The sequence below is a fragment of the Pseudoalteromonas sp. SG41-5 genome (assembly GCF_014164495.1).
Lineage (GTDB): Bacteria > Pseudomonadota > Gammaproteobacteria > Enterobacterales > Alteromonadaceae > Pseudoalteromonas > Pseudoalteromonas rhizosphaerae.
On sequence record NZ_JACJFH010000005.1, the window covers coordinates 57672 to 115342 of the forward strand.

Consider the following 57671-nt stretch of genomic DNA (forward strand, 5'->3'; position numbering starts at 1 on the left):
GCTTAAAGGCGGTGATCCACAATGCCTCGAGTTGGGATTGCGAAGCGAATAATCCAGATAGCAGTACGCTATTTGATAACATGATGCGGATCCATGCTAAAGCACCTTACTTAATTAACTTAGCGCTTAGCGAGTTACTGTTAAATTTCCAGCAACAGCAGCAACACCCTGCTGATATCATTCATTTAACTGATTATGTTGTTGAAAAAGGAAGTCCAAAGCATATCGCATATGCCGCAAGTAAAGCCGCCTTAGAAAATATGACAAAATCATTTGCAGCTAAGTTTGCCCCGAATATTAAAGTGAACGCTATCGCCCCTTCATTAATTATTTTTAATGATCACGATAGCGATGAGTACCGAGAAAAAACCCTTAAAAAATCATTAATGGGCATCGAGCCCGGTTGTCGCGAAATTATAAACAGCGTCGATTTATTGCTTAGCAGCCATTACATCACGGGACGTTCTTTACCCGTAGATGGTGGCAGACATTTAAAATAACGGATTAATCGAGAAATTTATGCACGATCAATTAAAAAATAGTTACCACGAAATTATTACTGCTGTAGGTGAAGATCCACAACGTGAAGGCCTATTAGACACGCCAAAACGCGCCGCCAAAGCGATGGAATATTTGACCAAAGGCTATCGTCAAACATTAGAAGAAATTACCAATAATGCGGTATTTACTTCTGATGCAGATGACATGGTTTTAATTCAAGATATAGAGCTTTATTCGATGTGTGAACATCATTTATTACCATTTGTAGGGCGCTGTCATATTGCTTATATTCCTAACGGCAAAGTGCTGGGTTTATCGAAATTTGCGCGTATTGTTGATATGTTTGCACGCCGCTTTCAAATTCAAGAACAACTGACTCATCAAATCGCTAAAGCGGTTGAAGAAGTCACCGGTGCTAAAGGCGTTGGTGTAATAGTGGAAGCAAAACATATGTGTATGATGATGCGTGGGGTTGAAAAACAAAACTCAAGTATGCGTACGTCGGTAATGCTAGGTAACTTCAGAGCCGATCCAAAAACCCGCAATGAGTTTTTACAACTTGTAAAAGGCTGATCCTATGGCCAATGCAATTATCCATGTAACTAACTTACGGCTGCGCACTTTTATTGGCTTTAATCCCGATGAACGTGAGAAAAAGCAGGATGTAGTGATCAATTTAGAAATTCACTATCCTGCTGAGCAAGCCTGTGAAACGGATCAAGTTGAACAAGCACTTAATTATAAAGTGATCACCAAAGAAGTGATTAGCATTGTTGAACAAGGTCACTTTTTATTGCTTGAAAAACTAGTGGCAGAAATACTCAGTGTTTGCCATAGCCATAGCAGCGTGAATTATGCAAAAGTGCGAGTTGATAAACCTCACGCTTTGCGTTTTGCAGATTCAGTATCGCTAACACTCGATTGGAGTAAAGCTTAAAACAACTTATCCAGCCCAACGGCAAAGGCTAGTACAAGCAAGTAACGTGCGCCTTTGCCAAGGGTAACCAGCCATAAAAATGTCCACCAGCGCACTTTAAAAATGCCTCCTACAACTGTTAGCGGATCACCAATAATTGGTAGCCATGCCAACAACAGGCTATAAACACCATACTTTTCAAAGCGCTCTGCAGCCTTATCGATACTTGCCTGTGACACGGGAAACCATTTCCGATCCTTAAAACGTATGACTTGCGTGCCTAACCAGTAATTAACGCAACTACCTAGTACGTTACCAACTGTGGCACTGAGCCATAACAACCAAAGTAAATATTCTCCTTTGGTCACCATTGCTGTGAGTACCACTTCTGATGAGCTTGGCAATAATGTTGCCGAAATAAACGCAGTAAAGAACAGAGTTAAATAAGCCATCTAAGCCTTTATTAATGCATATAAAAAACCCAGCATTTGCTGGGTTTGATAAAAATGAAGAGTAGTTTATTTTATCAATTGTAAGCTAAATGGGTAGTTAAACTCTTTACCGTCATTAGTTTTGATTGCGCCAATCACCACCATAATAAACGAGAAAATAGCGACTATAGGTAATAAAATTACCCCGATAACTGCAAACATCAAAATCAAACACACTATATATGCTATGAACATAGTGATTTGAAAGTTAAGCGATTTACGCCCATGTTCAGCCACTAATGGCATTTCGTCTTTTTTTATTAACCAGACAATCAGCGGACCGATGATACTACCCATAGGTATAATAAATCCGGCTAATGCGCTTAAATGACATAACATCGCCCACATACGCTCATCTTTACTCGCTATAACTGATTCAACCTGTTGATTATCTTCCATTACCATCTCCTTATTTCGTTAATACCTATATGCTGACCTTTTTCAGTCTTAATGTCTAGATTTTAATCAGCGTCGTCGATACTGCTAAGCTCGAGCAAGTGTGCAAAACCACAACACTTAATTTAGACAAAAAATTAAGGCGTAACCTAAGTCACGCCTTAATTGTAAAACACTAAAATCAGTTATTACTTTTTAATACCAGCTAGATCTAAGATAAATGCATAATTTAGAGCTGTATCTTGAAGGCTTTTAAAACGCCCAGATGCACCGCCATGGCCTGCTTCCATATCAATTTTAAACAGTAATTTATTATCATCGGTTTTAAACTCACGTAATTTTGCAACCCATTTTGCTGGTTCAAAATATTGCACTTGAGAATCATGCAAACCTGTGGTGACCAACATATTTGGATACGCTTGTTTACTCACTTGATCGTACGGTGAGTAAGACAGCATATAATCATAATATAGTTTGTCATTTGGGTTGCCCCACTCGCCGTACTCGTTGGTTGTTAATGGTAAGCTCGCATCTAACATAGTGGTCACTACATCAACAAATGGCACAGCCGCAACCATCCCCTGATAAAGCTCTGGTGCTTGGTTTGCCACGGCGCCCATTAATAAGCCGCCCGCACTGCCGCCCATCGCGAATATTTTATCTTGCGCACCATACTGCTGGGTAACTAAGCCTTTGGTTACATCAACAAAGTCATTAAAAGTATTCTTTTTATTGAGTAGCTTGCCATCTTCATACCAAGGACGACCGAGCATCTGCGAGCCACGAATATGCGCGATAGCAAATACAAAGCCTCGATCAAGTAAACTCAAACGACTACTAGAAAAACTTGGATCCATGGTTACCCCATACGACCCATAGCCATATTGTAACAATGGATTAGTGCCATCTTTTTTGAATTTATCTTTGCGATAAACTAAACTCACCGGTACTTTTACGCCATCTCGCGCAGTAATAAATAGTCGCTCCGATGCATAATTATCGGCATTAAAATCACCGATCACTTGTTGCTGTTTTAACAGTGTTTTCGTTGTGCTATTCAAATCGATATCATACGATGAACCAGGCGTCGTCATACTGGCATAATATACTCGTAAGCTTTCGCTATCTAATTCATTATTACCATATGTTCTGACCATATAACTGCTGTCATTAAAGCTCAGCTGCTGTTCATCACCCGACTTTAAGTTGCGTATCGTTAAACGAGATTGCCCCATTTCACGCTCTTTATACACTAAATGATCAGTGAACAAATCGATGCCTTCAAGCTTAATATCATCACGCGCGGCGATCAGTGTTTGCCAATTCGCTTTGTCGTGCGCTTTATCTTTATCCACCGTCATTAGCTGAAAGTTTACTGCGTTAAGGTTAGTGACTATGTAATAAGTATCACCGAGTTTAGCAATATCATATTCTAGGTTTTCTTCACGTTCAATTAAGCGCTTTGGCTGCGCCTTGACGTCATTAGCATCAATTACCGACACACCTGAAGCGTTAGTACTGCCATGCCAAATATAAATTTCTTGTTTGTCTTTACTCTTACCAAGGCCAGTGTAATAACTTGTGTTAGTCTCTTCGTACACTAACTCATCTTGTGCTTGTGGCGTACCTAAGGTATGGCGATAAACCTGATAACCTAACAATGTCTGTAAGTCTTTTTTAATGTAATAAAAAGTTTTATTATCATTCGCCCAGACGATATCACCATCGGTCCCTTCGAGCTTATCTTCTAGTAATTTACCGGTCTTTAAATCTTTCACTAAAATAGAGTAGATACGTCGACTTACCGTGTCTTCACCATATGCTAATAAGTGACCATTTGGGCTGACAGATAAACCTGTTGCCGCGAAATAGTCATGGCCTTTTGCCAACTCATTTACATCTAATATAACGTGTTGATCAGTGCCCTTATCATCGCTACTGCGAACATAAGTCGGGTATTCATTATCCCCTCGCGTTTGCGATGAATAATAATAATCGCCACTTTTAGTTGGCACGGAGTCATCATCTTTTTGAATGCGCCCTTTTAACTCTTCAAACAAAGTAGTTTGTAAAGCTTTAGTATGCTTTAGCATCGCATCAGTATAGGTATTTTCTGCATTAAGGTGTGCTATGACAGCTGCATCTTTTCGTGCATCGTCACGCATCCAATAGTAATTATCGGTGCGCGTATCACCATGAATAGTCATTTCGAAAGGGATCTTATTGGCTATCGGTGCAGTTACATTAACCACTGCAGCTTCACTCTGTACAGCCTCGGATTTTATATTATTTTGTTCTGGGGCTTTATTACAGCCCGCTAAAATAGCTAACGACAAAGCCGCTAACGCAAATGATTGACGTGTTTTCATAGTATTCCCTAGAGTTATTATTATTCCACTACTAGCAATATATCTAACTAGCTGTTGATTACCTATATTAGTTTGTAAAGCAATGTAAAAAGGGAGCCTAAGCTCCCTTTGTTTGATTAACTTTGCTCGTTAGTCACTGATAATTAAAATGACTAACTAAACAATTACTTTTATTTACGGCGGCGCATAAATGCAAATGGTGCAATAAGCAATGTTAACCATGCTAGTGAACCGCTGTCACCGTCATTATTATCGTCATCTTTGCCCACAATATTCTTTACTCGTACTTCAACAGCAACAGCTTTAGAGTTATTACCCGCACTATCAACAGCGATAACACTAAATGTAAAGTTACGCTCATATTCATAATCAATACTACCTGCAACAACAATTTCACCCGCAGCATTAACAGTGACTAAGTCAGTGCCTGACACAATAAACTTAGTAACAGGACTTACATCAGCATCTGGATCACTAAAGTTAAGTTTACCAATCACAGTGCCAAGCGCTGTATTTTCATCAACACTAAAGCGTTGTTTATCAGCAATAACTGGCGTGTTTTCTAATGCGTCTTGCGCTACAGTGATTGTTACTTCAACAGCTGCAGATTGATTACCAGCACTATCCGTTGCACTAACCATCAGCTTTATCTCAGGTGTTGCATCATAATCAACGTCACCCACCACTGTGATTTGGCCAAGTTCATCAATTGCAATACCGTTATGACCTGCCACTGTGTAGCTTACAATTGGTGTTACTGCTGTATCTGGATCAATAGCACGTATTTGACCAATCACAGTGCCTACCACGGCATTTTCTTGCACTTTAAAAGTTTGCCCGGCTTCGATAATTGGCGCAACTTCTGCTCCTTCATCAGCGACATTTAACACGTTAATCGTCACAATTTCAGCAGCTGACTGATGACCATCTTCATCAATTGCGACTATCTCTAACGTAATAGTACTTTGCTCTTCAAAATTAAGTAGTTGAGCAACGGTTAGCATCCCCGTATTATCAATCGTGATTGCATCACTTCCCGCTACAGTAAACATAGTGATTGAACTGTTATCTGGATCTGTGAAAGCTAATTGAGCAAATGCGGTAGCTACTGGGGTGTTTTCTGCAACAGAGAATACTTGGCCAGAATTTATAATTGGGGTTACTTCGCTCGCTTCATCTGCAACATTGGTAATGTTAATAGTAATAACAGCAGGCTCTGATGTATTTCCCAAAGTATCGATGGCAACAACGACTAGTTCAGCGATGTGCTTACCAACTTCAAAATCAACTAACTCGCTGTTTGATACAAGAATTTGCCCTTTATTATCAACACTAAAGCCTTGATGAGTTTGCGATTGCACATAAAACTCAGCAATCGCTAAATCTCTATCTGATTCCACAACACTCAAGGTGCCAACGAGATGGCCGTTTTCCGCATTTTCAACAACATCAAATGATGCATTTGCAAGCTTAGGAGCCTGCGTTTTTGGTAACACTAAGTCTTCAGCAGTCACTAATTTCAGTACATCTTGTAATGACGATGCTGTAAAAGCAAATGGCGCACTAGCATTCACAATCGCTTTTTCACCTGGCGCAAGTTGATTTACGACTGTATCACTGCCATCCACCGCAGTTAAACTCACTGACGCTGAAGAACTAAAGGTCGTAGCGCCAACTAGACTATCTGTTTCAAAGTACACGCCGCCACCATAAGATGGATAGCCTACAGATGCCTTAATATTTAACGGATCACCTAAATTATCACGTGTTAACCCCAGTGTGCTGCTACATACCGAGAAGGTAATGGTATCTGCACCAGCTGATTGATATAACGGTGTCAAAAACCGAAGCGTTTCTGCGCCAGTGTCATCGATAGTACCAATAACAGTACGTGAACGCCCTGGCGAAGTCGTTTTACGACCTCGGTCATTGTAGTTCTGCATAAGGAAGTCATAGGCACCATCGTTGTTGGTGTCTATATCTAAACGATAACCTGCTTGGAATACATGAGTGATCTCATCACGTAACTGAATCGATGCTGTAACTAATACACCAGATTCACATCCTTCAGCTGCTATTGCATTGAATGTCGTTGCAAGAATATTGAACGGTGCCTCTGCTGCTGACTTAACTTTACCAGTTGCAACAATATTTTCTGTCATTGTTGAAACTGTTGTTGCCCCGGTATTCTCAACGATAAGTTGCATCTCATTACCAACCACTTCCGGAGCAATACTTAATTCACTAGCCGCTTTTGGTAGCGCATGATAAACAACATGTAGCGCATAATCTGAATCAGTATCATCCACATCGTCAAACACTAAGGCGCCGTCAAACTCTGCGAGCGTTAATGCGGCGCTTCGTGCAGCTACCGACTCGGCATCAAATGGGTTTTCCAGTTTCCACTCGTGCAATTTACTAGGATCAACCGTTAGCGTTACATCAAACTCTGTAGTTTGACCTGCGGGAATTGTTACGCTGCCTGGAATATCCCAACTGATTGCACCGCTGTTTTTATCATTTTCGTAACGTGCTTCAGTCCGTAATTTGTAGGTTTTTTCTTGTGTCGAGAAATTTTTCACGGTGACTGTTTTGCTGATTGACCTAACGCCAGTAAAGTTTTCTAAGCCAAACGATAATGCCGCTTGTTTAGTTTTAAACTCGGTATTATCAACCCATGCTGCAACAGGCAGATTAACCGCTTTTTCAACGTTAACTAAACCAGCACCAATCATACTAATTGGTGCTAATTCAGAATCTGGATTTGTGCTAAGCGGCTCATTAGTCACATTTAGATCTGCCGTATTCATTAATGTTGCTTTAATTTCAAAGGCATTACGCTGTGGGTGTGCTGCGCGTACTAACGCAACCGCACCGGCAGTAATCGGTCCTGAAAAGGATGTACCTGAGGCTGGAGCTAGTTGATCTTGCGTACCAGTTGCTGCAACCATAATGCTTGTACCTGGCGCTGTGATTTCAGGTTTTAATAAACCATCCATTGATGGACCGCGCGATGAAAAGGTTGCCACAGCACCTGATGTTACTTTACGCTCAACAACTAAGCTATATGCAGCCTTGCCTGATGCTTTAAGCTCCGCTTTTATCGCTGCCCCGGCAGCATAAGTAATGCCAATATTTGGGATAGTAACCGTGGCATCAAATCCACCCATTGAAGCAGGAGTACCGTCATCTTCGTTATTTGCAATAAATACAAACGATGCGCCGCGCTGTTGTGCATGCAGTACTTTTTTCGTGAAATTACATTCACCACGGTCTATAAGCACCGCTTTATTATTAAAATCGGTGTCTTCTGAAAATGCTTCACAGCCATTTTGATTTGCGGTTGGGTAAACAAGTTCAGCATCGGTATCTGCCATAGCAAATGCGGTTTGCGGACCAAAACCTGAAACTTGAAAAACAACCTCTTCTCCAAGCACGGTACCTGAAGCAATCCCAATATCTAATGTTGGATGCGTCATCGCACCAACTGCAAGTGCGTTTGGCGTGGTACTTGGTCCCCCAATACGAAAAGGATGATCGCCATCATTGCCTGCTGAGATAACAACATTTACACCTAAATCAACCGCTTTTTGAATTAAGTATTGAGTACCTCCGTCAGTTTCAGTGCCACCAAACTCGCCACCTAAAGACATATTAATAACATCTACGCGGTCAGAGATATCGCCATCACCATTAGGATCCATTGCCGCTTCTAATGCTGATGCTTGTGCTGCACTTGGACAACCACCACCACACACTGAGTACACATATAACTCTACTTCAGGAGCAATTCCAGTAACAGAGTGAGAAACAGACGTACCATGACTGGTCGGTTCATCAACATCGGGGATCACGACTACAGGATCATGTTCAATTGGATCAGCATCGTCACGAATAAAGTCGTAGCCACCATGTACGATGCCTTGCGGCCAAGCTACAGAAGTAGGATCAGCTTGAGCTGCGTCATACGCCTCTACGGTACCAGCACCACCAAAAACGTTGTGCGTGTAGTCAACACCTGTATCCAGTACCGCTACCGTTTGACCTTTACCTGTTACAACCCCATTTGCAACCAATGGTGAAGCTTTTAAATAATCTGCAGATGCGGCGACATGTAATTCATAATCATACATTGGCAGCACTTTCTCAACTCGGTAGTCACGGGCAATTTTTTCTAACGCCTCAGGACTTGCTTGTACAATCAAAGTAGGCGCCAGCACTTTAGTTTGGCCAATTACTTTTGTACCAAAATCTAGACTACTTAGTTCAATTGTCACTGCACTTTGCACTTGCTCAATTTGTGCAATGGTTGCACGGCTGTCACCTATTTGATAAATACCTTGCGCCATTAGATCGGCAGCGGTTGTCGCTCTTAGCACAATCATATGAGCTGATGGTAACTGTTCTTTAACATCGGTTTCATTAAATGTAGCTGTAGAGAAATTATTGAGAGCGGTAATACTGTGTGCTGCTTGCACTGTTTGTGCATTTACCGATGCCGCCATTAGTGCTGATGATACTGCAATTGATAAGGCTGTTTTTGTTATTAACTTGTTAGACATAAATTCCTCTGATGAGATTATTGTTATTAAATGCTCCCAAAAAGAAACATTAAGTCCCGAATACTACACCAGCAAGAAACAAAAAAACAACATTGAAACAAAAAATGTAACCATTTTAGGTAATAACAATAAATTTAAAACAAAAAAAATACCGCCCAATGGCGGTATTTTAACTAAAGCTATATGCCTTTAGAGGCTATATTACTACTTTTGTTTACGGCGACGCATAAATGCAAACGGTGCTACAAGCAGCGTTAACCACGCTAGCGAACCAGAGCTATCATTGTCGTCATCATCGTTCGCACGTAGATTGTTAACGTCAATCTCAACACTTACCGCTTTCGATACATAACCTTTGCTATCTTCAGCTTGAACACTGAAAACAATCTCTTTATCAAACTCATAGTCAATTTCACCCATAGTCACAATTGAACCATCTAACTGAACACTAACTAATGTTGTTCCAGATACAATAAAACGAGTAATTGGCGAAATATCCATATCAGGGTCTGAGAATACCAATTGACCCAACACGGTACCAATGGCAACATTTTCATCAGTTCTGAATTTTTGACCACCCTCAATGACTGGGGCATGAGATTTAGGATCGGCGGTTACATTCAACATAACTTGCACAACCTCAGACTCTAAGCCGCTGTCATCCATTACTGTTACATCAAGAGTCATAGTTGGAGTTGCATAATAACTTAGGCTGCCAGTGACAACTAGCTCACCCTTATTATTAATACTAATTAAGTTTGTGTTTGCAACCGTACCACCAGTAACCATTGTTGCCGCACTTTCAAACAAACTATGATCAAGCATGCCAATCACTGTACCTTCGGCTGCGGATTCAATAATACTGAAATTTTGCCCTTTTGCTACAACTGGTAACTCATCTGCATCATTGGTAATCGTTACTTTAATATCGGCTGCTGCAGATTCAGTACCAAGTAAATCAGTCGCCTTCACTGTTAAAATGATTTCTTTAATGTCAGACTCAAAATCCAACATACTCGTATCTTCAACCATGATATCGCCAGTTTCAGCATCAATCATTAAGCCTGGAGCAGACATACTCACAACAGTAAAGTTTGTTATACGTAGTGCTGGAGTATCTTCAAAACTAAGTCTACCAATAGTAATACCATCAAGTGCAGTTTCATTAATTGTAAACTCTTCTACAACGAGATTAGGCACAGCTGGAACAGCCGGAACACCAGTTACTGAATTAGTATATACATCTGTCCCTGTAGCTGAGGTCAATGCGAAATTACCATCAGCTCTAATTACAGCCTTCTGACCTGGAGCAAGTTCAGATAATTTAGTGTCAGCGTCTTCTGTCGATTCCAAAGTAACCACCGGATTACCTGTAAACACAGTAGAACCAACTACACTATCGGTTTCAGAGAACACACCGGCTTGATAATTTGGATAACCAACTGAAGCTGCAATGTTAATTGTGCTGCCCAGCATATTTGCATCTAAGCCTAACAAATTACTACATCCAGAGAAGGTCACTGTATCTTCACCAGCAGCATGATACATCGGTGTACCCCACTGCCACACATCCTCACCTGCGGCATCGATTTCACCAATTAATGTACGGCTGCGCCCAGGTATTGCTGCATCACGGCCAACATCATTAATATTCATCATAAAGTGATCATAAACACCATCATTATCAATATCGAGATTCATACGAACACCGATTTGACGCATGTGGGTAATTTCATCTCGTAATTGAATTGAAGATGTAATGAACACACCTGACTCACATGTCTCAGACGTATAAGCAGCAAATGTAGTTGAGAGAATATCAAAGTCAGCGTCGCGGTTCTCTTCACTTGTAGCAACCACTGATTCTGCAGTTGGTAATATCGTAGTCGCCCCCACATTGGTTACAACCAACTCACCAACACCATTAACTTCTTCATATGAAAAAGCTAATTCAGCACCGGCTTTAGGTATCGCATGGTAAACAATGTGCAAGTCATGATCTGTGTCGGCTGTTGAAGTATCATCAAATACCAGCGCACCATCAAACTCAGCCATTGTCAGTGACGGACTACGAGCAGCTAGATCATCTTGGCTAAATGGGTTTTCTAATGTCCACTCATGAAGTTTAGATGGATCAACTGTCATGGTTACTTCGAATGTTGTTACCGTATTTGCCGCAACAGTTACACTACGTGGAATATCAAAGCTAACAGCACCTGTATCCACATCATTCATATAACGCTCTTCAATACGAAGGTCATATGTTTTGTCTGCATCAGAGAAGTTTTTCAGCGTCACTGTTTTTGTAAAGCTGGTTGTTTCTGTCATGCGTTCTAAACCGAACGATAGCGCCGCTTGTTTAGTTTTGAATGTTTCATCTTCAACCCATGCCGCAACAGGTAAGTTAACAGCTTTGTCAACATTTACTAAGCCTGCACCGATAGAACTAATTGGTGCAAGTGGAGAATCTGGGTTAGTACTAATCGGCTCTACGGTTATATTTAAGTCAGCCGCATTCATGATTGTCGCTTTAATTTCAAGTGCAGTACGATCTGGATGCGCTTCACGAACTAATGCAACAGCACCAGCAGTGATCGGACCTGAAAATGAAGTACCTGTTGCGGGTGCTAATTGATCTTGTGTACCAGTTGCCGCTACCATGATATCAGTACCTGGCGCTGTAATTTCAGGTTTTAGTAAACCATCCATTGATGGACCACGAGATGAGAACGATGCAACTGCACCCGCTAGCACTTTACGTTCAATCGTTATGCTATATGTTGGCATTTCACCGGCTGTTAAAGCAGCTTTCATTGCTGCCCCTGCAGCAAAATTAATACCGACATTAGGAATTGTTACTGCTGCATCAAAGCCACCCATTGGCGCAGGCGTACCATCATCAACATTATTTGCTACAAATACAAACTTAGCACCACGATCTTGAGCGCTTAATACTTTTTGAGTGAAATTACAGGCACCACGGTCAATAATTACCGCTTTGCCAGTAAAGTCAGTTTCAGCAGAAAATGCCACGCAGCCATTTTGGTTTTCTTCAGGGTAAACAACTTCAGCATCGGCATCTGTCATTACAAACGCAGTTTGTGGACCAAAACCTGACGGCTGAATTGTGGTCTCTGCACCTTCAACAGTGCCAGATGCAACGCCAACATCATTTGCAGGATGCGTCATCGCGCCAACAGAGAGTGCATTTGGCGTCGTAGAAGGACCGCCAATGCGGAATGGGTTATCACCATCATTACCAGCAGAAATAACAACGTTCACACCTGCATCTACGGCTTGCTGAATTAAAAACTGCGTACCACCACCGATGTATGTGTCACCAAACTCTCCACCTAAAGACATATTGATTACATCAACTCGGTCTTCTGAATCACCATCACCATTTGGATCCATAGCGGCTTCTAATGCCGAAACCTGTGCTGCACTTGGACAACCACCGCCACACACTGAATACACGTATAGCTCCACCGCTGGTGCAATACCAGTGACAGAGTGAGATACAGATGTACCATGGCTAGTTGCTGCATCTTCTTCTGTTGGAGTAGCTGGATCATTTTCAATTGGATCAGCATCATCACGCATGAAGTCATAACCACCCATAACTTGACCTTGTGGCCAAGTCACTGCAGTTGGATCTGCTTGAGCTGCTTCATAAGCTTCAACAGTTCCTTCACCACCAAAAATTTTGTGAGTATAATCAATACCTGTATCTAGTACTGCAACAGTTTGCGTTGCACCTGTTACTGTACCATTTGTTACTAATGGTGACGCTTTGATGTAGTCAGCAGTTGCTGCAACATGAAGGTCGTAATCAAACATAGGTAAAACACGCTCTACACGCGAGTCTTTTGCAATTCTATCTAGTGCACCTTGGCTTGCTTGAACAATTAACGTCGGCGCCAAAATTTTAGTTGAACCAAGTACTTTTACATTGCTATCAAGGGTAAATAGCTTATCTTGAACTTGGCTTTGTAACGTTGCAACTTGATTATAGCTCTGACGAGCATCAGAAACATTGTAGACACCCTGCTCCATCATATCAGCTGCTGTTTTTGTTTTTAAAACAACAAGGTATGCTGATGGTTGATTTTTATTTACAATATCGGTCTGTGATACTGGCGTGTAGCTGGTATGCTTAAGTACGCTGTTATTTATTGTATTTGCATTTACAGCGCCTGTAACTAAGATACTTGTTACAGCGGTTGCAACCGCCGTTCTTTTTATTAGATTCTTAGACATGATTTCCCCTAGGATATGTTATGTATTATTGTATTTATTGGTGATCATAAATTAAGTGCGAGACTAATATAGAACTTCAACACCCAAAATAACAACAACTCGATTACATTAAAATTACAAAGGCAAATAGAAAACCGAAAAAATAACACTAAACATCTGTTTTTAATGTTTAAAAACTGAAAAGTGAAAATGTAAATGTTTGTAAACAAATAGAACTAAAGCACACCAATATACCTAAAAGGGAACCAATGAACTCTGATGTTATAAATATTTTAACAATGGCAAAAGTAATCCAAACAGCCGTTGCGCCGGTTTTTTTAATTACTGGTATTGCTGCTACGCTGGGCGTTTTATCTAATCGCTTAGCTCGAATTACCGACCGTGCTCGTCAACTTGAACGAAAATTAAAGGTAAGTACCGATGAAGAGTTTAATTCATCGCTAACAACCGAGCTACGAGCACTGCTGAAACGCTCTCGCTGTATCCATATTGCCTTTAGTTTAAGTGTATTAAGTGCGGTACTTGTTTGCGCCGTGGTCATGCTGTTATTTTTGTCTCATATCCAATCAGTTAATTTAGGTGTTTCCATCGGCAGTTGTTTTGTTGGCGCAATGGCACTACTTATTTGTGCATTTATGTCATTACTGGGTGAAGTATTTTTAGCAACCCGTAGTATGCGCAGAGGAATGATCTTTGCTGACATTGATATAAATAATTAAGGCATGATCTTAGTTTTATAATTCAATAACAGTTCAGTTTAACCGCAATACACTTGAATAATCTGACTTGCTGATATACAACAGCTGCTATACAAGCAATGAATTACATATAAGGGGCAAAAGGAATGAAGTTAAAGCAATTATTTTTAGGTGCAACACTTTGTGCACTAACATTTGGTGCAACAGCAAACTCTGTATTTGAAGAGCCTAGTGACGCCATTGAGTACCGCCAAGCGGCGTTTTCAATGATCCGTGTCCAAATTGGTGATATGGGTGACATGCTAAAGGGCAAAGTACCTTTTGATGCTGAGCGTTTTAAGCACCGTGCAAATAATGCCGCTGCATTATCAAAAATGCCATGGGAAGCATTCGTTGCAGGCAGTGATAAAGGCGAAACATCTGCATTACCTGCTATTTGGAGCGATAACGAAACCTTTATGAAAAAAGCGGTAGCATTCCAACAATATGCTGATGAACTAGCCGTTGCCGCGCAAACAGGTGATAAAAAAGTAATTGCTAAAGCATTTGGCCCATGGGCTAAAGGCTGTAAAGATTGCCACACATCATTTAAAGACTAATCTTTAATGCGATCATCTTAAAACTAAAACGGCGCTTAATTAGCGCCGTTTTTGATCTGTTGAACCGTTTAACTAAACAAGTAAGCCACAGGTTCTGCGCCCCATGTCATCAGTAATGCCGCAAATACAACGACAAAAATAATTATCGCAGTCCACGGTGATTTTGTTAGCTCTTCATTACTATCATTATTTTTTTCAGCGGCATAGCCCGTAACCATTGCTTTGACTAAATTTTTGCCTTTAATGCGATAAATTACAATTGCCACAATATGGAGAATAATCGCGTACAACAATAAATCAAAGTTTTTATGATGCACCCAGCCGGCCCATTCAACTACATTACTTGATACATACTGCACTAATGGGCCATCTGTCAAAATGTCATCAGTGGTCATTAAGCCGCTTACTAACTGCGCCAGTAATAAAATAAAAAATGCCAACACCATGTAGCTGCCCGCTGCGCCATGGCCAGGTTTATTATCTGTTTGTTTAAATGATTTTAGTGCTGCGCTAGGTAAATGAAACAATGCACTTAACTTAGCTGTTTTGCTACCAATCAAGCCCCAAATAAGGCGTGTTACTAGTAGCGCTAAGGTGAAAAAGCCAGCCACAAAGTGTAATTCCATCATGCCTTCTTCAGCACTAAAATACAGCGCCGCAATTGCAATAACTAACAACCAATGGAAACTGCGAATAAACCCATCCCATACTTTAATTTTATGCATGCTTAACCTCTTTTGCGTAAAAGCTTATTATTTCAAACTTTTGTTAATTTAGCATCTTTGCTGTTCAGGGTTAATTGATCTATGGCAGACTAAGGGCATTAATTACCGTAATGAATAATATTAATGACACTTAGCACCAAACGCGCACTCCTAAAAGGCTTTTTAGATATGCTACCACTGTGTTTAGCAGTGATCCCCTGGGGGATTTTATGTGGTTCACTGGCAATACAAAATGGCTTTAGCGCATTTGAAACCCAAGCTATGTCATTATTAGTGTTTGCCGGTTCCGCCCAACTAGTCGCTATAGAGCTAATGGCTGGCAATACGCCTTTATTAACTATTTTATTCACCACCTTCATAATTAGCTCACGGCACTTTTTATACGGCTTAGCGGTGCGTCATAAAGTGATTGATCAGCCGCTGCGTTGGCGCTTACCGGTAAGCTTTGTACTCACTGATGAGCTGTTTGCGTTTTCCCATCATCGCAAAGCTTATCGAACTAAAACTCGCTTGATCTACGCGCTCAGTGCCGGCTTTAGCTTTTATATTACTTGGAACTTGTGGACATTAATTGGCATCGTAGCGGGCAGTCTGCTACCTGATCTCACTAATTTAGGCTTAGACTTTGCTATTGCTGCAACTTTTATTGCATTAGTAATTCCTGGTATTAAAAATCTCGCTACATTGGCAACGGTTGTAAGCGCTGGTGTTGTCGCTACCGTTTTAAAAAGCCAGGGGTTTGAACTATGGTTAGTAGCCGCGGCACTATCGGCGATGACTATCGGTTACCTTATTAGCCGTATCCAAGATAAATTGGAGCATAACTGATGATGAGCACTATTTTACTTATGGCGTGTATTACCTTTTTTACCCGTTACTTATTTTTACATCGTGACCTACCATTTAAAGTTGGCCCGAAAATGCAGCAGTTTCTAAGTTTTAGCGCACCGGCGGTACTTACCGCGATTTGGGTACCTATAGTGTTTGTAACAGATGAGGGAATAAATTTAGATTGGCAAAACCCATACCTCAGTGCGGCAATAGCAGCCATTATTGTCGCGTATAAAACGCACAACATTTACTACACAACACTGGTTGGTATGGGTTTATTTTTGATCTTAAATTAGCACATTAGTAATGCGCTAAAAGTAGCTTTAAACGCTGGCTAATAAAATAGCACGGCTTTTATCTAGAGTGACCTGACCACGTTCGCCAATAGCCGTCATACCGTGGCGTTCAAGTTGCTCAACAATTTTATCAGCGACTTCTTCGCCTAAGTTATAATCACTTAAACGCGTTGGCATATTCACACGGTGAAAAAACGCTTCAGTTGCATTAATTGCTTGTTCAATTGCTGCATCTTCATCACTGATATCTAATCCTAAAACGCGTTCTGCGTACTGTAAGATTTTACCGCGCTTAGTTTCTGTTTGCTCAGCCATCATACGAGGTAATACAATCGCAAGCGTTTGCGCGTGGTCAAGGCCATACATCGCAGTCATTTCATGGCCCAACATATGAGTGGACCAATCTTGTGGTACACCCGCTCCAATTAAGCCGTTTAATGCCATCGTTGCTGACCACATAATATTTGCACGTACTTGATAGTTATCAGGCTCACTGAACGCTTTAGGGCCCTCTTCGATTAAGGTCATTAAAATACCTTCAGCGAAACGGTCTTGCAGCTTAGCACCTACATCGTAGGTTAAATACTGCTCCATAGTATGCACAAATGCATCAACAATACCGTTCGCCACTTGGCGCTCAGGCAATGAAAAAGTCACTGCAGGGTCGAGTACTGCAAATTTTGGCAATACAAATGGACTAGCAAATGCAAGTTTTTCGTGAGTGTCAAGATTTGAAACAACACTATTGCCGTTTGACTCAGAGCCCGTTGCAGGTAACGTTAATACCACACCAAGAGCAATAGCAGATTTAATCTCGCCACCTTTTGATAAAATATCCCATGGCTCGCCGTCATAATTAGCTGCTGCGGCAATAAATTTACTACCATCAGCGACTGAACCACCACCAACTGCAAGAATGTAATCAACTTGCTTTTCTTTAACCAAAGCAACGGCTTTCATACATGTTTGATAACTTGGGTTAGGCTCAATACCGGCAAACTCAAACCACGTATGTTCACTTAACGCATCGACGACTTGATCATAGACGCCATTACTTTTAATACTGCCGCCACCATAAGTAACTAATACTTTTGCGTCTGCAGGGATCTCATTTTTAATTAAAGCGATTTGTTGTTCGCCGAAATGAATTTTGGTTGGGTTTGCAAAACTGAAATTTAACATGCTTGCTCCATTGCTTAGAGATGCTCATTATTTAGTGTGAGCTAAAATTTGGTGACCATCTAATTGTAGGGATTTAAGCATTAATTTAAAGACTAAGCTCAGAGAATCACTTTTGCACAGCTGCAACAATAGATGGTATAAACTATAATTACTTAATATTTGAGAACTAAATTATGTGGCATGGCCTTGATGAATTTTTACATGTGGTTGAACATGGCAGCTTTACCAAAGCAGCCAAAGTCATGGAAGTATCAACTTCACATATTAGCCGCCAAGTACAGCAACTTGAAAACCGCTTAGGCTCATTGCTATTTCAACGTACTACCCGAAAAATAAGCCTCACCGATGCCGGCCGCGAATATGCCGTAAAGCTCAAAGCAATTAAACAAGAGCTAATTGATGCTAATAATCAACTGCAAGGTGAGCAACGTAAACCCAAAGGGATCATTAGAATTTCTGGTGCTGGTGAATTTGTTGCATGTCATGTAGCACCTAAAATTGTTGAGTTTGTAAAACGCTACCCTGAGGTTGAAGTAGATATGGACTTCAACAATCGTAATGTCGACTTAGTTGAAGAAGGTTTTGATTTAGCGATCCGTTTTGGCCGCATGCAAGACTCTAACTTAATTGCACGACCACTTAGCCCGCGAATCATGACTCTCGTTGCCAGTCCAGAATATTTAGCACATCACCCAACCCCAACTACGCCTCAACAATTAACCGCTCATAATTGCTTAATTGCCATGGGGAAACGTTGGCGATTTAATTTTGCCGGCGATATTAAAGAGGTAAAAGTTGCCGGCAACTGGCGCAGTAACCATCCGCGCGCACTATTATCTGCGACATTAGCAGGCTTGGGCATTGCCCATTTAGCCACTGATATTGTTGATAAGTATATTGAAAACGGGCAACTAATTACCTTACTTGATGAGTTTCAGGTAACAGACAATGCCTCTTGGTTAGTGTATCCACGTAAAGATTTAATGCCGTACAGAGTGCGATTATTGATTGAACATTTACTCACAAGCTTTAATCATGCAAGCTAAAATAAAATGGTCTATGCAATATGATGATAATTTAAGCTGTATGTCTGTCACAACTCAGGATAGAATTTAACAAACAACAATAACAAGAGAGCAACATGAACGACTTCTATCAACTTTCAGCCAGCAATCTGCAAGGCCAAAGCATTGATTTTTCAGATTTCGCAGGCAAAGTTGTGTTAATTGTCAACACTGCCAGTAAATGTGGCTTCACTCCACAGTACGAAGGTTTACAACAATTACATGCAAAATACGCTGATCAAGGGTTAGTAATTATTGGTTTTCCGTGCAATCAATTCGGCAAACAAGAGCCTGGCGGCGCAAAAGAAATAGCGCAAGGTTGTTTAATTAACTACGGTGTTGATTTTGTGATGATGAGCAAAATTGATGTTAATGGCGAAAACGCCCACCCCGTATTCAGGCATTTAAAATCAGCCTTACCTGGATTTTTAACCCGCAAAATAAAATGGAATTTCACTAAATTTTTAGTTGGCCGCGACGGCGAGGCAATTAAACGCTTTGCACCATTTACCAAACCGCAACAAATCGAAGGTGCTATTATCAAAGCCCTTAAAAGCAGTAATATCTAAACTCTAAAAGCAATAAAGAGGCAAATTGCCTCTTTATTTAAATTATCTCTTAGTCGTTTAAATACTCATCTAAGTCATCATCGCCCAAGTTTTTACGCAAGCGTTTTTGCTCAAGGTAGTCTTCCAACTTTTTCTTAACCTTTTGCTTATTCTTGTCGTGTTGATTACGCCCGACCATTTCGTACTCGTCTTCAACAAAATCGTCATCTAGCGCATCGTAACTAAATGTCTTACCCACAACCCACTCCATAAAGTGTTTGAGACCAATTAAGGATTTTTTATCACTATCATTGGTAAATTAAAAATGTTCAGCACTATTTCACCGTATGAAAAAGCACCAAAATAAAGCCATAACGCAATTCTAAAATAGTGTTATGTCGATATTGTGAATAAATAGCGCTAAATTTGAGTTCTGGAAAGTGAGAGTTTTTTATCGAAACGATAAGTATCTTTTATGTATTAATGTAAATTAGTCAAAATGACTAAAAAATGGCTTTTTTATAACATTTAAATGTAATTAAAAAAGGGAAAAAAACAATTAACTCATTGTTTTTAAATGCCAATAATTATTGGCATTAAACTTGATAAGTATTAAATACGTTAAATGCGTACTGGTCATAATCAACAAATTAGCAGGAAATAAAAATGAAAAAATTACTATTAATAAGTTCTTTATTCATTGCCACAGGGGCAATGGCACACAATGACAATGAGACGAATATTTCTTTTAGCGGCGACACATGTGACGTTGAATTTAAAAATGATGTGCGTATTAAGCCAAATGAATTAGAAATTTTTACAGCTGATAACCACACTATGACTTTTATAAATAGTGGCGAGTTAATGATTGATGGCCAAACTTTGACACTCAACAGTCAACAACACCAAGCTATCAGTAATTATTCAGACAGTCTGCGTAGCCAATTACCAGAAGTCGCGAACATTGCTATTGAAGGCGTTAAAATTGCCGGGGTCGCCATTGAAGAAGTCGCCAATGCATTTAATATCGATGGCCTAGATAGCATTAATGAATTAATGGCTGATATTCAGGTAGAAGTACAAAACACCTTTTACCAACAAGGCGCTTTTGTAATGGGCCAACAAAGCTTTAGCCAATTTGGCGAAAACTTTGAAAGCCAATTTGATGAGCAAATAGAAAGCGCTGTACAAGCTGCGATGATGCAATCGATGGGTAGTATTTTAATGGCTGTAGGTTCAGAACTAATGGGCTCTGGTGGCGATATGCAAGCCTTTGAACAACGCATGGAAAATATGGGAGCTGAAATTGAAGCCAAAGTTGAGCAACAAGCTAACCAACTTGAAAAACGCGCTGATGCACTGTGCGGTAATTTTTCAACCATTGCTGATCAAGAGCAACAATTAGTTAAACTAGTTCCAGAATTGAAAGACTACCAATTATTTAGTTATAAACAAAATAACTAACTTGAACTCAGGTTCTAAACGCTAAAAGTTTGATATCCCTTTAGCAGCACTCTTTTTTAAAGGTGCTGCTTTTTTATGCCATGCTATTTCTTCGCTAAATGCACTAACTCACCTAGCTTTATAATAGCTTGTTCAATTTTTTCACCCCATGGCAAACCATAACTTAATCGAATACAACTGCGATATTTATTAGTGGCTGAAAAAATATAGCCAGGAGTAATGCTAATGCCACTTTCTAATGCCAGTTGAAATAGTTTTACACTATCGTAAGCCGCACCTAAATCAATCCAGATCACACATCCGCCTTGCGGATCGCTGATCCTAGCGGTACTCGGAAAGGCCTGTTGTAAACACCAGATCATTCGTTCTTTATTAGAACGTAGACGCTGTCGCAGTAGTTTTATATTACGATCATAATCACCACTAACTATAAATTCATATAACGTCCATTGATTGATCAATGAAGTAGAACAACTCAATGCACGCTTATAGCGACGCGCTTTGGCAGCAAACTTTCCGGCAATCAACCAGCCAACACGATAACTCGGCGCCGCAGTTTTAGAAAACGATGCACAGGTTAATACCAACCCTTTTGTTGAGTAAGCCTGAGCGGGTGTACCGCGCTGCGGGGTAAAATGTAAATCACCATACACATCATCTTCAATTAGCACCACATCTTGAGATTCCAATAACTCTACTAATTGTTTACGCTTATGATCAGGCATAAAACTACCCACAGGATTATTGATCGAAGTAGAGAACACACAGGCTTTAATATCGTGATCATGTAAAGCCTGGCTCAGATCATCAAGCCAGATCCCATCATCAGGACACAGCGGGATCTCGAGCGCCTTGAGGCCCAGGCTTTCGATCAATTCAATGATACCAAAATAACAAGGTGACTCGATCGCCACCACATCACCTACTTTAGTGACACATTTTAGCGCGATCGCCAGTGCTTCTTGAGCACCGTTGGTGATCACAAGTTCTTGCGAGTCAACACCAATGCCAAAATCTAAATAACGATGGATTAACTGCTTTTTCAATGGTGCAAAACCATCCATCGCACCATAATTTATGGCGCGACTGCCGGCAATCGACATAACCCGGCGCATCGTACGACTTAGCATTTTATCAGTTGGAGCGGCAGCAACAGGATTAGCAATGCCAAACGGTACGACATCGGCTTGATGAATTGCATCATACACTTGCTCAATTAATACCTGCATGTTGACCGAAACTGGCTCACGATTGAGTTTAACCCGCTTTGGCCGCGCTAACTGGGTATGTGCCGTTTTTAAAAAATAGCCTGACTTTTCTCGTGCTTCAACCAAACCTTGTGCCTCAAGTGATTGGTAAGCCAATTTCACCGTCGGAATACTGACATTCAGCTTAGTGGCCATTTTACGTAATGAGGGGAGTTTTTCGCCTGGTAATAGTGTCCCCTGCTCACTCAGCTCACGCACCAGCTGCATTACTTGCTGATATAAAAAGTCATGGTTGGTTTTGCTGATCACCAGCGACATAGTAGACACCTTAAAGCCGTACAATCTGTATAGGTTGCATTTATAGTTTTCTGTGTATGTTAAGTATACAGAAGTATCTTAAAATAAACACTTAATCGACATAATGGACCAAGGCCATGAAAAGTATCGTGCTTTATGCACTAACCGTTTTAATTTGGGGCTCTACCTGGCTCGCAATCGAATTTCAACTTGGCGATATCGCCGTTGAAGTTTCACTATTTTATCGCTTTAGTTTGGCTGCAATTCTAATGTGGGTATGGGTGAATATTAAAAAATTACCGATGAATTATAGTCGTCGCGATCATGGCTTTTTCGTATTACTAGCACTGTGTAACTTTGGCCTTAATTACTTAGTACTTTACTGGGCACAACATTATTTAACGTCAGCCATGGCATCAATCGCCTTTTCAATGTTGTTATTAATGAACATTGTAAATACCCGATTATTTTTTGGTAAACCCATAGCTAAACGTATATATACGGGTGCATTGATAGGGGTATTGGGCATCATCAGTCTGTTTTGGCCACAATTACAGCAGTTCGACTTGAGTAATGGGGCGTTGGTCGGTTTGCTACTTGCCTTAGCTGGCACCTTTGTGGCTTCATTAGGGAATATGATCAGCGTACGTAACTCTCAACAACGTATTGGCGTCATGCAGGGCAATGCATGGGGCATGTTATACAGCGCTATTGGTTTATTTGTATATGTAATCATCAGCGGTGCCGATTTTAGCCTGTCGGCCCCAGCAAGCTACTGGTATTCATTAGTTTATTTATCGGTGTTTGGGACGGTTATTGCATTTGCATGTTACTTTGCACTACTAAAAAATATCGGCCCAGAACGTGCCAGCTATGTGATTGTGTTATTTCCATTAGTTGCAGTGACTTTAAGTACATTATTTGAAGGTTTTAGTTGGCAAGCCAATACGTTTATCGGCTTTAGTTTAGTACTGCTTGGTAATGCTATTGTACTGACTCCAACAAAAAGAATTAAAGCGTTTATTGAGTCTAATAAAGCATCATTTGCTAATAAACGCTCCATCCCCAGTTAGAATGCGTATATACGCAACTAACGCCAAAAGCGCCTACTTGTTAGGCGCTTTTTTATTACTAACATATTACTCGTCATTTAACATTGCGGCATACAAAAACGCAACGCGAGCGGATGAATAATCACCACCGCTGGGGTAACGCCTACCAGCTCACCATCTGCTTCGATTGGTAAATCAGGCGTATTTATATAAGCAATTTCTAAGCGCTGGTAGTTGAGCTCTTTCATACCGTGGTGCTTACGTAGCAATAAGCGCACAAAACTGTAGAGGTTACCTAACAAACCACGCGTAGGCACGCGATAGCACTCTAAATAGCCACTATTCAATTGTGCTTTTGGCGCTATCATCAACCCCCCACCAAAATAATGATGATTTGCAAATACAGTAATCAAATTACCATATTCGCATTGCTGCCCTGCAAAACTCCCAGCCAAGCGAGAAGGCTGATAAACGAATAAACACTTAAAGCCAGCTAAACTATAACTTAAAGCGGATAATGCAGGCTTGGTTTGCAATGCCTGTACTACATGCGCATCAAAGCCAACCCCCGCAATATTAATAAAGTAACGGCTATTTATTTGGCCAATATCGATTTTTACTTGATGCTCACTAAAAATAGCATTACGCCAAGCTGAGTTTGAACAGCCAAAGCCGCGTGCAAAATCATTACCCGTCCCCTGAGGCAATAACGCCAACGAGCAACTCAATCCCATCAATGCGTTTACAGCCAAATGCAGGCTGCCATCACCACCGAGCACAACAACGCGCTTTTGTGACTGAGCCAAAACCGTTATTTTTTGGCAATCATTGGTAAAATGTCCTGTGGTGTAAAAAATAGTGTAACTAATTTGACGTTTTTGACACTGCTCTAATAACCAAGTGCAATTTTTTTTATGTTTTTTTTGCGTACTTGGTTTAATAATTATTAGCATCTGGATACCAGCCTATTCAAAAGTAGGGAAATAGACATTTTCAAAAAATAAATTAATCTGAATAATTAGTCACTTTATTTATTATCTAATGCATTAAAATATCAGTGGTAGTGTAATATTGCTTTTAAACAAGTGATTTAGGCGACTTTAAATTTCATAACCATGCATAATACTCAGTACGTACTATCTGAATCATACCTTAATAAAAACAATTCGGATTAGTTATTTCTATCCGACCACCCTAATTTTTATCGTTTTATTTTTGTGCAAAAAAAGCTCAGAATAGCCGTGTTGTCAAAACAGACATAACCCGGAGCAAAGTAATGAACCCAGTAAATACATTAAACGAAAATGCAGCTACCCATGTTGCAGTAAAACCGACCAACCGCAAAGCAAAAATGCTTGCCAGACTTAACCGTTTCGGCAAAAAGCTAGCTCTTGGCGGCGCAGTTCAATACAAGTAATCACCCAACCATGATTACTTTAGCGGTGCAGCAAACACCCAACCACTAAATGAAACTACTTATTTAGCTCCCTCGTTTGCTGCAACCCCTTCTTTAAACTCCCTAAAAACTCCTTTTTTATAAAAAAACCTCTTTTTTAGAACAAAAAAACAGCAAACGATCTTTTTCCTATTTACACACCCCAATCACCTGCGTATTATTCTTTCCCAACGGAGAGATGGCAGAGTGGTCGAATGCACCGGTCTTGAAAACCGGCAGGGGTTTATAGCCCCTCTAGGGTTCAAATCCCTATCTCTCCACCATTATTACGTTTTGGTGGTTCACTCGATTATCAAAATGACAATTTATGCGCCGGAGAGGTGGCCGAGTGGCCGAAGGCGCTCCCCTGCTAAGGGAGTATAGGGTTTGTAGCTCTATCGAGGGTTCGAATCCCTCCTTCTCCGCCATTTAATAACGAAAAAAGCCCCGCAATTTATTGTGGGGCTTTTTTTGTTGTTAAAAATGGCAGAAGGCGGGTGAGAACCCTCGACCAGGGTTCGATAAAATGTCAGGAACATTTTAGGCCGCTGCAAGCGTCGCGAAGCGATTGGTTACATGGACGTAAGCAAGCCCATCCCCACGTTTGACACAAATTTCAGAATGAAAAGCCTATTGTTTTATGTCCGTAACCTTTACACCAATGAAGGCGGGTGAGAACCCTCGACTAGGGTTCGACCAAACTTTGTCTGGAACAAAGTTAAACGCACGCAGTGCGGCCAGAAAACTAAACTCTAGATCCCTTCCGCTAAGTTGTGTAATGTAATATCAAATAGAACACATAAGTCAGCTCTTAAACCAAATTCAAAAATCGTTCTGACTTTTCTTTTTAAAAACACCAAAATATTTTCTAAGGCTACAAGTTGAATAACAGTGAGGACAAAGAAAGTGGTATTTTATATGCAGTTTTTACAACTGTATTATTGTACTTCCTTTTCAAAATCACTTTAATTTACACAATAGTTTCAGACCGATATGCTTCTTGTCTAAGCTCTCGCTGGGACAACATTGAAGTAGTTATTACTCCTTTTTCAGCATTCTTAATTTTAGCAATATTGAGTTGTATTTGGTTGTTCCTTAGTTGTTTAAAATATAAAAAGAAAGTAGGTAAAGCAGCCTATCTAGTATTTTTTTTCGCAGCGATATTCTATTATTTTTGGTTTAAAGGTTTTTACGGCTTTTGGTTACTAATGGAGTATGAGCAGGACAAAATAACCCTATCTCAATTTTTTAACAAAACTGGGGGCAATGAGTTATTTAAATTATATGATGGGCATCACGAAATTCAGATATTGTGCCAACCATATAATCACAATGCAGATAAAAAACCGGATAACTAACTGTTACATCATAGTAATGCAATAGGTTGCTACCTATTAAATCAATACTTTAACCTAGCCTAGGTATTCTCTCGTAACGATTGGGTGAGCAGGTAAAAATTCATCGCAGATAAACGGCCTTGTATTGATACAAGCCTGTAGATTATTTTTTTGTTGTATGTTGTCGGGTTTCGCTGCGATCAAACTCACCTACAATGCTTCTGCGTAAAACGGGTAAAGAGGCTAAACAGTCTCTTTATCTTAATAACCCAAACTAAACCCATCGGCATCTAAATGCGCTGGGAAACTTTGCTTAAAGAGCTCAAGCGGCTGTTTGTCCAAAGTGATAATAACAACATCAGCTTTGTTATCAGTAGCGGCTGCTAACGTATCACCTTTAAAGTCATACACTGCCGTGCCGCCATTGTGCGCGACGCCATTAGCATCATCACCAATACGATTAACGCCAATCACATAACACTGGTTTTCCATCGCCCGCGCCATTAGTAAGGTGTCCCATACTTTGCGCCTTGCAGCAGGCCAGTTGGCGACATTAACCATCACATCGTAGTCATTGCGATTGCGCTGAAAGACCGGAAAACGTAAGTCGTAACAAACTTGCGGTAAAATTCTAAAGTCATTAAGGGTGAACACTTCACGTTGCTGCCCTGCGGTTACAAAATCGCCCTCTTTGCCCAAGCAAAATAAATGCCGTTTGTCGTAATACTTCACTTCGCCATTGGGCCATGCCCAATAAAAGCGATTAGCTTTTTTATTTCCTTGCGTTACCAATACCGAGCCTGCAATTACCGCATTGCTTGATTTTGCCGACGCGATCATCCAATCAAGCACTTTGCCTTGCTTTAACTGATGATCCGGCTCTGCGCAATCAAGGTTAATAGCAAAGCCGGTGGCAAAGGTTTCTGGCAATAAAATAAGCTCTACTGATTTATCTATATCAGCTATTTTATTGCCAAAGTGTGCCAAGTTGGCGTCTTTATCTAACCAATTAAGCGATGTTTGTATCAGTGCTATAGTTAAAGTTGACATAAAATCTCCGCGGCTTGTAATAGCGTGGCGTCATTTTTGGCAAAGCATAAGCGAATAACTTTATCGTTGCTTGGTTGCTGATAAAACACGCTTAGTGGAATGGCTGCAACGCCTGCTTGTTCTACTAACCACTGGCAAAATTCTACGTCATTTAAATCCGATACATCGCTGTAATCAAGCAGTAAAAAGTAGGTGCCTTCACTTGGTAAAATGGTAAAGCGGCTATCTTTTAGTGCTTTACTAAGTACATCACGCTTTTGTTGATAAAACTCACTGAGCTCATCCACATGCTCACCTTGCTGTTCTAACATATCGGCTAATGCATGTTGTGCCGGCGTAAAGCTTGAAAAAGTCACATATTGGTGAATTTTACGAAACTCGACCGCAAGTGCAGCGGGTGCGATGCAGTAACCCATTTTCCAGCCTGTGCTATGAAAAGTCTTGCCAAAGCTTGAGATCACAAAGCTGCGAGCAAACAATTCGTTATCACGCAGCACACTTAAATGCGGTTGCTGATCAAAAGTAATATGCTCGTATACTTCATCACTTATCAGGTATAAGTCATGCTTAATTACTAAGGCTTTTAGAGCATTAATATCGTGCTGTTTTAACGTTTTACCACTTGGGTTATGTGGAGTGTTGATTATAATAGCCCGCGTTTTGCTATTGATAGCCGCAGCCACCGTTTGCCAGTCAATTGCATAATTTGGGGCCTGCAAAGCAATGTGAACTGACTTACCGCCAGCCAGTTCTATCGCTGGCTGGTATGAATCATAAGCGGGGTCAAATACGATGACTTCATCGCCATCGCGCACCAGCGCCTGAATGGCCACAAATAAGGCCTCGGTTGCGCCAGAGGTTACCGTTACTTGCTGCACGGCATCTATTTCCGCTGCATATTTACGTTTTGCTAACTGGGCAATTTGTTGCTGCAGGCGTGGTACGCCGGTTGACGGCGAGTATTGATTAACCCCTTCTAATACATAATGATTAAGCTGCTTTTTAAGTAACTCTGGTGCATCAAACTCAGGAAAACCCTGCGATAAATTAATCGCTTCGAATTGATTTGCTAAAGCAGTCATTTGACTAAAAATACTGGTGCCTAAATTTGGCAATTTACTTTCAAACACTGGTTACCCTTAATGATGGTTTTGCGCCCAAAGCGATGCTATCATTGCTGTTAACAGAAGTATAGCCGTCTAAAAAAGTATGAGGAATGTATGCATAACAATACCGCTATTTCAGAACTTATAGAAGCAGGAAAGTGGATCAGTCAACGTGGTTGGGTACCGGCCACAGGTGGTAACTTTTCAGCGCGAACCAATACTGGCTTTGTAGTGACTGCCAGCGGTTTTGACAAAGGACAACTAGGCTCACATACCTTTATAGAACTAGATCATGCAGGTAATCGCAGTGCTAGCGCCGCCAAGCCCTCGGCAGAAACTGAATTGCATTTAAGTATGTATAAACTAATTCCTTCAGCTAATTATGTATTACACACTCATTCTGTTGCCGCAACAGTATTATCACGAGTTATTAAAGGCCACAGCCTAGATTTACACGGCTACGAAATGCAAAAGTCATTAACTGGCGTAGCCTCGCATTTAGACATCTTAAGCATTCCTATTTTTGACAATGACCAAGACATTGACCGCCTCAGCTTATTAGTCAGCGATCATCATCTACATACCCCTATTGAGCATGGTGTACTTATTCGTGGCCACGGTTTGTATGTTGTGGGTCGCACTATTGGTGAAGTTCGCCGCCAATTAGAAGGTCTTGAGTTCTTATTTGCATGTGAATTAGAACGTTTAAAATTAGTAGGATTAGAATCATGATCAAAGCACTACTGACCGATATTGAAGGCACAATTACCCGTATTTCATTTGTTAAAGACGTGCTGTTTCCCTATGCCGCGAAACAACTTCCTGAATTTGTAAAAACTCACCAAACGCAAAGTGCGGTAGCAGAGCAAATTACTGCCGTAAAAGCGATTATTGAACAGCCAAATGCCAATATCGACGTGGTAGTTGAGACATTGCTTGAATGGATCCGTGACGATAAAAAAATCACCCCATTAAAACAGTTACAAGGCCTGATTTGGCAAACTGGTTATGAAAATGGTGATTTTACCGGCCATTTATACCCAGATGCCTACCAGTTTTTAGTTGCGCAGCACCAAGCCGGCCAGCAACTATATGTATATTCCTCAGGATCGGTAAAAGCCCAGCATTTAATTTTTAACTACTCTGACTTTGGTGATATTCGCTCATTATTTACTGATTTCTTTGATACTAACGTAGGCGCTAAGCAAGAAGCCATCGCTTATGAGAACATCATTGCACAATTACCTTTTGCCGCTAATGAAGTATTATTTTTAAGTGATGTAGTAGCAGAACTTAATGCCGCTAAAGCTGTAGGTTTAAAAACTTTACACTTAATTCGCGATGGTCAAGCAAGCTCGCCTGCACATAATTATATTAACGATTTCAGCCAATTTACTGCGGAGCATTTAGCATGAGCCAACTGACTATCTTTGCCGATTGTAACGGCACTAATGCACTATTAGATACCCAAGATGCAGCACAAATTGCCACTGAGCTGAATAAAGTAAATGTACGATTTGAGCAGTGGCAAGCAGCAAAAACGATTACTGCTGATACTAGTCATGAAGCTATTATTTCCGCCTATAACGCTGATATTGAAAGCTTAAAGCAACAAGGCGGCTATCAAACTGTAGATGTTATTTCGCTGGCAAAAGGCAACCCGAACGCTGAAGAATTACGTGCTAAGTTTTTATTTGAGCACACCCATAGTGAAGACGAAGTACGCTTTTTTGTAAAAGGCCAAGGATTATTTTGCCTGCATATTAACGACAAGGTATACCAAGTGCTTTGCCAACAGGGTGATTTAATTTCGGTCCCTGAGCTGACCCCACATTGGTTTGATATGGGCAGCGATCCTGAGTTCACCGCGATTCGCTTATTCAATAATACTGAAGGTTGGGTAGCCCAAAGCACCGAATCTGAGATTGCTAAGCAATTTCCGTTATTAGATTAAGCACCTACAGGAATAAAAATGGAAAAGTTATTCTCATACGGAACACTGCAACTTGAGCAAGTACAGCTTGATACCTTTAATCGTTTGCTTGAAGGTCAAGCCGATACACTAAAAGGCTACGTGGTAGGCGAAGTTGAGATCACCGACGCCGCTGTGCTAAAAAGCAGCGGCCAGCGTTTTCATCCGGCATTAATTAAAACAGGCCTTGTAACAGATACTGTAACCGGCACTATTTTTACTATTACCGAGCAAGAACTAGCCAATGCAGATAGCTATGAAGTTGACGACTATGTTCGTGTCGTAGAGTCATTTAGCAGCGGTATTAATGCCTGGGTGTATGTTGCAAAAGGCTGTTAAAAAAGCCTTTTTAATTGACCAGCTAACACTTGTTGTTGGTTATAAACACCGGTATCTAGTACCCAGCCTGTTATTAGCTTTGCAGGGGTTACGTCAAACGCTGGGTTGTAAACGTTAGCATTTGTTGGTGCCCATTGCGCCTCACCAAAACTTCCGCTTACACCGCGCACTTCAGCGCTGTTACGTTGTTCTATTTCAATCTCTGCACCAAATGCTGTGTTTACATCGAGCGTGGTAATTGGGGCAACTACATAAAATGGAATATCATGAAAGTGCGCCAACACCGCTAAATTATAAGTGCCCACTTTATTAGCAAAATCACCGTTGGCAGCAATACGATCAGCGCCAACAAAAATTTTATCAACCTTGCCAGCAGCCATTAAGCTCGCTGCCATATTATCGCAAATCAAGGTATAAGGTACTTGCCAGCGCTCGAGCTCAAACGCGGTTAAACGCCCGCCTTGTAATAATGGGCGTGTTTCATCAACCCAGACATGAATATCACCATATTGCTGCTGCGCTTTGTAAATAACCCCCAAAGCTGTACCAATACCCGCAGTCGCTAACGCTCCTGTATTACAATGGGTAAGAATATTATCACCACTGTTAACCAGTGCTGCGCCATGATTTGCCATGCTTTCACACAAGGCGATATCTTCATTAAACAAGGTTACAGCGGCGCTTACAATTGCCGTTACATAATCATCTTGTTGTAACGCAATACGTAACTTTGCCATACAATGCATTAAATTAACCGCAGTTGGCCGAGTGGCTTCTAAATCATCAATCGCCTGCGCTAATGCTACTTTAGCCATGCCTTGCTCTGCCAAATGGGCTACCAGCAAGCTCGCTCCTAAGCCAATTAGCGGTGCGCCACGTATTTTTAAGCTTAGAATTAAATCCCTCATAGTGGCTACATCATCACACACATGCCATACCTGCTGATGCGGCAATAAGTATTGGTCTAACACACTGAGTGTATTGTTTTGATATTTTAAACTACTCGCGATGAGATCTTGCATAGTTGATCCTGAATAATCGTTTGGCTAAGGCTATTTTACAGCAGTTTTTAAAACTCACAACCCAGAAGTGTAGACATCTAAACGGTTGTAGGTATAGAATGCTATCGTTTATCATTTTCTGAGAGTACGCCAATGGCTGAATACGTTGCTTTTAATGCGCAGCATGCAATTGATTATATTAAAGATCTTGTAAATAAAGATGGGTATGATTTGTTTGATCCTGACCAAACGTTATCGGCGTATGAGTTTGGGGATGGTAATTTAAATCTGGTATTTAGAGTCAGTGACGAGCAAAATAATAGCGTTATTTTAAAGCAAGCTTTGCCTTATGCTCGCTGCGTGGGTGAATCATGGCCGCTGACGCTTGACCGAGCCCGCATTGAAGCAGAGGTTTTGCTCAATCATGGCGCATTAAGTCCCGACTACACGGCAAAAGTATTGCATCATAATCCAGAGCAAGCACTGACCATTTTAGAGGATCTCGGTCACTTACAAATTTTGCGTAGCGCACAAATAAACGCAGAGCAATTTCCACTACTCGGCCAGCATGTGGCTCACTACTTAAGTCACACTGGTTTTTATAACTCAGATTTTTACCTCACTGCGCAAGATAAAAAAGCCAAAGTCAGTCAATTCACCAACCCCGAATTGTGCCAAATTACTGAAGATTTATTTTTTAACGATATTCTGCGTGAACATGAACGTAATAACTACCCAAGTGAACTGCAAAGCACGGTTAGTAAATTACAAAATAATGCCGCGCTGCATTTAGCGATCGCAAAACTAAAAGCTAAGTTTTTATCGTGCCCGCAGACGCTATTACATGGTGATATGCATAGCGGCAGTATTTTTGTCGATCAAAACACCACTAAGATGATCGACCCTGAATTTGGCTTTTTTGGCCCAGTTGGCTTTGATATCGGCTCATTTATCGGCAATTTATTATTAAACTACTGCGCGCAAAATGCTCGTATTAGTGAATTTGTTACACGCCGTAACTATCACACCCATTTACTGACTTGCCTGCAAGAGAGTTATTCTTTGTTTGAACAACAGTGGCTGACATTTATTGCAGAGCAAACCACAGATAACAATTTAAAAGCCGCTGGTTATGGCGAGTATTTTATGCAACAAGTATTACAAGACGCGATTGGTTACTGTGGGACAGAACTAATACGCCGCACTATCGGCTTAGCACACGTTGCTGACATTGATGGCATTGAAGATGCGCAGGCGCGTTTAGACGTACAACGCCACACTTTAGCGCTGGGTGAGCAGTTAGTACTCAACGCCCACACTTGCAATAACAAAGAAGAGTTTTTCTCTTTATTGATAAGCCAACTAAATTAAATTTATAAAAATAGCAAAAGGCACTTTATTTAGTGCCTTTTATCAACCTATTTGGGCGGGACCTAGCTTCTATTACCTAGTATTTTAAATTACTGATAATTTTCATACATTTTATCAAGCGGCTCTGACAGGCCGTTTTCTTGCACAACGCGCACATGCTGGCGGCCAAGTTCACGGGCACTAAATACCCCGCATGAGTGAGCAATTAAACCCGCACCATAATGAATGTACTTATTGTAGTTTGCTACGCGCTGCGCTTTATCGGCGACATCTAAGCCACGTTGCAACCGCTCGTTGTGTGTGGTTATCCCTGTTGGGCAAGTGTCTTTATTACATTGCAGCGCTTGAATACAACCCAAAGCAAACATATGACCACGTGCCGATACAACAAAGTCTGCGCCCAGCGCGAGCGCCCATGCAACCTTAGACGGCACAATCAGTTTGCCTGACGCAATAACTTTAATTCGCTCTCGCAGGCCATGCTTTTCGAGCATATTAACAACCAAAGGTAAACTTTCTTTCAGTGGTAAACCCACCGAATCCATCAGCGGTTGTGGTGCAGCACCGGTACCGCCATCAGCACTATCGATAGTAATAAAGTCGGGCGCAGATTCAATACCACGATGATTGATCTCAGCAAACAAGGTTTCCAGCCATGCATAAGCGCCAATAACCGCTTTAAAGCCGGTTGGCTTGCCAGTCGTTTCGCGCACCGAGGCAATCATATCAAGTAAATCTGCAGGGTTTTTAACTTCAGGATGACCATTTGGGCTAATTGAATCGTGACCTTCTGGGATACCACGAATAGCCGCAATTTCAGCAGTCACTTTTTTGCCTGGCAACATACCGCCTTTACCAGGCTTCGCACCTTGGCTCATTTTAATTTCAAACATTTTTACTTGTTCATGCGCAGCTATTTGCTTGAGCTTCTCATGACTTAATTTACCTTGTTCATCGCGCACACCATATTTAGCTGTGCCAATTTGAAACACAATGTCGGCACCTCCTTCTAAGTGATAAGGGCTTAAACCACCTTCACCAGTGTTCATCCAACAACCAGCGAGTTTGGCACCTTGCGATAACGCACGTACAGCAGGTTTTGATAACGCACCAAAACTCATACCTGAAATATTGAATAGCGATTTAGTAATATAAGGATTTGGACAATGCGGCCCTAAGGTAACTGCACTAGGTTCAAGCGCTTCTTCGTCCAAGGTAGGAAACGCGCAGTTCATAAACATCACGGTCCCGGTAACTTCTAGGCTCTGAGTTGAGCCAAAGGCGGTGGTACGATCAACATTTTTAGCCGCTTTATAAACCCAACTACGATCGGCGCGATTAAATGGCATTTCTTCGCGATCCATAGCGAAAAAGTATTGACGAAAAAACTCACCTTGGCGCTCAAAAAAGTATCTAAACCGACCTATTACCGGATAATTACGTCTAATCGCTTGTTTAGATTGAGTGACATCACTGATATAAAAATAAATAACAACTAAAACTAAACACCCAAATACCACTATAAATAAGCTGGCAAACACATCAATGCTAAAAACTATTAAATTACTCATGCAGCGCCCCTTGCTGGTTGTTTTCTCATTTCACTAATACTTATACTAAAAACTTAAGCTAAGTAGCGAATATATTAGTAAAAATCTTATTACAGTAGAGAGCATATAAGCAGATTAAATTTCAAGCAAAGGATTTTAATGGATCACTGCACTGAATGCAGCGATCCATGTCGATAGAAGCTAGCTTTTTTGTTTAGTTAACTCAGTTTCAATGTATCGATGGATTTGATCTTCTAATACTGACATTGGCACAGAGCCATGACGAAGTATTTGATGATGGAACTCGCGTACATCAAAGTCTTGCCCTAATGCTTGCTCTGTTTCTTTGCGTAAGCGTTTAATAGTCAGCTCACCAATTTTGTATGATAGTGCTTGTGCTGGCCATGAAATATAACGATCAGTTTCGGTTTTCACATTGTGTAAAGACAACGCCGTATTTTCGCTCATAAATTTCATCGCACGATCGCGACTCCAGCCGTACATGTGCATGCCAGTATCAACCACTAAACGGGCTGCACGCCACATTTCATAAGTTAAACGACCAAAGTTACTATATGGATCTTGATAAAAGCCCGCTTCAATACCTAAGTATTCAGAATATAATCCCCATCCTTCGCCAAATGCTGATAAATAAGCATCTTGACGATAACTTGGTAGGTTTTCTAATTCAGCATTAAGGGAAATCTGTAAATGATGCCCAGGTACAGCTTCATGAAAAGTAAGTGCCTCTAAAACATATAAAGGGCGCTTATCAAGTGCATAAGTGTTTACCCAGTAATAACCCGCTTGATCATCACGACTCGAACCAGAGTAACGACCAGTCGTGTACTTAGGCGCTATGCTTGCTGGCACAGGTGCAACACCATAAGGCATGCGTGGTAAGGTGTGAAATAGCTTAGGTAATTGTGCATCCATTTTTTTAGCTATGTACGATGCTTCTTTTAATAACTCTTCCGGTGTTTTAGCGTAAAATTGCGGATCAGTACGTAAAAAGTGCACAAATTCAGCAAATGTGCCTTTAAAACCAACTTGCTCAATAATCTTATCCATTTCAGCACGAATACGTGCCACTTCTTTTAACCCCAGTTCATGGATTTCTTTTGGTGTCATATCTGTGGTGGTGTAATACTTGGCACGATTAGCATAAAACGCAGCACCATTTGGTGTAGCAGAGATACCAATTTCAGTACGCGCACCTGGCTGATACTCTTCATTAAAAAACGTTAAATAATTTTTATAAGCAGTAATCACCTGTTCTTTAATGATTTTTTTAGCTTGTTGCTGTAAAGCAAAAAACTCACTATCACTCAAACCAGCGGTATTATTTAAAAATGGTTTATAAAATTCAGACTCAGTAACGTCATCAACAATATATGCACTGATAGAATCTTGATAACCAATTAATACAGCCTTAGGTTGAGTTAAGCCAACTTCCAGCCCTTTACGCATCCAACCGATATTTTGCGCAAAAAACCGAGGAACTTGCTGCAAACGCTGTAGATAAAGCTGGTAATCAGCTAGTTTTTTATAATCTGAACTCGACACCATAAAAGATAAACTCGAGTGAAAGCCATATTCAGAAGTAAGCGGCATGTAGTGGCTGTTAAATACATATTCATCGATACTATTTTGTACTTGGCCACGAATTATAGTGAGATTAATACGGTTTTCATCACTGAGTTTGTCTTTATCTATTGCGTCTAACTGCGCTAATAATTCAGTGTTATGTTGGTATTTCTTTTCAAGAAACTCCGCAGATAAATTAGTTAACAAATAGCCATCAACACCCTCAGGGTTGCTATACGTGCTTATACTTTTACGGTAATCAACAATTGATTGCGCCACTTGCGTAAATTGTTGGTCGCTATCTATCGTGGTCATTTGGCACGCACTTAATGTACATGCCAAGGCGATACTTAACAGAGAATGACGCATAACCGATGAAGGTGATTTTTTCATAATAATAGGGATCTGCTACTTAAAACGTGATGTTTAACCTAACCTAGACAGATCAAATAACCAAAAAAATGCGACCAAGGGCGATAAATATAAGGTTAAATTAACCGCGACTATTGGCTAGTAGTTAATCAGCATTTTTATTGCCTAATAAGATTGTCGAGAAAACCAGCTAATGAACGAGAAAAATGGAGATTTCGCTGCCAAATTACATATTTTTGCTTTTAAATATCCCCGATACAGATTAATGTAAGGCAATCTCATACGCTAGGATCGCGTCAAGACCTCATGGAGAAGGTTATTTAATTTCGCTGTTACGTGTATTTAATTGGTGTATACAATGATGTTCCATGATTCCATGGCTATTGCTCAAGAAAAAATGACCAAGGTATGTATCTTTTTAGAACACCATATATTACCACCGACCCCTCTCAATTATCACGTTGTCTATACCTATATCAGCCAAGTTAATTCTGATTTAAATACCACTATCGATCGTGCAATTGCTCAAGGCCAAGAAATTGACTGTGTTTATATAGAGCAACTGTATTTCGATTATATGGATCAAGCTCATCAAGCTGAAACCAAAATGGTACGCAATGTTGATGATGTTATTAATTCATTATCACGTAGCGCGCACTCAACCGAAAAAGATATCATCCGCTTTGCAAGTCAGGTCAGTGAATGCGTGCATTTATTAGATGAAAATAATGTTAGCCAAAGCAAACTCGCACTTGAGACATTAAATAAGCAAACTGCCCACCTGCTCACTCAACATAAACAATTTAAAATAGAGCTGATCAAAGCAAAGCGATTACAAGAGAAAACCCAACAACAGCTCGTACAATTACGTAAACAACACATCACCGACCAGCAAACAGGCCTTTTTAAACGTCATTATTTAAACCAGCAAACACAATTATGGTTAAACCAAAAAAAATCTGTGTGTGCAATTGCCATCCAAATCGATAACTTAGATCACTTTATTGATAACTACGGCGATATCATTGGTGAAGTAATTTTAAGTAAAGTAGCTAAACAAATTCAAAAGTATGTATTTGAAAGTGGCCTGCCAGGGCGTACTGGCAAAGATGCTTTTACTGTATTACTGGCCGATATCGACCCTGAAACTGCGAATGTAATTGCTGAAAAAGTCCGTAATGGAGTCGAGAAACTGCGATTCGTCAGTTCTAAAAACGGTATTAAGCTACCAGCAATCAACCTGTCATTAGGGATTGCCAAGCACTTAGACGAAAAAGATTTTAATAATCTTGCCCGTAAAGCCTCTAATGCAGCACATAAAGCAAGATCGCTTGGCCAAAGCAGCTTTATTGCCGGACAGTGAGCCACAACGAATAAATAATAAAGCTTGATCCACAAGCAATTTTCCCCATATTCAAATTGCACCATGGCGTAACAATCAAGTACACTAGTCTTTATTACCACGATAGAGATTAATCATGAACGAGAATCCTGAAAAGACCACGCATTTTGGTTATAAAACCGTTGCCGAAACCGAAAAAGCTTCTATGGTTGCCGATGTATTTCATTCAGTTGCTACTAAATATGACGTAATGAATGATCTCATGTCGTTTGGTATTCATCGTTTATGGAAACGTCAAACCATTGCCAGCTCAGGTGTGCGTAAAGGCCATCATGTGCTGGATTTAGCCGGTGGCACTGGCGACTTAACGGCAAAGTTTAGTCAACTAGTTGGTGATACTGGGCAAGTAGTATTAGGTGATATTAACTCATCAATGCTTAAAGTGGGCCGCGAAAAGCTACATAACCTAGGTCTAGTCGGCAATATTGACTACGTACAAATGAATGCTGAAGCACTGCCTTTTCCTGATAATAGTTTTGATTTAATTACCATTGCCTTTGGTTTACGTAATGTTACAGATCAAAATAAAGCACTTCGCTCGATGTACCGAATCTTAAAGCCTGGTGGTCGTCTACTGGTATTGGAGTTCTCCAAACCAGAGCATCAAGTGTTAAGTAAAGCCTATGATTTTTACTCATTTAACTTACTACCTAAAATGGGAGAGTTAGTTGCTAACGACGGTGAATCATACAAATACTTAGCTGAATCAATTCGTATGCACCCAGATCAAGAAACACTAAAAGCAATGATGAACGAGGCTGGATTTGAGCAAACCACCTATCAAAATCTCACCGGTGGTATTGTAGCATTACATCGTGGCTTTAAATATTAAGCGTCACACCAGCTAGTAAAGTTTATTGCTAAGGTATTGTATGTTAAATAATTTCATGGTCGCACTCGTCGAAAGGGTTTTAAATACGGCGCTTAAACTCGATCCCACTCTTAGCGATAGACTGTCGTCAATATCCCAACAACGTTTATTAATTGATATACGCGATTGGCAACAGCAGTTTTTAGTGGTGTTTACTGGCCAACAACTGCATTTATACAACACTACCGAAACGCAATATGACTGCATGATAAGCGCCGATATTAATACTTTAATGGCACTTAAAAACCCTGCAATGCTGACTCAGTTAATCCGCCAAGATAAACTCGATTTGCAAGGTGATCTAAATATTGCACAAGGGTTTAGTAATGCTTTCGCTGCGCTTAATATCGATTGGCCTGAACATTTATCTGATTATCTTGGTGACGCAGCGGCACAGCAACTATGGCAGTTAGTTAAACAAACTCAACAGCAAGGTCAAAAAGCCAACAAGAAACTCTCTACAACGCTCACTACTTTATGCCAAGACGAGCTCAAAGTGACTATTCATCCTTTAGAGCTTGAGCAATTTAAGCAACACACGCGTCAACTCAAAGCACATGTTGCGCAACTTGAGTTACGTATCAACCAACTACTTCAAGCAAAATGAATCAGTAAGGATTATCTGTGTCAGCTGCTCGGCTTTATAACATCACAAAAACCCTCCTTAGCTATGGTTTGGATGAACTGATCCCATCACAAAAAATACCTTGGTATGGCAAAGTTGGCCGTGCATGTCTATTTTGGCTAACCAATAAACACCCAGAAAAACCAGCAGGGCTAAGACTGCGTTTAGCATTACAGCAATTGGGGCCAGTGTGGATCAAATTTGGCCAGATGCTATCTACTCGGCGCGATTTATTACCACTAGACATCGCTTTAGAGCTGGCCTTACTGCAAGATCAAGTACAGCCATTTGATGGTGTGTTAGCACAACAACTAATTGAAAATGCACTTGAAGTCGATGATATCAGTGAATACTTTAGCGATTTTGAGCAAACCCCTTTAGCTTCAGCATCCATTGCCCAAGTACATACTGCCACTTTAGTGGATGAACATAATCAACCACAAAAGGTGGTTATTAAAGTTATTCGCCCTGATATCAGAGAACAAATTGACGCTGATTTAGCATTAATGGAACAATTTTCCAAAGTAGTGGCCAAGTTAATCAATGAAGCGAAAAGGTTACGCCCAGTTGAAGTAGTCAAAGAGTATAAGAAAACCTTACTTGATGAACTTGATCTGATGCGTGAAGGCGCAAACGCCATTCAATTAAAGCGTAATTTTGAAGGTTCTGATTCGCTTTATATTCCCTATGTTTACAGTGACTATAGTCGCGTAAATGTACTAGTCATGGAGCGAATCTACGGTATTCCAGTGTCTGATACTGAGGCATTAGTTGCGCAAAACACCAATATGAAACTACTGGCTGAACGCGGTGTGGAGGTGTTTTTCACTCAAGTGTTCCGTGATAGTTTTTTTCATGCTGATATGCACCCTGGTAACGTATTTGTATCCTATGAGAGCCCTGAAAACCCTAAATTTATCGGTATTGATTGTGGCATCGTGGGCACGCTAAACAAAGAAGACAAACGTTACTTAGCCGAAAACTTTATTGCCTTTTTTAATCGCGATTATCGTCAAGTCGCACAATTACATGTCGATTCTGGCTGGGTACCTAAAGACACCAGCGTGGAAGAATTTGAGTTTGCCATTCGCACTGTCTGCGAGCCGATTTTTAATAAGCCATTAGCAGAGATTTCATTTGGCCACGTCTTAGTTAATCTATTTAATACCGCTCGTCGCTTTAATATGCAAGTTCAACCCCAATTAGTTCTACTACAAAAAACCTTGTTGTATGTTGAAGGCCTTGGGCGTCAGCTATATCCACAATTAGATTTATGGAAAACAGCTAAACCCTTTTTAGAAGACTGGGTAAAGCAACAGGTTGGTCCTTGGTCGGTATTGAAACAGGTATACGCAAACTTGCCATTTTGGGCAGAAAAAATGCCTGAGTTACCTGATTTGATTTATCACAACCTAAAACAACAGCGCAACAGCCCTGCACCACTGCCACAGCCATCATACAAGCCATTATTACTTGGTCTTTTTGCTGGTTCAGCAATGATAGTCTCTGGGTTATGTTATTTGCAGCATGACCTTGTCGCTGCAGGTATTGCTGGGATATGCTCTTTAAGCGGCTTTATACTTGCTTGGCGCAGCGCAACATAAACTAAGTGCTATTTAGTGCTCGGTGAGTATAATCAGTACAATAATTTTAATTCACAGTATTTAAATAAGTGGAGAACATCATGGGTTTTGGCGGCATTAGTATTTGGCAATTGTTAATTGTTTTAGCAATCATAGTGTTACTTTTTGGCACAAAAAAATTGCGTGGCATTGGCGGTGATTTAGGTAACGCTGTAAAAGGGTTTAAAAAAGCAGTCTCTGAAGATGAGCAAAATAAACCAGCAGAACCAATTGAACAAGCAAATAACCCAATACAAAACAAAGAGTCTGTTGATAAAAATAAAGAAGACCATAAGGCTTAATTAGCATGGGTATGTGGGAACTTGTTGTGGTGTTAATCGTCGGCTTAGTGGTACTTGGCCCTGAGCGTTTGCCGGTTGCTATTCGTACTGTTAGCCGTTGGGTAAAAACTATAAAATCGTTGGCTAATTCTGTTAAGGCTGAAGTAAACGAAGAATTAAGAGTGCATGAGTTACACCAAAATTTAAAAAAAGCTGAACAACAAGGCATGCAAGACTTAAGTCCAGCAATAAAAGACTCGGTCAGCGAATTACAAAAGGCAGCGGACTCAGTCACCCACAGTTATAAAAAAAGATCTTCTGAGCAAACAGATAAAGTGAATATTGATGAACAAAAATGAAATTATTTTTGTTGGCTATGGTCTATATATCGGTAACGAGTTAAATTATGACTGAACAAGTTAAATCAGGCTTTGTAAGTCATTTAATTGAATTGCGAAATAGGCTTATGAAAGCCTTATTAGCTATATTGGTATTTTTTATTGCGCTGGTTTACTTTGCGAACGATATTTACGGTTTTGTAGCGGCCCCATTAGTTGCGCACTTACCAAGTACAGCAACCATGATCGCTACTGATGTAACAGCACCATTTTTTGCGCCGTTTAAGTTAACCTTATTTGTCGCTTTATTTGCAGCGTTTCCATTAATATTACACCAAATATGGGGCTTTATTGCGCCAGGGTTATACCAACATGAAAAACGCATGCTAATGCCTGTTTTAGCATCTAGCATTATACTTTTTTATAGCGGTATCGCATTTTGTTACTTTGTAGTACTACCCATAATTCTTGGCTTTTTTACTAGCGTTGGCCCAGAAATGATGACGTTGGCACCAGATATTAGTAGCTACTTAAGTTTTGCGTTGAAGCTATTTTTTGCTTTTGGGGTCGCTTTTGAGATTCCAGTAGCGATAATGCTGCTGTGTTTTAGTGGCGCTACCACAACACAAAGTTTAAAAGAAAAACGTCCTTATATTGTGGTCGGTGTTTTTGTTGTAGCTATGTTTTTAACGCCACCGGATGTACTATCACAAACATTATTAGCATTTCCCATGCTACTGTTATTTGAATTGGGTTTAATCTTAGCATCCTTTTATAGCGCTAAACCCCAGCAAAATGAGTCTGAGGAATAAATGAAAAAACAACTACTACCAATACTTGCCTTATTAAGCATTCCTACTGTTCATGCCAATGAAGTTAACTTACAAGCTTTACAAGCATGTACATTTGTAGAAAATGACTTCAATCGTCTGCTTTGTTATGACAACACTATGGCGGGTAAATCATTAAGTAAGCCAGCAACAACAAAAACCTTAACCCCACCTACCAACTCAGCAGCCCCTAACGTTGGCGCACCAACAGCTGCAGCAGTAGCCAATGAGCAAATAGCTAAGACTAAAAATGACGATTTTGGTTTAGAACACAAAGAAGTAGCAAGAGATAATGACAATGAAATATCAGCCGTCGTTAGCAACGTCAAAGAAGCGCCATACGGTGAATTAATTATTAGTTTAGACAACGGTCAACAATGGCGTCAAATTGGCTCAGATAGCTTGCGTATCGACCAAAATGATACCGTGATTATTGAACGTGGTATGTTCAACTCCTTTTTATTAAAAAAAGCAGGCCAGAATCGTTCGATCCGCGTTAAGCGCACTAATTAATGACCACATCACTCATTGATGCAGGCGTAAATCTTACCAATCATCAATTTGATGCTCAACATTCGGCTATCATTGCTCGCGCAAAAGCGCAAAATGTTAGCCAAATGCTGTTAATTGGCTGCGATATAAACTCCAGTCAGCAAGCGATTAACTTAGCACAACAGTACAAGCTACTTGCTACCGCCGGTGTTCACCCCCATGACGCAAAATCAGCCGATGGAAAACTAGAAACACAACTGCGCACTCTCGCTGCACACCCTGAGGTTGTTGCGATTGGCGAATGTGGATTAGATTACAATCGCGACTTTTCTCCCCGCGAGACTCAACGTTCCGTGTTGCACCGACAACTCACTTTGGCAGTAGAGTTAAACCTTCCGGTATATTTACATGAGCGCGATGCGAGCGAAGATATGCTGGCAATATTGCAACAATATTCGGTGCGTGGAGTATTACATTGTTTTACTGGTGATCAGCACGCCTTAGAACAGTATTTATCGCTCGGTTTATACATTGGTATTACCGGTTGGGTCTGTGACGAACGTCGCGGTAAATCACTGCAACAACTGATGCCTATGCTGCCATTAGAGCGCCTATTAATAGAAACGGATGCACCGTTTTTGATCCCTCGCTCATTAACACCAAAACCTAAATCGCATCGCAATGAGCCAAGCTATTTACCACATATATGCCAAACTATCGCGTCCTTAAAAGGCCTAGAGTTTGCAACTGTTGCAAAGCAAACTACACTTAACTTCCAACAGTTATTCAACCACAAGGGCTGATAATGAAGCGTGTTTGGTTGCTGCTTTATAGCTTTGTATTTATTTCATTTACGGCCAACGCAACGCAGATCACCTTAGATAAGCACTTCAAACACCTTGTGAATATACCTTTCGAATATTCCCTGCAGCCTTTCACAGCAGAGCAAGCCAAGCTCACTTCAAATCAGCAATGGCAACAGCTTTCAGAGCAATCGCTCAATTTAGGACTCACTAATCAAGCCGTATGGCTACGCCTGCAACTGGTTAACGCTGAGAATTCAGAGCTACCAATTTTATTGTCCATTGATAATCCGTTATTAGATAAAGTTGCTGTATACCATTACTTTAAGCAAAACAGATTATTGTTTAAAGAAATTGGTGATGTATTACCACTCAATAACCGACAAATTAATACAGAATCATTATTAGTAAAGCTAACACTGCCACCGGCAAGTCAGTCAACATTACTGCTTCGAGTTGAAAGTCTAGATGGTGTTAGAGTGCCGTTAAGTCTTTGGCAGCATGACGAATATTTAAAAGATAAAAGTAAGTTTAATTTAATGTACGGCCTGCTCGTCGGATTTATTTTATCGTTGGCAGTCACTTGCTTGGTCATGTTTGGCTTTTCACGAAAACGTTACTTTGCACTCAGTGGCAGTATTTTAATCACGTTATGGTTATTACTGATTTACTTATATGGCTTTGGTTATCGCTATTTCCACCCGTCTTTGCCTAGTTTGCAGCAGCTAGCCGTGCCTAGCATGCTGATATTAACCACTTGCTTATTCAAGCTATTATTTGAACAATTGCGCCTGCCCACAAAAACAGCGCTGCAACCCTTACACAAATGGAGTAACTGGTTACTTTTTATCAGCTTATTTTTTATCTGGTTGCTCCCTACAAATATCATGCTTTATTACAGCCTAATTGCACCGGTGTTGATTATGTTGTTACACATAACTGCGTTAGGGATCGATATTAAGCAACAGCGAACGCAGCCTCTGAGTGCGCTTTTATGTAGTATGTTAATGTTCTTAACTGCGCAGATCTATCTAATAATTGTCGTATTTGACATCTATGATTTTAATACCCGTGGTTTACCGTTTGTATTTTTTAGCTTTTTAATCTGCTCACTCAGTTTAAGCTTTGCTACCATCAAACACTTTTTAATCGAACGCGATGCTCAAGTTACTGCACAGCAGAGTAAAATAGCCCAAAGTGAAGCACAAGATGCTTTATTGCAAGAGCGTTTAGCACTACAAGAACAAGCTAGGTTAGATTTAGAAGCAAATATAGAAGAGCGAACGTTTGAACTTCAGGTCACCCTGCGAGAGCTTGAAGAAAAGAATCGCGCACTTGAACAAATCAATATGGAAGATCCATTAACACAAATAAAAAATCGCCGCTATTTCGATAAAAAGCTAGTAATGGACTTGCGTCGCTCTCGTCGAGAGCAAACGCCTTTAAGTGTGGTCATGCTCGATATTGATCACTTTAAGAGCATTAACGACACCTACGGGCACTTAATTGGCGACCAAACTATCCGTGCTGTGGCTGACATTATAAAAAGCCATTTAAAACGCCCACTTGACGAAGTAGCCCGTTATGGTGGCGAAGAGTTTGTGATCTTACTACCTAACACCATCCTCGGCGGTGCAGTAGAAATAGCAGAGCAAATCCGCCAAGCAATCATGGATGCCACAATTACAGTGGCAAACACCCAGATAAAGTTTACTATTAGTGCTGGTGTATATAGCGCCATTGCAGAAGACATTCATAATCCGGGATTATTCACCGACTGCGCCGACAAAGCACTTTATCATGCCAAGCAAAGTGGGCGTAATCGTGTAGTTAGTTTTCCAATTTTAGACTAGGAGCAAATAATGGCCCAATCAGGTCTCGACCTTTTCCCTTATACTCGCATGCGCAGAATGCGCCGCAATGATTTTTCGCGCCGCTTGATGGCCGAAAATCAACTCAGTGTAAATGACTTAATTTATCCAGTATTTGTACTTGAAGGTAACAATCGCCGTGAAGCCATTGCATCGATGTCAGGCATAGATCGCTTATCGATTGACTTACTGCTGATTGAAGCAAAAGAGTTGGTTGAATTAGGTATTCCTGCAATCGCTATTTTTCCGGTCACCCCTGCGGACAAAAAATCATTGCTTGCTGAAGAAGCTTACAATGATGATGCACTGGCACAACGCACTGTACGCGCACTCAAAGAAGCCTATCCAGAATTAGGGGTAATCACCGATGTGGCGCTTGATCCATTTACTGTGCATGGACAAGACGGCATTATCGACGATAATGGCTATGTAATTAACGACATCACGACTGAAATATTAGTTAAACAAGCGATATCTCATGCACAAGCGGGTGCAGATATTGTTGCCCCTTCAGATATGATGGATGGCCGCATTGGCGCGATCCGCGAAGCGCTCGAGGCCGAAGGTCACATTCATACACGCATTATGGCTTATTCAGCTAAATATGCCTCAAGTTACTATGGACCATTTCGTGATGCCGTCGGCTCTGCTGGTAACTTAAAAGGTGCGGACAAAAAAACCTACCAAATGGACCCTGCTAATTCTGATGAAGCCATTCGTGAAGTAGCGCTGGATTTACAAGAAGGTGCTGACATGGTGATGGTCAAACCTGGTATGCCTTATTTAGATATTGTACGCCGGGTTAAAGATGAGTTTGGTGTACCTACTTTTGCTTACCAAGTGAGTGGCGAATACGCTATGCATAAAGCGGCGATAGATAATGGCTGGCTTGCTGAAGAAGCCACGATTATGGAGTCATTGCTTGCTTTCAAGCGTGCTGGCGCTGACGGTATTCTTACCTATTTTGCAAAACAAGCTGCACAACTGCTTAAAAGATAAGCCTCATAGATATTTAATTTAGAAAAGGGCGATTCACCGCCCTTTTTATTTTCATATTATTAACATTTTGTATTTTCTTTGTCATAAATTTTCCTTAAACTGTTTGTCCCATTCGGGACACAATACACGGGAAAAAATAATAATGTTCAAAACAAAAATAACGCCATTGGCGCTTGTTATTGCAAGCCTCAGTGCACCAGCCTCAGCTAATCTAATTATTTCAGAATATGTTGAAGGTGGCGGTTACAATAAAGCAATTGAAATCTACAACACCTCATCAACAGCTATATCTCTCGACGGCTATACCCTTAATTTATATTCAAATGGCAGTGATACAGTTTCAACAAGTGAAGAATTGTCAGGCTCTCTTGCTGCTGATAGTACTTTTGTTATTGTAACAACGGACACCCGTGCTTTAGATGACTTAACAACTAAAGCAGATTTACGTAGCGGTGCTGTTAACTTTAATGGTGATGACGCTTTCACACTTACGCTCGGTGATACTGTTATTGATAGTTTTGGACAGGTAGGTGTGCAAGAAGTTTGGACAGCGGGAGGGGTAACTACTAAAGATAAGACTCTACGTCGTAAGGCAGATGTCACCTCTGGTCGCACTGATGCAACTAGCGCGTTTGATCCTAGTGAACAATGGCTACAATTTGATAAAGATGACTTTTCTGGCCTAGGCTTCCACGGTGAAAACAACCAACCAGATCCCGAGCCAGAACCGGAGCCGTTAGTACCATTAGAATGCGGCGCAGCTAAAACCTTGATCAGCGCTGTACAAGGTGAAGGCGGTGATAGCCCTCTATTAAACACAGAAATTGAGCTGGAAGGCGTGGTAACTGCTGATTTTCAAGGTAGTGAGCAATTAAGTGGCTTCTTTATTACATCACTTGATGCAGATATTGATACAAACCCACTTACTTCTGAAGGTGTCTTTGTTTATTTTGCTGATACCGATGTCAATGTTGGTGACCATGTGCGCGTCAAAGGCAGTGTTGCTGAATACTTTAATGCCACCCAAATTGGTGATGTTAGTCAAGTGGAAGTATGTGCTACAGGCTTAACGCCAACAGCAACAAGCATCACTCTCCCTGTTAATAATGTAGCCGATTTAGAAGCTTATGAAGGCATGCTGGTTTCACTAGAACAACCGCTGGTCGTTAGCAACAACTATGGTTTAGGCCGTTATGGTGAAGTAGGTCTTGCCACAGAACGTTTATATCAAGGTACACAAATAGCCCTTCCCGGTGATGCTGCTAACGCTGTTGAAGCCGAAAACATCAAGAAACAAATCTTACTTGATGATGGTTCAACGAAACAAAATCTTGACCCAGTTTCTTACCCAGGTACTGGCTTAGACGCTTATAACACATTACGTTTAGGTGATTCTGTGAACGCAATCACTGGTGTAATGGGTTACAGCTTTGATCGCTATCGCATTCACCCAACAGTACAACCAACTTTTGTTGCAACTAATCCACGTACAGATGCACCAGAACTGCACGCTGATGCAGATCTTCGGATTGCAAGCTTTAATGTGCTTAACTACTTCAATGGTGATGGCCAAGGTGCTGGTTTCCCAACCAGTCGTGGGGCTGATAGTGAAGCTGAATTTATTCGCCAACAAGCGAAAATTGTCAGTGCACTTGTTGCTATAGAAGCTGATGTTATCGGTTTAATGGAAATCGAAAACGATGGTTTCAGTGCAAATAGCGCTATTGCTAGTCTAGTTAATGCGTTAAACGATGAAGATAGCAATAATGAATACGCCTTTGTTAATTTTAACGTAGATAAAATTGGTACTGATGAAATTACCACCGCACTGATCTACCGTGCAAATAAAGTCGCACAAGTTGGCACCGCAGCTATCACAACCCAATATCCATTTGACTACAGTAACCGCCCACCTATTGCACAAAGCTTCAAATCACTTGAATCAGAAGAAGTATTTACTGTTGCTGTAGCGCATTTAAAATCCAAAGGTAGCTGTGGCAGTGCTGATGGCAACAATGCTGATTTAGGTGATGGCCAAGCATGTTGGAATGAGATCCGTGTAGCGGGTGCCAATGCTTATGCTGACTGGCTTGATAGCAAGCCAACCGGTGTAGACGATGAAGATATCATTTTAGTCGGCGATATGAATGCCTATGCGATGGAAGATCCAATACGTGCATTTGCAGATAAAGGATTTAAAAATGTCGTCGCAGAATTAGATGGTAACACTCTTGGTTATTCGTATAGCTTTTCTGGCCGCATGGGTAGCTTAGATCATGCTGTTGCTAGTCCAAGTTTACTTGCTAAAGTTGTCGCAGCGACAGACTGGCATATCAATGCTGATGAGCCGATTAGTCTGGATTATAACGTAGAGTTCAAATCTGATTCTCAAGTTGCTAGCTTGTATTCAGAGAGTGCTTATCGTGCCTCTGATCATGACCCTGTAATTATTGATATTCAATCTACCCCTGCTGTAGAGCCAACGCCTGAGCCACAAGCTCCAGTGCTAGAGCCTGAGCAGAGCTTTAACATCAGTGAAAATAGCCATATTGGCACTGTCATTGGTCAATTGAGCTTTAGTGATGCCGATGCACAGTACACACCCGTTATTGGCTTCATTGTATCTGGCCACGATGCAGTAACTATAAATGAGCAAGGACAACTAATCGTTGCTGGTGATTTAGACTATGAGTTTGAAAGAAAAATCACATTAATGGTACAAGCAAAAGACAGTGCTGGTAATTTATCAAATGCGCAGCTTGTGTACATTAATATCGCTAATGATGAAACTGATGACGAAGACGATGACTCAGGTTCATTATTTTGGTTAACGTTACTGGCGTTACCACTAACACTCCTGCGCCGTAAAAAAGCGTAGTATAAACTAAACTCTGCTTGAATAGCTTTATTCCGCAGAGTTCAGATTAGTAAAAAGGCCGCTAAACTGCGGCCTTTTCTATGCATTACATTCAGTATGCTGTGAATTATTACAGCGATTCTTCTTTTTGCTATACCAACACCTAATTGACTGCTGAGCTTGCTCGTCAAACTGCCAGTTATAAAAGTGGATTACTTTGTTATTTTCTAAAGAAACCGATAATACAGTCAGTAATTTTAATGAGTTAAATTGAATATCAACAATTTCATCTGCATTAATATATTTTTTACTTAACCCTTGAGAGTAGTAAATACCCGCTTTATAACAATGCATAAAACGCAAGTTGGCGATACTTAAAATTGAGATAATAAAAATAACAGGAACAATAATTAGGGCTAAAAAAGTCTGATTAACAGCAAACATGATTGTTAGCAAAAAAGCAACTGCACAAAGGGTTAGTATCATAACTAACTGCAACAGCCAGTTTGGGCTCAATTTAATTGCATTCATATAAACGTCCTAAAAAAGTACACATATATGTCTCTTTATTCGAGAGACTTCCATTTCTCTAATATGCGTATATGGGTGGCATAAGCGGGTATTCTACCTGTATTAGTAACTAAGATTCAAGTAATTGCACTACTTTTTACCTAGTTATAAATAACTAGTTTAATTAGTAAAACAGCCAGCTTTTAAACTACAACTTATGAGTGGAATAACGTTTAAGCTGCAGTAATAAATAGTTGATTCTTTTTCTATTATTTAACTGTTTGCTTCAATAGCGACTAAGAGTGCTAACGACTCATTGCTAGCATAACAACAAAAAAGTATTCGATTGTTGGAGGGATAATATTTCTGGCAATAAAAAACCCGCAACAGGTGCGGGTTTTTTTAAGAGTTTAAAGGCTAATTACTTAGCAGCTTTTTTCTCTTTTTCTGCAGCGATTACAGTTTCAGCTACGTTTTGTGGACATGGTGCATAGTGTGAGAACTCCATAGAGAACTGACCACGACCTGATGTCATTGTACGTAATGAACCGATGTAACCGAACATTTCTGATAACGGAACGTCAGCTTTAATACGAACGCCTGTTAAACCAGCTTCTTGGTCTTTCATCATACCACGACGACGGTTAAGGTCACCGATTACATCACCAACGTGATCTTCTGGCGTGAACACGTCAACTTTCATGATTGGCTCAAGAAGTTGTGCGCCCGCTTTAGGGATCGATTGACGGAAAGCGCCTTTAGCAGCGATTTCGAATGCGATTGCAGATGAATCCACGGCATGGAAGCCACCGTCGAAAAGTTCAACTTCAACGTCAAGCACTGGGAAGCCAGCTAGCACACCTTCGCTCATCATTGACTTGAAGCCTTTCTCAACTGCAGGCCAGAATTCTTTAGGTACGTTACCACCAACAACTGATGATTTAAACGTGAAGCCTGAAGCAACTTCGCCTGGCTTGATACGGTAGTCGATTTTACCGAACTGACCAGAACCACCAGATTGTTTCTTATGCGTGTAGCTATCTTCGATTTCACGAGTGATAGTTTCACGGTAAGCAACCTGTGGTTGACCAACGATAAGGTCTACGCCGTAAGTACGCTTAAGGATATCAACTTTGATATCTAAGTGAAGCTCACCCATACCTTTAAGGATAGTTTCGCCTGAATCTTCATCAGTCTCAACTTGGAAAGATGGATCTTCTGCAACCATTTTACCGATAGCAACACCCATTTTCTCATTACCGCCTTTATCTTTAGGCTGTACAGCAATCGAGATTACTGGAGTTGGGAATACCATTGGCTCAAGTGTTACTGGGTGCTTAGGATCACAAAGAGTGTGACCAGTTTGCACGTTTTTCATACCTACGATTGCAATGATGTCACCAGCTTGTGCGCTAGTTAATTCGTTACGGTCGTCTGCTTGCATCTCAACCATACGGCCAACACGCTCAGTTTTACCAGTAAACGCGTTAAGGATAGTGTCACCCTTATTAAGTTTACCTGAGTAAATACGTACGAAAGTTAATGCACCAAAACGGTCATCCATGATCTTAAACGCTAACGCTTTGAATGGTTCATCTACAGATACAACTGCAAACTCGCCGTTTTCGTTACCTTCTTCATCCATAAGCGGTTGAGGATCAACTTCTGTAGGAGATGGTAAGTAGTCAACAACAGCGTCAAGTACTAATTGCATACCTTTGTTCTTGAAAGCAGAACCACAGTATGTAGGGAAGAAAGCAAGGTCACGAGTACCTTTACGGATACAACGCTTGATATCTTCTAAAGAAGGTACTTCACCTTCCATGTATGCTTCCATTAGGTCATCGTCTTGCTCTACAGCAGTTTCGATTAGCATTTCATGGTATTCATCAACTTTGTCTACCATGTCTGCTGGAACGTCTTCGATCGTGTAGTTCTCTGGAAGACCAGTTTCGTCCCAGATGTATGCTTTTTTAGTTAAAACATCAACAACACCACAAAACTCATCTTCGATACCGATTGGTAACGTCATGATTAGTGGGTTTGCGCCAAGTACTTTACGTACTTGCTCTGTTACACGGTAAAAATCAGCACCCATACGGTCTAATTTATTTACGAAAATAACACGTGCAACTTCTGATTCGTTAGCATAACGCCAGTTAGTTTCTGATTGTGGCTCAACACCACCAGAACCACAGAATACACCGATGCCGCCATCAAGTACTTTTAATGAACGGTATACTTCAACTGTGAAGTCAACGTGTCCAGGAGTATCGATAACGTTAAAACGGTGATCTTTCCAGAAACAGCTTACAGCCGCAGACTGGATAGTAATACCGCGCTCAGCTTCTTGTTCCATGAAGTCAGTTGTTGATTCACCATCATGAACCTCACCAGTTTTATGGATTTGACCAGTAAGCTTTAGGATACGCTCAGTAGTCGTGGTTTTACCCGCATCAACGTGCGCGAAAATACCAATGTTTCTGTACTTCGATAAATCTGCCATTATTTTACTCTTAATAAAGTCGAAAAATTATTCGGCGGGAGTATAGCATTACTTATAGCGAACATCACCATACATGTCGCTTAAAATGCAATCAATTTTATAATATTTTACTTTCTATGGGTTTTGAAGCGCATAGCCACACTAAAGCCGAGCGCTTTAGCCATTTTATGCACTTTTAAAAAAGCACCGCTGACCCTTCACATAAGTCGCCTGAATACTAAAATCGCTGTTTAAAATAGCAAAATTCGCATGCTTACCTTCCGCTAAAGAACCAACTTGGCTGGCAATATTAAGAAATTGCGCGGGCACAATGCTGGCCATATTTATCGCCTCATGTAGCTCTACACTGCCTAATTGATGCATATTTTTAACTGCTTGCTCAAGCGTTAAAGTGCTGCCAGCTAACGAGCCGGAGGCAGTTCTCGCCACACCTTGTTGCACAACAACATCCATTTTACCCAATTTATACTCACCATCATTTAGTCCACCGGCATTGATACAATCACTGATCAAAGCGATTTTTTGTGGACCTTTTAGCTTATAGATCAGCTTTAAAATTGTAGGATGAAGATGTACACCATCTGCAATCACTTCAACAAATGCGTCATCATTCATCAATACCGCGCCGGCACAACCTGGATCACGATGATGAATGCCACGCATCCCATTAAAAACATGCACCCCACCGCATGCGCCATGCTCAAGTGCGCTTTGAGTTTGTTCATAATTGGCATCACAGTGACCAAGCATTACCCTAATTCCTTGCGCTGTCAGGTATTCAATTAATGCATTTGCGCCTGGCTTTTCTGGCGCCAACGCAACCACTTTTAAGCTACCCATGGCTGCATTAATCATCGCTTCTAGATGCGACTGCGATAGCTCTAAAAAGTAATCTTGATTGTGCGCGCCTTTATGAACTTCACTGAAAAACAGGCCCTCACTATAGCCACCTAGCACCTGTGCCCCGCTAGGTTGCTGCGTGTATGCCTGACCAATTACACTCATAGCATTAAGTGTTTGTTGCCAATCGGTGGTCACTGTCGTTGCTAAAAAGCCTGTTACTCCATGCTCTGCAAGTGAGCATGAAATCGTTTCAATACTACTCATTTTACAATCAATCACATCACAACCTTCGCGACCATGAATGTGTAAATCAATTAAGCCTGGAATAATTGCAGCATTACCATAATCATCAATAGGCACACCGGCTGTAGGGTTTTGCGTAAAATGACTAATAATGCCATTTTCAACTAACATGAAGTGATTTTTAAGTACTCGTTCTTGACAATAAATTACATCAGCTTTGACGTAAAACACGGATCCAATCATGCCAGCGCTCCCACTTGTTCTTTGGCCAAAATAGCGGCACCGCGAGCGCCACTGGCATCGCCAAATTCAGCAAGCACTATTTTTGGCACCCGAATATCAGCAAATACATACGGTACGATTGCCTCTTCAAGCTTGCTCATTAGTTCATCAACTAAAGACATACCGCCACCAACTACAATCACCTCAGGGTCATAGGCCATAATAATTGCCGCAAAAGTACTGCCAATTAAATCCAAATAACAGGCAAAGCTTTGTTGGCAAAATACGTCGCCTTTTCTCAACCCTTCAACAATTTCAAAAGTAGTTAATACTTCGCCAGAAAAGTGCTGGTAAATTCTCGCCAAGCCAGGGCCTGCAATATAACTTTCAATGCACCCTGTTAAACCACAGCCACATTTTAAAATAGGTAACTGGTACTTCTGCTGTAACACTGCAGAAAGTGCGTAATGACCGTATTCACCTGCAATTCCCTGGGCGCTTTTATACAATTGACCATCAATACACAGCCCACCACCCGCACCAGTACCAAGAATTGCACCGAACACTCGGGTATGTTGCAAACCAACGCTGCTACGCGCTTCTGAGAGTGCAAAACAGCGGCAATCGTTTTCGATCGCAACCGGGCGATTTATTAACTGAGCTAAATCTTGCGCGGCATTTTTACCGGTCGCATGAGGCACGTTAGCCGACAGTACTTGTTGGTTTGCATTAACAATGCCAGGCATACCAATACCGACCGCACCGTGACATTGATATTTATGATCAGCACTTAAAATCATACCAACTAACGCATTTAGAAAGTCTTGATAACTATTTTGCGGAGTCGCAATGCGCCATGATTCAAGTTGCTTTAATGAAGCGTCAAATACAGCAAGTTCAATTTTACTACCGCCAATATCAATGCCATAAATATACTGCTTAGTCATTAATATCACCTTGTTTTAGCGGGTAAATCGTCACCCCTTGCACCACTCTGTTTACTTCACCAGTTGGGCATGGGTTATCTACTGTAATGCCTAATTGCCACGCTTTATAGAACGACATTATTTGCGCGCAGACCATATAATATAAGCCATTAAATACATCGTCTAATTGCTGCATCACCGCGTCATCTGGCAGCGTCAAGGCGTGAACATCAATAGCTTTATTATCGCGACGTAACTCATTCAACAAATCAATATCGTACTGCTTGGTATAGGTATTAGTTGAGCCAAATAAAACAATTAAAGTTTTATCATCAACCAATGATTTTGGGCCGTGACGAAAACCAAGCGGGGATTCAAAATACCCCATAACTTGACCCGCACTTAATTCTAATAATTTTAATGCTGATTCTTGCGCATAGCCTTTTAAGGATCCTGCGCCTAAATACACTAAGCGATGCATAGGCAGTTCAGCCAATGTTTTTAGTTCAGCTAATTTACCAGCAATATTTTTTTCAACCGCTTCTGCAATAGTTAAAACAGCGTTATCTGCATCACTAAATATTGCCACACTTGCCACCAACATTGAGGTAAAACTACTGGTCATAGCGAAGCTGTGATCAAGTGTTTGCGTAGGCATCAATAACGAGAAATAGTTTTCATCTTGCGCTACTTGTTTATGCAGTGCTCCATCGGGGTTACAAGTAATAAATAGATGCGCGCAGTGTTTTACATAGTTATTCACTACATCAACAGCGGCAACACTTTCAGGACTATTGCCAGAGCGTGCAAATGACACTAATAAAGTTGACTTATTTGGCTGTAAATACTGCTCTGGGCAGGCAACAAGCTCTGTGCTACTAACACTTCGACAAGCAATATCCAATTGTTGATTCAAGTAACCAACAACCGCCTCACCAACATAAGCTGAGGTACCGGCACCGGTAAAAATTATTTGCGCATTTGGCTTATCTAATACGCCCGCAAGCCAACTATCTAGCTGCGCTCGTGCAGCTTTTACAATACTGAGCGTTGCTCGCCAACAATCGGGCTGCTGCATAATTTCTTTTGCAGTCCATAAACTATTTTTAGCTTCTAAAAGGGTTTCATCAATTGCTAAATAACTAGACATTACTACCTCACTTACGTCTATTGTTGTTTAAAACACGCATCTGCGTAGCGACTGGTTACTTGCATTATGTGATGAAGTACCAAAGATTTAGGGCTGTTTTGCAGGGTGTTATTTCGCACTGCAAGATACTGCAATGGCATATATTGGCTTAGTAACGGCAGTGGTATCGGTTGTTTTTGTAAATTACTAAATAGCTTATCAACGGCAGCTTGATTGCCTTGTTGTCCCCAGTAATAACGGATTCGGTCACTAAAACTAAAGCGACGATAAAGTTGCTGCACTGATTTATCAACTTGATAAAAACGCTGCCAATTTTTCGGAAACTGCTGCATATCAGCATCAATAACAGTGCGTATATGTGAACATTGCTCAGTGTCTATTAGCGCATCTTCAATATGGCTTAATGCAAATAATGCCTCACGCAAAGCAAAGGTAAGCTCTGGGCCCACTTTTAAAATCGCAAAATGATCATTTACTAATTGTTGATACGCGATGGGCGTTTGATAATCAGTTGAATGTGCTTCAAAGGCAATGCCATCAACGGCCTTTATATATTGCTTTAGCCGTTGCGCTTTAGCGCTATCATAATCAAATACTTGCGTGTTATCGAATTCCACACCTGGCTGTACAACTAAGCCAACTACTCGCTGCCATGCCGATGATAACCCCTGCTGTAAAAATGCATCGTGATGCAATGCCAATGTACTAGCAACATGGTCAGTTTCTGTGACTGCAAGCGTATCTATTTGCTCATCGGCACCACCGGGCGGCGGCACCTCAGTACCAATAACATAGACTAAGTCACTGCGGCCAAAGGTATCTAATGCTGTTTGTTCAGCCACTGCACACAACTGCGCCGCACGTGTTGCAACTGTTTCATCTGCTAAAATTAATTCATCATCGGCGCAGCGCATACTGGTGTCTAAGTGAATTTTTTTGAATCCTGCACCAACATAACTGGCGATCAACTGCTGAGCTTTTTGCATCGCCGATTCAGCGCTTTCATCACACCAACACACAGGGCCTAAATGGTCACCGCCAAGGATCAGCTTATCAATTGCAAACTCTTGCTTTGTCGCAAGCTGTTCAATAAATGCCATAAAATCAGTAGGTAACATACCCGTATAACCACCAAACTGATTGACCTGATTAGCGGTTGCTTCGATTAATAAATAACTATTGTCTTGTTTGGCTTGCAATATGGCAGCTTCTAGCACCAATGGATGAGCGGAACAAACGGCATAAATACCCTGTTTTTCGCCGCGTTTATTCGCTGCGATTAATTGCTGTAATATCGTCATTGCAAGCCTCTTCGTTAGATAATCTTTGTTTAGTTATAAAAGTTAAAGATCGAGAATATGTAACCGCACACCTGCATCTTCGAGCGCGGTTTTTATCTCTGCTGGAATTCCACTGTCTGTAACCAGTACGTTTATTTCACTGGCGGCAATAATTTTATGCACGCCTTTACGATTAAATTTACTAGAATCTGTTACTACTATGATCTCTCGCGATACTTCACACATCACCCGATTTAGCAGAGCTTCAAGCTCAAAGTGCGTTGTAATACCAATATCTTTTTCAAAGCCATCAACACCCAAAATTAACTTATCAAAGTGATATTGTTGTAAGTGCTGTTCAGCTTGGCGGCCATAAAATGACAGTGATTTTTTACGTAGCGTGCCACCAGTCATTAACACT

Annotated in this window: 52 protein-coding genes and 2 tRNA genes (2 of these 54 cut by a window edge); 32 read left to right on the plus strand and 22 right to left on the minus strand. The window is 40.8% G+C overall.

The features are described 5' to 3' along the window. The 3 genes in view from folM to folX are tightly spaced (at most 19 nt apart) and all read left to right on the plus strand, a layout consistent with a single transcriptional unit that may run on beyond the window. Positions 1-500: the 3' portion of a dihydromonapterin reductase gene (folM, locus tag H5232_RS02540; protein WP_182735035.1), read on the plus strand. The gene continues 220 nt to the left of window position 1, outside the view; only the last 500 of its 720 coding nucleotides appear in the window; its start codon lies off the left edge, out of view; it ends in the stop codon at positions 498-500. A gap of 19 nt (positions 501-519) precedes the next feature. Beyond that, positions 520-1074, plus strand: coding sequence for a GTP cyclohydrolase I FolE (gene folE / locus H5232_RS02545; RefSeq protein ID WP_145239988.1), 555 nt, complete (start codon positions 520-522; stop codon positions 1072-1074). A 4-nt stretch (positions 1075-1078) separates the two neighbouring features. Then, positions 1079-1438, plus strand: a complete 360-nt coding sequence (folX, locus tag H5232_RS02550; protein ID WP_145239990.1) for a dihydroneopterin triphosphate 2'-epimerase — start codon at positions 1079-1081, stop codon at positions 1436-1438. On the opposite strand, the gene H5232_RS02555 is transcribed toward folX, so the two are convergent. The 5 genes from H5232_RS02555 to H5232_RS02575 form a co-directional block, all read right to left on the minus strand. Then, positions 1435-1869, minus strand: coding sequence for a YqaA family protein (locus tag H5232_RS02555; RefSeq protein ID WP_182717483.1), 435 nt, complete (start codon positions 1867-1869; stop codon positions 1435-1437). The genes folX and H5232_RS02555 overlap by 4 nt on opposite strands. A gap of 66 nt (positions 1870-1935) precedes the next feature. Beyond that, positions 1936-2307 carry a DUF4870 domain-containing protein gene (locus tag H5232_RS02560; RefSeq protein ID WP_182717484.1) on the minus strand — a complete coding sequence of 124 codons (372 nt, stop codon included), beginning with the start codon at positions 2305-2307 and terminating at the stop codon, positions 1936-1938. A 185-nt stretch (positions 2308-2492) separates the two neighbouring features. Continuing rightward, positions 2493-4673, minus strand: a complete 2181-nt coding sequence (locus tag H5232_RS02565; RefSeq protein ID WP_182717485.1) for a S9 family peptidase — start codon at positions 4671-4673, stop codon at positions 2493-2495. Positions 4674-4843: 170 nt separating this feature from the next. Then, positions 4844-9235, minus strand: coding sequence for a S8 family serine peptidase (locus H5232_RS02570; protein WP_182717486.1), 4392 nt, complete (start codon positions 9233-9235; stop codon positions 4844-4846). A gap of 204 nt (positions 9236-9439) precedes the next feature. Then, positions 9440-13495, minus strand: a complete 4056-nt coding sequence (locus H5232_RS02575) for a S8 family serine peptidase (protein WP_182739445.1) — start codon at positions 13493-13495, stop codon at positions 9440-9442. A 248-nt stretch (positions 13496-13743) separates the two neighbouring features. Here H5232_RS02575 and H5232_RS02580 point away from each other — a divergent pair, with 248 nt between their 5' ends. Together H5232_RS02580 and H5232_RS02585 are read left to right on the plus strand one after the other, a co-directional pair. After that, complete coding sequence (locus H5232_RS02580) at positions 13744-14214, plus strand: DUF2721 domain-containing protein (RefSeq protein WP_145240002.1); 471 nt, start codon at positions 13744-13746, stop codon at positions 14212-14214. A 125-nt stretch (positions 14215-14339) separates the two neighbouring features. Beyond that, complete coding sequence (locus H5232_RS02585; protein WP_149982199.1) at positions 14340-14792, plus strand: cytochrome c; 453 nt, start codon at positions 14340-14342, stop codon at positions 14790-14792. A gap of 68 nt (positions 14793-14860) precedes the next feature. Here the strand turns inward: H5232_RS02585 and H5232_RS02590 are convergent, their stop codons facing one another. Further along, positions 14861-15517, minus strand: a complete 657-nt coding sequence (locus tag H5232_RS02590; RefSeq protein ID WP_182717488.1) for a cytochrome b/b6 domain-containing protein — start codon at positions 15515-15517, stop codon at positions 14861-14863. Positions 15518-15640: 123 nt separating this feature from the next. Here H5232_RS02590 and H5232_RS02595 point away from each other — a divergent pair, with 123 nt between their 5' ends. After that, a complete protein-coding gene (locus H5232_RS02595) occupies positions 15641-16345 on the plus strand; it encodes an AzlC family ABC transporter permease (protein WP_259398451.1) in 705 nt (234 codons plus the stop codon). Further along, positions 16345-16644, plus strand: coding sequence for an AzlD domain-containing protein (locus H5232_RS02600; RefSeq protein ID WP_149982202.1), 300 nt, complete (start codon positions 16345-16347; stop codon positions 16642-16644). The genes H5232_RS02595 and H5232_RS02600 overlap by 1 nt, the downstream gene beginning before the upstream one ends. Positions 16645-16671: 27 nt before the next feature. On the opposite strand, the gene H5232_RS02605 is transcribed toward H5232_RS02600, so the two are convergent. Next, positions 16672-17826 carry an iron-containing alcohol dehydrogenase gene (locus H5232_RS02605; RefSeq protein WP_182830523.1) on the minus strand — a complete coding sequence of 385 codons (1155 nt, stop codon included), beginning with the start codon at positions 17824-17826 and terminating at the stop codon, positions 16672-16674. A 173-nt stretch (positions 17827-17999) separates the two neighbouring features. On the opposite strand from H5232_RS02605, the gene H5232_RS02610 reads away from it, so the two are divergent. Together H5232_RS02610 and H5232_RS02615 are read left to right on the plus strand one after the other, a co-directional pair. Beyond that, positions 18000-18872 carry a LysR family transcriptional regulator gene (locus tag H5232_RS02610; protein ID WP_149982204.1) on the plus strand — a complete coding sequence of 291 codons (873 nt, stop codon included), beginning with the start codon at positions 18000-18002 and terminating at the stop codon, positions 18870-18872. A 95-nt stretch (positions 18873-18967) separates the two neighbouring features. Then, positions 18968-19459 carry a glutathione peroxidase gene (locus H5232_RS02615; RefSeq protein WP_145240017.1) on the plus strand — a complete coding sequence of 164 codons (492 nt, stop codon included), beginning with the start codon at positions 18968-18970 and terminating at the stop codon, positions 19457-19459. A gap of 49 nt (positions 19460-19508) precedes the next feature. On the opposite strand, the gene H5232_RS02620 is transcribed toward H5232_RS02615, so the two are convergent. Continuing rightward, the gene (locus tag H5232_RS02620; protein WP_145240019.1) at positions 19509-19697 is read right to left on the minus strand and encodes a PA3496 family putative envelope integrity protein; all 189 of its coding nucleotides are present in this window, start codon (positions 19695-19697) and stop codon (positions 19509-19511) included. 407 nt (positions 19698-20104) lie between these two features. On the opposite strand from H5232_RS02620, the gene H5232_RS02625 reads away from it, so the two are divergent. Then, the gene (locus tag H5232_RS02625; protein WP_182783435.1) at positions 20105-20902 is read left to right on the plus strand and encodes a YggN family protein; all 798 of its coding nucleotides are present in this window, start codon (positions 20105-20107) and stop codon (positions 20900-20902) included. An 83-nt stretch (positions 20903-20985) separates the two neighbouring features. Here the strand turns inward: H5232_RS02625 and H5232_RS02630 are convergent, their stop codons facing one another. After that, on the minus strand, positions 20986-22428 hold the full coding sequence (locus H5232_RS02630; RefSeq protein ID WP_145240023.1) for a PLP-dependent aminotransferase family protein: 1443 nt from the start codon (positions 22426-22428) through the stop codon (positions 20986-20988). 116 nt (positions 22429-22544) lie between these two features. Between H5232_RS02630 and H5232_RS02635 the strand changes: the two genes are divergently transcribed. Continuing rightward, positions 22545-23480: a DMT family transporter gene (locus H5232_RS02635; RefSeq protein WP_145240025.1), complete on the plus strand. Its 936-nt coding sequence runs from the start codon at positions 22545-22547 to the stop codon at positions 23478-23480. 77 nt (positions 23481-23557) lie between these two features. On the opposite strand, the gene H5232_RS02640 is transcribed toward H5232_RS02635, so the two are convergent. Then, the gene (locus tag H5232_RS02640) at positions 23558-24412 is read right to left on the minus strand and encodes a diacylglycerol kinase family protein (RefSeq protein ID WP_220493363.1); all 855 of its coding nucleotides are present in this window, start codon (positions 24410-24412) and stop codon (positions 23558-23560) included. Positions 24413-24735: 323 nt separating this feature from the next. Between H5232_RS02640 and H5232_RS02645 the strand changes: the two genes are divergently transcribed. The 4 genes from H5232_RS02645 (at position 24736) to H5232_RS02660 (ending at position 26252) form a co-directional block, all read left to right on the plus strand. Further along, positions 24736-24876, plus strand: a complete 141-nt coding sequence (locus tag H5232_RS02645; protein WP_169019719.1) for a hypothetical protein — start codon at positions 24736-24738, stop codon at positions 24874-24876. Between the two features lie 211 nt (positions 24877-25087). Beyond that, positions 25088-25178: transfer RNA gene (locus tag H5232_RS02650), tRNA-Ser, on the plus strand. A 51-nt stretch (positions 25179-25229) separates the two neighbouring features. Next, positions 25230-25322: transfer RNA gene (locus H5232_RS02655), tRNA-Ser, on the plus strand. 453 nt (positions 25323-25775) lie between these two features. After that, on the plus strand, positions 25776-26252 hold the full coding sequence (locus tag H5232_RS02660) for a hypothetical protein (protein ID WP_182717489.1): 477 nt from the start codon (positions 25776-25778) through the stop codon (positions 26250-26252). A 240-nt stretch (positions 26253-26492) separates the two neighbouring features. Here H5232_RS02660 and H5232_RS02665 read toward each other — a convergent pair whose 3' ends face one another. Together H5232_RS02665 and H5232_RS02670 are read right to left on the minus strand one after the other, a co-directional pair. Beyond that, the gene (locus H5232_RS02665; RefSeq protein ID WP_182717490.1) at positions 26493-27281 is read right to left on the minus strand and encodes an amidohydrolase; all 789 of its coding nucleotides are present in this window, start codon (positions 27279-27281) and stop codon (positions 26493-26495) included. Further along, on the minus strand, positions 27269-28411 hold the full coding sequence (locus tag H5232_RS02670) for a methionine aminotransferase (protein WP_182830524.1): 1143 nt from the start codon (positions 28409-28411) through the stop codon (positions 27269-27271). Before H5232_RS02670 ends, H5232_RS02665 begins: the two co-directional genes overlap by 13 nt. 90 nt (positions 28412-28501) lie before the next feature. On the opposite strand from H5232_RS02670, the gene H5232_RS02675 reads away from it, so the two are divergent. From H5232_RS02675 to H5232_RS02690, 4 genes are read left to right on the plus strand one after another with little or no spacing between them, the layout of a single operon-like run. Next, a complete protein-coding gene (locus tag H5232_RS02675) occupies positions 28502-29119 on the plus strand; it encodes a methylthioribulose 1-phosphate dehydratase (RefSeq protein ID WP_182830525.1) in 618 nt (205 codons plus the stop codon). Then, positions 29116-29802 carry an acireductone synthase gene (mtnC, locus tag H5232_RS02680; protein WP_182830526.1) on the plus strand — a complete coding sequence of 229 codons (687 nt, stop codon included), beginning with the start codon at positions 29116-29118 and terminating at the stop codon, positions 29800-29802. The genes H5232_RS02675 and mtnC overlap by 4 nt, the downstream gene beginning before the upstream one ends. After that, positions 29799-30341, plus strand: a complete 543-nt coding sequence (locus tag H5232_RS02685; RefSeq protein WP_182830527.1) for an acireductone dioxygenase — start codon at positions 29799-29801, stop codon at positions 30339-30341. Before mtnC ends, H5232_RS02685 begins: the two co-directional genes overlap by 4 nt. A gap of 18 nt (positions 30342-30359) precedes the next feature. Continuing rightward, complete coding sequence (locus H5232_RS02690) at positions 30360-30698, plus strand: gamma-glutamylcyclotransferase family protein (protein ID WP_182830528.1); 339 nt, start codon at positions 30360-30362, stop codon at positions 30696-30698. On the opposite strand, the gene mtnA is transcribed toward H5232_RS02690, so the two are convergent. Then, a complete protein-coding gene (gene mtnA, locus H5232_RS02695) occupies positions 30695-31720 on the minus strand; it encodes an S-methyl-5-thioribose-1-phosphate isomerase (RefSeq protein ID WP_182830529.1) in 1026 nt (341 codons plus the stop codon). The genes H5232_RS02690 and mtnA overlap by 4 nt on opposite strands. 132 nt (positions 31721-31852) lie before the next feature. Here mtnA and mtnK point away from each other — a divergent pair, with 132 nt between their 5' ends. Then, a complete protein-coding gene (gene mtnK, locus H5232_RS02700; protein WP_182830530.1) occupies positions 31853-33070 on the plus strand; it encodes an S-methyl-5-thioribose kinase in 1218 nt (405 codons plus the stop codon). Positions 33071-33159: 89 nt separating this feature from the next. Here mtnK and H5232_RS02705 read toward each other — a convergent pair whose 3' ends face one another. Next, the gene (locus H5232_RS02705; RefSeq protein WP_182717495.1) at positions 33160-34641 is read right to left on the minus strand and encodes an FMN-binding glutamate synthase family protein; all 1482 of its coding nucleotides are present in this window, start codon (positions 34639-34641) and stop codon (positions 33160-33162) included. A 180-nt stretch (positions 34642-34821) separates the two neighbouring features. Next, positions 34822-36600, minus strand: a complete 1779-nt coding sequence (locus tag H5232_RS02710) for a DUF885 family protein (protein ID WP_182739449.1) — start codon at positions 36598-36600, stop codon at positions 34822-34824. Between the two features lie 355 nt (positions 36601-36955). Between H5232_RS02710 and H5232_RS02715 the strand changes: the two genes are divergently transcribed. The 12 genes from H5232_RS02715 to H5232_RS02770 all read left to right on the plus strand — a co-directional run bounded on the left by H5232_RS02715 (position 36956) and on the right by H5232_RS02770 (position 49591). Continuing rightward, on the plus strand, positions 36956-37942 hold the full coding sequence (locus tag H5232_RS02715; RefSeq protein WP_149982319.1) for a diguanylate cyclase domain-containing protein: 987 nt from the start codon (positions 36956-36958) through the stop codon (positions 37940-37942). Between the two features lie 115 nt (positions 37943-38057). Continuing rightward, positions 38058-38813, plus strand: a complete 756-nt coding sequence (gene ubiE / locus H5232_RS02720) for a bifunctional demethylmenaquinone methyltransferase/2-methoxy-6-polyprenyl-1,4-benzoquinol methylase UbiE (RefSeq protein ID WP_145240051.1) — start codon at positions 38058-38060, stop codon at positions 38811-38813. A gap of 40 nt (positions 38814-38853) precedes the next feature. After that, positions 38854-39459, plus strand: a complete 606-nt coding sequence (locus H5232_RS02725) for an SCP2 domain-containing protein (RefSeq protein ID WP_182797508.1) — start codon at positions 38854-38856, stop codon at positions 39457-39459. Positions 39460-39476: 17 nt separating this feature from the next. Continuing rightward, positions 39477-41081, plus strand: coding sequence for a ubiquinone biosynthesis regulatory protein kinase UbiB (ubiB, locus tag H5232_RS02730; protein ID WP_182830531.1), 1605 nt, complete (start codon positions 39477-39479; stop codon positions 41079-41081). A gap of 80 nt (positions 41082-41161) precedes the next feature. Beyond that, positions 41162-41401, plus strand: a complete 240-nt coding sequence (tatA, locus tag H5232_RS02735; protein WP_149982217.1) for a Sec-independent protein translocase subunit TatA — start codon at positions 41162-41164, stop codon at positions 41399-41401. A gap of 5 nt (positions 41402-41406) precedes the next feature. Continuing rightward, a complete protein-coding gene (tatB, locus tag H5232_RS02740) occupies positions 41407-41739 on the plus strand; it encodes a Sec-independent protein translocase protein TatB (protein ID WP_149982218.1) in 333 nt (110 codons plus the stop codon). Between the two features lie 47 nt (positions 41740-41786). Further along, positions 41787-42530, plus strand: coding sequence for a twin-arginine translocase subunit TatC (gene tatC / locus H5232_RS02745; protein WP_149982219.1), 744 nt, complete (start codon positions 41787-41789; stop codon positions 42528-42530). Beyond that, positions 42531-43061: a hypothetical protein gene (locus tag H5232_RS02750; protein ID WP_182717498.1), complete on the plus strand. Its 531-nt coding sequence runs from the start codon at positions 42531-42533 to the stop codon at positions 43059-43061. It abuts the gene before it with no gap. Then, complete coding sequence (locus H5232_RS02755; RefSeq protein ID WP_182717499.1) at positions 43061-43843, plus strand: TatD family hydrolase; 783 nt, start codon at positions 43061-43063, stop codon at positions 43841-43843. The genes H5232_RS02750 and H5232_RS02755 overlap by 1 nt, the downstream gene beginning before the upstream one ends. A 2-nt stretch (positions 43844-43845) precedes the next feature. Continuing rightward, on the plus strand, positions 43846-45696 hold the full coding sequence (locus tag H5232_RS02760; RefSeq protein ID WP_182717500.1) for a diguanylate cyclase: 1851 nt from the start codon (positions 43846-43848) through the stop codon (positions 45694-45696). Positions 45697-45705: 9 nt separating this feature from the next. Beyond that, a complete protein-coding gene (gene hemB, locus H5232_RS02765; protein ID WP_182830532.1) occupies positions 45706-46713 on the plus strand; it encodes a porphobilinogen synthase in 1008 nt (335 codons plus the stop codon). A 142-nt stretch (positions 46714-46855) separates the two neighbouring features. Next, positions 46856-49591: an ExeM/NucH family extracellular endonuclease gene (locus tag H5232_RS02770; protein ID WP_182830533.1), complete on the plus strand. Its 2736-nt coding sequence runs from the start codon at positions 46856-46858 to the stop codon at positions 49589-49591. Positions 49592-49669: 78 nt separating this feature from the next. Here the strand turns inward: H5232_RS02770 and H5232_RS02775 are convergent, their stop codons facing one another. From H5232_RS02775 to agaR, 7 genes are all read right to left on the minus strand, one after another. Further along, the gene (locus H5232_RS02775; RefSeq protein ID WP_182760941.1) at positions 49670-50101 is read right to left on the minus strand and encodes a hypothetical protein; all 432 of its coding nucleotides are present in this window, start codon (positions 50099-50101) and stop codon (positions 49670-49672) included. Positions 50102-50501: 400 nt separating this feature from the next. Then, positions 50502-52586: an elongation factor G gene (gene fusA / locus H5232_RS02780; protein WP_182717504.1), complete on the minus strand. Its 2085-nt coding sequence runs from the start codon at positions 52584-52586 to the stop codon at positions 50502-50504. Between the two features lie 165 nt (positions 52587-52751). Then, positions 52752-53915, minus strand: a complete 1164-nt coding sequence (nagA, locus tag H5232_RS02785) for an N-acetylglucosamine-6-phosphate deacetylase (RefSeq protein WP_182830534.1) — start codon at positions 53913-53915, stop codon at positions 52752-52754. Continuing rightward, complete coding sequence (locus tag H5232_RS02790; RefSeq protein ID WP_145240076.1) at positions 53912-54841, minus strand: ROK family protein; 930 nt, start codon at positions 54839-54841, stop codon at positions 53912-53914. The genes nagA and H5232_RS02790 overlap by 4 nt, the downstream gene beginning before the upstream one ends. Continuing rightward, positions 54834-55970, minus strand: coding sequence for an SIS domain-containing protein (locus tag H5232_RS02795; protein ID WP_145240078.1), 1137 nt, complete (start codon positions 55968-55970; stop codon positions 54834-54836). Before H5232_RS02795 ends, H5232_RS02790 begins: the two co-directional genes overlap by 8 nt. A gap of 17 nt (positions 55971-55987) precedes the next feature. After that, positions 55988-57271 (minus strand): D-tagatose-bisphosphate aldolase, class II, non-catalytic subunit, encoded by a 1284-nt coding sequence (locus tag H5232_RS02800; protein ID WP_182717506.1) that lies wholly within the window; start codon positions 57269-57271, stop codon positions 55988-55990. Between the two features lie 42 nt (positions 57272-57313). Then, positions 57314-57671 carry the 3' portion of a transcriptional repressor AgaR gene (gene agaR, locus H5232_RS02805; protein ID WP_310736862.1) on the minus strand. Its footprint extends 383 nt past the window's final position, so the window shows 358 of its 741 coding nt (coding positions 384-741); its start codon lies off the right edge, out of view; its stop codon occupies positions 57314-57316.

Coding starts and splice junctions, on each gene's coding strand:
- mtnA (WP_182830529.1), bottom strand. CDS start 31,720: ATGCAAGATCTCATCGCGAGTAGTTTAAAATATCAAAACAATACACTC.
- H5232_RS02635 (WP_145240025.1), top strand. CDS start 22,545: ATGAAAAGTATCGTGCTTTATGCACTAACCGTTTTAATTTGGGGCTCT.
- ubiE (WP_145240051.1), top strand. CDS start 38,058: ATGAACGAGAATCCTGAAAAGACCACGCATTTTGGTTATAAAACCGTT.
- H5232_RS02665 (WP_182717490.1), bottom strand. CDS start 27,281: ATGTCAACTTTAACTATAGCACTGATACAAACATCGCTTAATTGGTTA.
- H5232_RS02585 (WP_149982199.1), top strand. CDS start 14,340: ATGAAGTTAAAGCAATTATTTTTAGGTGCAACACTTTGTGCACTAACA.
- hemB (WP_182830532.1), top strand. CDS start 45,706: ATGGCCCAATCAGGTCTCGACCTTTTCCCTTATACTCGCATGCGCAGA.
- folX (WP_145239990.1), top strand. CDS start 1,079: ATGGCCAATGCAATTATCCATGTAACTAACTTACGGCTGCGCACTTTT.
- H5232_RS02560 (WP_182717484.1), bottom strand. CDS start 2,307: ATGGAAGATAATCAACAGGTTGAATCAGTTATAGCGAGTAAAGATGAG.
- tatB (WP_149982218.1), top strand. CDS start 41,407: ATGGGTATGTGGGAACTTGTTGTGGTGTTAATCGTCGGCTTAGTGGTA.
- H5232_RS02570 (WP_182717486.1), bottom strand. CDS start 9,235: ATGTCTAACAAGTTAATAACAAAAACAGCCTTATCAATTGCAGTATCA.
- H5232_RS02790 (WP_145240076.1), bottom strand. CDS start 54,841: ATGACTAAGCAGTATATTTATGGCATTGATATTGGCGGTAGTAAAATT.
- fusA (WP_182717504.1), bottom strand. CDS start 52,586: ATGGCAGATTTATCGAAGTACAGAAACATTGGTATTTTCGCGCACGTT.
- mtnC (WP_182830526.1), top strand. CDS start 29,116: ATGATCAAAGCACTACTGACCGATATTGAAGGCACAATTACCCGTATT.
- H5232_RS02565 (WP_182717485.1), bottom strand. CDS start 4,673: ATGAAAACACGTCAATCATTTGCGTTAGCGGCTTTGTCGTTAGCTATT.
- H5232_RS02600 (WP_149982202.1), top strand. CDS start 16,345: ATGATGAGCACTATTTTACTTATGGCGTGTATTACCTTTTTTACCCGT.
- H5232_RS02755 (WP_182717499.1), top strand. CDS start 43,061: ATGACCACATCACTCATTGATGCAGGCGTAAATCTTACCAATCATCAA.
- H5232_RS02795 (WP_145240078.1), bottom strand. CDS start 55,970: ATGTCTAGTTATTTAGCAATTGATGAAACCCTTTTAGAAGCTAAAAAT.
- tatC (WP_149982219.1), top strand. CDS start 41,787: ATGACTGAACAAGTTAAATCAGGCTTTGTAAGTCATTTAATTGAATTG.
- H5232_RS02770 (WP_182830533.1), top strand. CDS start 46,856: ATGTTCAAAACAAAAATAACGCCATTGGCGCTTGTTATTGCAAGCCTC.
- tatA (WP_149982217.1), top strand. CDS start 41,162: ATGGGTTTTGGCGGCATTAGTATTTGGCAATTGTTAATTGTTTTAGCA.
- H5232_RS02690 (WP_182830528.1), top strand. CDS start 30,360: ATGGAAAAGTTATTCTCATACGGAACACTGCAACTTGAGCAAGTACAG.
- mtnK (WP_182830530.1), top strand. CDS start 31,853: ATGGCTGAATACGTTGCTTTTAATGCGCAGCATGCAATTGATTATATT.
- H5232_RS02760 (WP_182717500.1), top strand. CDS start 43,846: ATGAAGCGTGTTTGGTTGCTGCTTTATAGCTTTGTATTTATTTCATTT.
- H5232_RS02675 (WP_182830525.1), top strand. CDS start 28,502: ATGCATAACAATACCGCTATTTCAGAACTTATAGAAGCAGGAAAGTGG.
- H5232_RS02750 (WP_182717498.1), top strand. CDS start 42,531: ATGAAAAAACAACTACTACCAATACTTGCCTTATTAAGCATTCCTACT.
- H5232_RS02645 (WP_169019719.1), top strand. CDS start 24,736: ATGAACCCAGTAAATACATTAAACGAAAATGCAGCTACCCATGTTGCA.
- H5232_RS02580 (WP_145240002.1), top strand. CDS start 13,744: ATGAACTCTGATGTTATAAATATTTTAACAATGGCAAAAGTAATCCAA.
- H5232_RS02685 (WP_182830527.1), top strand. CDS start 29,799: ATGAGCCAACTGACTATCTTTGCCGATTGTAACGGCACTAATGCACTA.
- H5232_RS02710 (WP_182739449.1), bottom strand. CDS start 36,600: ATGAAAAAATCACCTTCATCGGTTATGCGTCATTCTCTGTTAAGTATC.
- H5232_RS02610 (WP_149982204.1), top strand. CDS start 18,000: ATGTGGCATGGCCTTGATGAATTTTTACATGTGGTTGAACATGGCAGC.
- H5232_RS02630 (WP_145240023.1), bottom strand. CDS start 22,428: ATGTCGCTGGTGATCAGCAAAACCAACCATGACTTTTTATATCAGCAA.
- H5232_RS02705 (WP_182717495.1), bottom strand. CDS start 34,641: ATGAGTAATTTAATAGTTTTTAGCATTGATGTGTTTGCCAGCTTATTT.
- nagA (WP_182830534.1), bottom strand. CDS start 53,915: ATGATTGGATCCGTGTTTTACGTCAAAGCTGATGTAATTTATTGTCAA.
- folE (WP_145239988.1), top strand. CDS start 520: ATGCACGATCAATTAAAAAATAGTTACCACGAAATTATTACTGCTGTA.
- H5232_RS02605 (WP_182830523.1), bottom strand. CDS start 17,826: ATGTTAAATTTCAGTTTTGCAAACCCAACCAAAATTCATTTCGGCGAA.
- H5232_RS02640 (WP_220493363.1), bottom strand. CDS start 24,412: ATGCTAATAATTATTAAACCAAGTACGCAAAAAAAACATAAAAAAAAT.
- H5232_RS02590 (WP_182717488.1), bottom strand. CDS start 15,517: ATGCATAAAATTAAAGTATGGGATGGGTTTATTCGCAGTTTCCATTGG.
- H5232_RS02715 (WP_149982319.1), top strand. CDS start 36,956: ATGGCTATTGCTCAAGAAAAAATGACCAAGGTATGTATCTTTTTAGAA.
- H5232_RS02575 (WP_182739445.1), bottom strand. CDS start 13,495: ATGTCTAAGAATCTAATAAAAAGAACGGCGGTTGCAACCGCTGTAACA.
- H5232_RS02625 (WP_182783435.1), top strand. CDS start 20,105: ATGAAAAAATTACTATTAATAAGTTCTTTATTCATTGCCACAGGGGCA.
- H5232_RS02555 (WP_182717483.1), bottom strand. CDS start 1,869: ATGGCTTATTTAACTCTGTTCTTTACTGCGTTTATTTCGGCAACATTA.
- H5232_RS02725 (WP_182797508.1), top strand. CDS start 38,854: ATGTTAAATAATTTCATGGTCGCACTCGTCGAAAGGGTTTTAAATACG.
- H5232_RS02615 (WP_145240017.1), top strand. CDS start 18,968: ATGAACGACTTCTATCAACTTTCAGCCAGCAATCTGCAAGGCCAAAGC.
- H5232_RS02595 (WP_259398451.1), top strand. CDS start 15,641: ATGACACTTAGCACCAAACGCGCACTCCTAAAAGGCTTTTTAGATATG.
- H5232_RS02800 (WP_182717506.1), bottom strand. CDS start 57,271: ATGACGATATTACAGCAATTAATCGCAGCGAATAAACGCGGCGAAAAA.
- H5232_RS02775 (WP_182760941.1), bottom strand. CDS start 50,101: ATGAATGCAATTAAATTGAGCCCAAACTGGCTGTTGCAGTTAGTTATG.